The 56,874-nt window shown below is 67.6% G+C and carries 51 protein-coding genes and 1 other RNA gene (2 of these 52 running past the window's edge); 29 read left to right on the top strand and 23 right to left on the bottom strand.

The annotated features are described in order from the left end of the window. Together mpl and AC1DGC_RS04710 are read left to right on the top strand one after the other, a co-directional pair. Window positions 1–894 carry the 3' portion of a UDP-N-acetylmuramate:L-alanyl-gamma-D-glutamyl-meso-diaminopimelate ligase gene (gene mpl, locus AC1DGC_RS04715; protein ID WP_478047311.1) on the top strand. The gene continues 471 nt to the left of window position 1, outside the view, so 894 of the gene's 1,365 nt are visible here — the last part of the coding sequence; its start codon lies beyond the left edge, outside the window; its stop codon occupies window positions 892–894. A gap of 13 nt (window positions 895–907) precedes the next feature. After that, on the top strand, window positions 908–1,486 hold the full coding sequence (locus tag AC1DGC_RS04710; RefSeq protein ID WP_259207516.1) for an LON peptidase substrate-binding domain-containing protein: 579 nt from the start codon (window positions 908–910) through the stop codon (window positions 1,484–1,486). Between the two features lie 102 nt (window positions 1,487–1,588). Here the strand turns inward: AC1DGC_RS04710 and AC1DGC_RS04705 are convergent, their stop codons facing one another. Then, the gene (locus AC1DGC_RS04705) at window positions 1,589–3,589 is read right to left on the bottom strand and encodes a bifunctional DedA family/phosphatase PAP2 family protein (protein WP_259207514.1); all 2,001 of its coding nucleotides are present in this window, start codon (window positions 3,587–3,589) and stop codon (window positions 1,589–1,591) included. Window positions 3,590–3,691: 102 nt separating this feature from the next. Here AC1DGC_RS04705 and AC1DGC_RS04700 point away from each other — a divergent pair, with 102 nt between their 5' ends. Together AC1DGC_RS04700 and AC1DGC_RS04695 are read left to right on the top strand one after the other, a co-directional pair. Beyond that, window positions 3,692–4,354 carry a protein kinase family protein gene (locus AC1DGC_RS04700; RefSeq protein ID WP_478047310.1) on the top strand — a complete coding sequence of 221 codons (663 nt, stop codon included), beginning with the start codon at window positions 3,692–3,694 and terminating at the stop codon, window positions 4,352–4,354. Continuing rightward, window positions 4,351–4,869 (top strand): DUF2867 domain-containing protein, encoded by a 519-nt coding sequence (locus AC1DGC_RS04695; protein ID WP_394164573.1) that lies wholly within the window; start codon window positions 4,351–4,353, stop codon window positions 4,867–4,869. Before AC1DGC_RS04700 ends, AC1DGC_RS04695 begins: the two co-directional genes overlap by 4 nt. Window positions 4,870–4,900: 31 nt before the next feature. Here AC1DGC_RS04695 and AC1DGC_RS04690 read toward each other — a convergent pair whose 3' ends face one another. Further along, window positions 4,901–5,590, bottom strand: a complete 690-nt coding sequence (locus AC1DGC_RS04690; RefSeq protein ID WP_394164572.1) for a hypothetical protein — start codon at window positions 5,588–5,590, stop codon at window positions 4,901–4,903. 109 nt (window positions 5,591–5,699) lie between these two features. Here AC1DGC_RS04690 and AC1DGC_RS04685 point away from each other — a divergent pair, with 109 nt between their 5' ends. The 3 genes from AC1DGC_RS04685 to AC1DGC_RS04675 all read left to right on the top strand — a co-directional run bounded on the left by AC1DGC_RS04685 (window position 5,700) and on the right by AC1DGC_RS04675 (window position 8,896). Then, window positions 5,700–6,518, top strand: coding sequence for an SDR family oxidoreductase (locus tag AC1DGC_RS04685; RefSeq protein ID WP_449335924.1), 819 nt, complete (start codon window positions 5,700–5,702; stop codon window positions 6,516–6,518). Between the two features lie 89 nt (window positions 6,519–6,607). After that, complete coding sequence (locus AC1DGC_RS04680) at window positions 6,608–7,558, top strand: YiiG family protein (protein ID WP_394164570.1); 951 nt, start codon at window positions 6,608–6,610, stop codon at window positions 7,556–7,558. Window positions 7,559–7,903: 345 nt separating this feature from the next. Next, window positions 7,904–8,896: a YiiG family protein gene (locus AC1DGC_RS04675; protein WP_478047309.1), complete on the top strand. Its 993-nt coding sequence runs from the start codon at window positions 7,904–7,906 to the stop codon at window positions 8,894–8,896. 51 nt (window positions 8,897–8,947) lie between these two features. Here AC1DGC_RS04675 and AC1DGC_RS04670 read toward each other — a convergent pair whose 3' ends face one another. Then, window positions 8,948–9,820 (bottom strand): ion transporter, encoded by an 873-nt coding sequence (locus AC1DGC_RS04670; protein ID WP_259207500.1) that lies wholly within the window; start codon window positions 9,818–9,820, stop codon window positions 8,948–8,950. Between the two features lie 65 nt (window positions 9,821–9,885). On the opposite strand from AC1DGC_RS04670, the gene AC1DGC_RS04665 reads away from it, so the two are divergent. Further along, on the top strand, window positions 9,886–11,115 hold the full coding sequence (locus AC1DGC_RS04665; protein ID WP_478047308.1) for an acetylornithine transaminase: 1,230 nt from the start codon (window positions 9,886–9,888) through the stop codon (window positions 11,113–11,115). A 60-nt stretch (window positions 11,116–11,175) separates the two neighbouring features. Here AC1DGC_RS04665 and AC1DGC_RS04660 read toward each other — a convergent pair whose 3' ends face one another. Then, window positions 11,176–11,787, bottom strand: coding sequence for an HAD-IA family hydrolase (locus AC1DGC_RS04660; protein ID WP_478047307.1), 612 nt, complete (start codon window positions 11,785–11,787; stop codon window positions 11,176–11,178). Between the two features lie 160 nt (window positions 11,788–11,947). Between AC1DGC_RS04660 and azu the strand changes: the two genes are divergently transcribed. Next, window positions 11,948–12,358: an azurin gene (gene azu / locus AC1DGC_RS04655; RefSeq protein ID WP_478047477.1), complete on the top strand. Its 411-nt coding sequence runs from the start codon at window positions 11,948–11,950 to the stop codon at window positions 12,356–12,358. A 684-nt stretch (window positions 12,359–13,042) separates the two neighbouring features. Here azu and hemL read toward each other — a convergent pair. Further along, window positions 13,043–14,332 (bottom strand): glutamate-1-semialdehyde 2,1-aminomutase, encoded by a 1,290-nt coding sequence (hemL, locus tag AC1DGC_RS04650; RefSeq protein WP_478047306.1) that lies wholly within the window; start codon window positions 14,330–14,332, stop codon window positions 13,043–13,045. A gap of 15 nt (window positions 14,333–14,347) precedes the next feature. Further along, window positions 14,348–14,983, bottom strand: coding sequence for a thiamine phosphate synthase (thiE, locus tag AC1DGC_RS04645; protein WP_449336481.1), 636 nt, complete (start codon window positions 14,981–14,983; stop codon window positions 14,348–14,350). Between the two features lie 72 nt (window positions 14,984–15,055). Between thiE and AC1DGC_RS04640 the strand changes: the two genes are divergently transcribed. Next, window positions 15,056–15,247 carry a rubredoxin gene (locus tag AC1DGC_RS04640; protein WP_088432661.1) on the top strand — a complete coding sequence of 64 codons (192 nt, stop codon included), beginning with the start codon at window positions 15,056–15,058 and terminating at the stop codon, window positions 15,245–15,247. A 139-nt stretch (window positions 15,248–15,386) separates the two neighbouring features. Here AC1DGC_RS04640 and AC1DGC_RS04635 read toward each other — a convergent pair whose 3' ends face one another. From AC1DGC_RS04635 to AC1DGC_RS04600, 8 genes are all read right to left on the bottom strand, one after another. Beyond that, complete coding sequence (locus tag AC1DGC_RS04635) at window positions 15,387–16,232, bottom strand: SirB1 family protein (protein ID WP_259207482.1); 846 nt, start codon at window positions 16,230–16,232, stop codon at window positions 15,387–15,389. Between the two features lie 88 nt (window positions 16,233–16,320). Beyond that, window positions 16,321–16,770, bottom strand: coding sequence for a DUF192 domain-containing protein (locus tag AC1DGC_RS04630; protein WP_259207800.1), 450 nt, complete (start codon window positions 16,768–16,770; stop codon window positions 16,321–16,323). A gap of 51 nt (window positions 16,771–16,821) precedes the next feature. Continuing rightward, a complete protein-coding gene (rpiA, locus tag AC1DGC_RS04625) occupies window positions 16,822–17,469 on the bottom strand; it encodes a ribose-5-phosphate isomerase RpiA (protein ID WP_259207480.1) in 648 nt (215 codons plus the stop codon). Between the two features lie 28 nt (window positions 17,470–17,497). Then, window positions 17,498–17,974 carry an EVE domain-containing protein gene (locus AC1DGC_RS04620; protein ID WP_259207477.1) on the bottom strand — a complete coding sequence of 159 codons (477 nt, stop codon included), beginning with the start codon at window positions 17,972–17,974 and terminating at the stop codon, window positions 17,498–17,500. An 8-nt stretch (window positions 17,975–17,982) separates the two neighbouring features. Continuing rightward, a complete protein-coding gene (locus AC1DGC_RS04615) occupies window positions 17,983–18,585 on the bottom strand; it encodes a 5-formyltetrahydrofolate cyclo-ligase (RefSeq protein WP_478047305.1) in 603 nt (200 codons plus the stop codon). A 79-nt stretch (window positions 18,586–18,664) separates the two neighbouring features. Continuing rightward, window positions 18,665–18,849: non-coding RNA, 6S RNA (gene ssrS / locus AC1DGC_RS04610), on the bottom strand. A 190-nt stretch (window positions 18,850–19,039) separates the two neighbouring features. Further along, window positions 19,040–19,336 (bottom strand): cell division protein ZapA, encoded by a 297-nt coding sequence (locus AC1DGC_RS04605; protein ID WP_259207475.1) that lies wholly within the window; start codon window positions 19,334–19,336, stop codon window positions 19,040–19,042. Then, window positions 19,333–19,554, bottom strand: a complete 222-nt coding sequence (locus AC1DGC_RS04600; RefSeq protein ID WP_038686482.1) for a TIGR02449 family protein — start codon at window positions 19,552–19,554, stop codon at window positions 19,333–19,335. Before AC1DGC_RS04600 ends, AC1DGC_RS04605 begins: the two co-directional genes overlap by 4 nt. 187 nt (window positions 19,555–19,741) lie before the next feature. Between AC1DGC_RS04600 and AC1DGC_RS04595 the strand changes: the two genes are divergently transcribed. Together AC1DGC_RS04595 and AC1DGC_RS04590 are read left to right on the top strand one after the other, a co-directional pair. Then, a complete protein-coding gene (locus AC1DGC_RS04595) occupies window positions 19,742–20,290 on the top strand; it encodes a UPF0149 family protein (protein ID WP_259207474.1) in 549 nt (182 codons plus the stop codon). Between the two features lie 7 nt (window positions 20,291–20,297). Continuing rightward, the gene (locus AC1DGC_RS04590; RefSeq protein WP_259207799.1) at window positions 20,298–21,623 is read left to right on the top strand and encodes an aminopeptidase P N-terminal domain-containing protein; all 1,326 of its coding nucleotides are present in this window, start codon (window positions 20,298–20,300) and stop codon (window positions 21,621–21,623) included. A 222-nt stretch (window positions 21,624–21,845) separates the two neighbouring features. Here the strand turns inward: AC1DGC_RS04590 and pepQ are convergent, their stop codons facing one another. The 7 genes from pepQ to rph form a co-directional block, all read right to left on the bottom strand. Continuing rightward, a complete protein-coding gene (pepQ, locus tag AC1DGC_RS04585) occupies window positions 21,846–23,174 on the bottom strand; it encodes a Xaa-Pro dipeptidase (RefSeq protein ID WP_449336476.1) in 1,329 nt (442 codons plus the stop codon). Between the two features lie 82 nt (window positions 23,175–23,256). Next, entirely contained in the window at window positions 23,257–23,610 is a 354-nt protein-coding gene (locus AC1DGC_RS04580; protein WP_259207472.1) for a PilZ domain-containing protein, read from the bottom strand. Continuing rightward, window positions 23,607–26,075 carry a DUF1631 domain-containing protein gene (locus tag AC1DGC_RS04575; protein ID WP_478047304.1) on the bottom strand — a complete coding sequence of 823 codons (2,469 nt, stop codon included), beginning with the start codon at window positions 26,073–26,075 and terminating at the stop codon, window positions 23,607–23,609. The genes AC1DGC_RS04580 and AC1DGC_RS04575 overlap by 4 nt, the downstream gene beginning before the upstream one ends. A gap of 274 nt (window positions 26,076–26,349) precedes the next feature. Beyond that, window positions 26,350–27,573, bottom strand: a complete 1,224-nt coding sequence (gene hemW, locus AC1DGC_RS04570) for a radical SAM family heme chaperone HemW (RefSeq protein WP_478047303.1) — start codon at window positions 27,571–27,573, stop codon at window positions 26,350–26,352. 58 nt (window positions 27,574–27,631) lie between these two features. Next, window positions 27,632–28,228 (bottom strand): RdgB/HAM1 family non-canonical purine NTP pyrophosphatase, encoded by a 597-nt coding sequence (gene rdgB, locus AC1DGC_RS04565; RefSeq protein WP_478047302.1) that lies wholly within the window; start codon window positions 28,226–28,228, stop codon window positions 27,632–27,634. Further along, window positions 28,225–28,611 carry a VOC family protein gene (locus tag AC1DGC_RS04560; protein ID WP_394164560.1) on the bottom strand — a complete coding sequence of 129 codons (387 nt, stop codon included), beginning with the start codon at window positions 28,609–28,611 and terminating at the stop codon, window positions 28,225–28,227. Before AC1DGC_RS04560 ends, rdgB begins: the two co-directional genes overlap by 4 nt. Next, window positions 28,608–29,336, bottom strand: coding sequence for a ribonuclease PH (rph, locus tag AC1DGC_RS04555; RefSeq protein WP_259207464.1), 729 nt, complete (start codon window positions 29,334–29,336; stop codon window positions 28,608–28,610). The genes AC1DGC_RS04560 and rph overlap by 4 nt, the downstream gene beginning before the upstream one ends. A 119-nt stretch (window positions 29,337–29,455) precedes the next feature. On the opposite strand from rph, the gene AC1DGC_RS04550 reads away from it, so the two are divergent. The 17 genes from AC1DGC_RS04550 to AC1DGC_RS04470 all read left to right on the top strand — a co-directional run bounded on the left by AC1DGC_RS04550 (window position 29,456) and on the right by AC1DGC_RS04470 (window position 54,790). Further along, window positions 29,456–30,316 (top strand): YicC/YloC family endoribonuclease, encoded by an 861-nt coding sequence (locus AC1DGC_RS04550; RefSeq protein ID WP_259207463.1) that lies wholly within the window; start codon window positions 29,456–29,458, stop codon window positions 30,314–30,316. Beyond that, window positions 30,313–30,969 carry a guanylate kinase gene (gene gmk, locus AC1DGC_RS04545; protein WP_259207462.1) on the top strand — a complete coding sequence of 219 codons (657 nt, stop codon included), beginning with the start codon at window positions 30,313–30,315 and terminating at the stop codon, window positions 30,967–30,969. Before AC1DGC_RS04550 ends, gmk begins: the two co-directional genes overlap by 4 nt. A gap of 120 nt (window positions 30,970–31,089) precedes the next feature. Beyond that, entirely contained in the window at window positions 31,090–31,389 is a 300-nt protein-coding gene (gene rpoZ, locus AC1DGC_RS04540) for a DNA-directed RNA polymerase subunit omega (RefSeq protein WP_005410877.1), read from the top strand. A gap of 218 nt (window positions 31,390–31,607) precedes the next feature. Then, window positions 31,608–33,767, top strand: coding sequence for a RelA/SpoT family protein (locus AC1DGC_RS04535; protein WP_259207450.1), 2,160 nt, complete (start codon window positions 31,608–31,610; stop codon window positions 33,765–33,767). A gap of 515 nt (window positions 33,768–34,282) precedes the next feature. Further along, window positions 34,283–34,675 (top strand): RidA family protein, encoded by a 393-nt coding sequence (locus tag AC1DGC_RS04530; RefSeq protein ID WP_259207448.1) that lies wholly within the window; start codon window positions 34,283–34,285, stop codon window positions 34,673–34,675. A 1-nt stretch (window position 34,676) separates the two neighbouring features. Next, the gene (gene recG, locus AC1DGC_RS04525) at window positions 34,677–36,788 is read left to right on the top strand and encodes an ATP-dependent DNA helicase RecG (protein ID WP_478047301.1); all 2,112 of its coding nucleotides are present in this window, start codon (window positions 34,677–34,679) and stop codon (window positions 36,786–36,788) included. 165 nt (window positions 36,789–36,953) lie between these two features. Continuing rightward, window positions 36,954–37,889, top strand: coding sequence for a nucleoside hydrolase (locus AC1DGC_RS04520; protein WP_478047300.1), 936 nt, complete (start codon window positions 36,954–36,956; stop codon window positions 37,887–37,889). 112 nt (window positions 37,890–38,001) lie between these two features. Further along, entirely contained in the window at window positions 38,002–38,262 is a 261-nt protein-coding gene (locus tag AC1DGC_RS04515) for a type B 50S ribosomal protein L31 (protein ID WP_259207440.1), read from the top strand. Between the two features lie 354 nt (window positions 38,263–38,616). Next, window positions 38,617–39,894: a citrate synthase gene (locus AC1DGC_RS04510; protein ID WP_478047299.1), complete on the top strand. Its 1,278-nt coding sequence runs from the start codon at window positions 38,617–38,619 to the stop codon at window positions 39,892–39,894. A 734-nt stretch (window positions 39,895–40,628) separates the two neighbouring features. Next, a complete protein-coding gene (locus AC1DGC_RS04505; protein ID WP_478047298.1) occupies window positions 40,629–41,147 on the top strand; it encodes a CS1 type fimbrial major subunit in 519 nt (172 codons plus the stop codon). A 59-nt stretch (window positions 41,148–41,206) separates the two neighbouring features. Continuing rightward, complete coding sequence (locus AC1DGC_RS04500) at window positions 41,207–43,921, top strand: TcfC E-set like domain-containing protein (RefSeq protein ID WP_478047297.1); 2,715 nt, start codon at window positions 41,207–41,209, stop codon at window positions 43,919–43,921. A gap of 38 nt (window positions 43,922–43,959) precedes the next feature. Next, a complete protein-coding gene (locus tag AC1DGC_RS04495) occupies window positions 43,960–45,045 on the top strand; it encodes a CfaE/CblD family pilus tip adhesin (protein ID WP_394164599.1) in 1,086 nt (361 codons plus the stop codon). A 23-nt stretch (window positions 45,046–45,068) separates the two neighbouring features. Beyond that, a complete protein-coding gene (locus tag AC1DGC_RS04490; RefSeq protein ID WP_478047296.1) occupies window positions 45,069–45,785 on the top strand; it encodes a pilus assembly protein in 717 nt (238 codons plus the stop codon). Between the two features lie 99 nt (window positions 45,786–45,884). After that, window positions 45,885–52,511 (top strand): ESPR-type extended signal peptide-containing protein, encoded by a 6,627-nt coding sequence (locus AC1DGC_RS04485; RefSeq protein WP_478047295.1) that lies wholly within the window; start codon window positions 45,885–45,887, stop codon window positions 52,509–52,511. Between the two features lie 85 nt (window positions 52,512–52,596). Continuing rightward, complete coding sequence (locus AC1DGC_RS04480; protein ID WP_394164553.1) at window positions 52,597–53,028, top strand: hypothetical protein; 432 nt, start codon at window positions 52,597–52,599, stop codon at window positions 53,026–53,028. After that, window positions 53,022–53,849: a hypothetical protein gene (locus AC1DGC_RS04475; RefSeq protein WP_478047294.1), complete on the top strand. Its 828-nt coding sequence runs from the start codon at window positions 53,022–53,024 to the stop codon at window positions 53,847–53,849. The genes AC1DGC_RS04480 and AC1DGC_RS04475 overlap by 7 nt, the downstream gene beginning before the upstream one ends. Window positions 53,850–53,923: 74 nt before the next feature. Next, window positions 53,924–54,790 carry a hypothetical protein gene (locus AC1DGC_RS04470; RefSeq protein WP_478047293.1) on the top strand — a complete coding sequence of 289 codons (867 nt, stop codon included), beginning with the start codon at window positions 53,924–53,926 and terminating at the stop codon, window positions 54,788–54,790. Here the strand turns inward: AC1DGC_RS04470 and AC1DGC_RS04465 are convergent. Both AC1DGC_RS04465 and AC1DGC_RS04460 read right to left on the bottom strand, forming a co-directional pair. After that, window positions 54,775–55,419 carry a hypothetical protein gene (locus AC1DGC_RS04465; protein ID WP_394164550.1) on the bottom strand — a complete coding sequence of 215 codons (645 nt, stop codon included), beginning with the start codon at window positions 55,417–55,419 and terminating at the stop codon, window positions 54,775–54,777. The two genes, AC1DGC_RS04470 and AC1DGC_RS04465, sit on opposite strands and share 16 nt — an antisense overlap. A 326-nt stretch (window positions 55,420–55,745) precedes the next feature. Continuing rightward, window positions 55,746–56,874 carry the 3' end of a penicillin-binding protein 1A gene (locus AC1DGC_RS04460; protein ID WP_394161287.1) on the bottom strand. The gene runs 1,298 nt beyond the window's last position, so the window shows 1,129 of its 2,427 coding nt (coding positions 1,299–2,427); its start codon lies off the right edge, out of view — the gene reads right to left on this strand; it ends in the stop codon at window positions 55,746–55,748.

The raw sequence follows: 56,874 nt of genomic DNA, 5'->3' as shown, positions 1-56,874 counted from the left end.
GTCGAGGCCGACGAGTACGACACCGCCTTCTTCGACAAGCGCAGCAAGTTCGTGCACTACCGCCCGCTGGTGGCGATCCTCAACAACCTCGAATACGACCACGCCGACATCTTCCCGGACGTGGCGGCGATCCAGCGCCAGTTCCATCATCTGATCCGCACCGTGCCGGCGCGCGGGCGGTTGATCGTCAACGGCGAGGATGCCTACCTGGCCGAGGTGCTGGCGATGGGCTGCTGGACGCCGGTGGAACGGTTCGGCTTCGATCCGGGTCTGGAATGGCATGCCGAACTGGTGAGCGCCGACGGCAGTGCTTTCGTGGTGCATCATCGTGGCACGCGCGTGGGTGAAGTGCGCTGGTCGCTGCTGGGCCGCCACAACGTGCTCAACGGCCTGGCCGCGCTGGCCGCGGCACATGCGGTGGGCGTGGACCTGGCGACGGTGATCCCGGCGCTGGCCGGCTTCCGCAGCGTCAAGCGCCGCATGGAAGTGATCGGCCAGGCGCACGACATCACCATCTACGACGATTTCGCCCACCATCCCACCGCCATCCACACCACCCTGCAAGGCCTGCGCGCCAAGGTCGGCGATGCGCGGATCGTGGTGGCCATGGAGCCGCGCAGCAACTCGATGCGGCTTGGCGCGCATGCGCAGGCGCTGGCGCCGTCGCTGGCGCTCGCCGATGCGGTGGTGTTCCTGCACCGGCCGGAGCTGGCCTGGGACGCGGCCGGGGTGATCGCCGCTGTGCGCGGAGACGCCCACGCGGTGCCCGACACCGACGCACTGCTCGCCCGCCTCGGCGGGATCGCGCAGCCGGGCGACCACGTGGTGTTCATGTCCAACGGCGGCTTCGACGGCGCGCCGCGCCGTTTCCTGGCGCAGTTGCAGGCGTCCTGAGCCGGCGCATGGCATGACCGAGACCGTCTCCCTGCCGTTGTTCCCGCTGCATGCGGTGCTGCTGCCCGGCGCTGCGTTGGGCCTGCGCGTGTTCGAGCGTCGTTACCTGGACATGCTGCGCGAGTGCAGCCGCCAGGAAAGCAACTTCGGCATCTGCCTGATCCTGGAGGGCGAGGAAGTGGGGGCACCGGCATCGCCGGCCGCCTACGGGGTGGAGGCGCGGATCGAGGATTTCGACGTCGGCGCCGACGGCGTGCTGATGCTGCGCCTGCGCGGCCAGCGCCGCTTCCACGTGCTGCGCACGCGGGTGCGCGACAACGGGCTGATCCTGGCCGACGTGCAGTGGAGCACGCCCGACCACGACGACGAACTGCGGCCCGAGCATGCGCTGCTGGCGACCGTGCTCGAGCACATCATCGAGCAGGCCGGCAGCGCGTTCGCACCCAGCCATCCGGCCCAGCTTGAGCAGGCGGCCTGGGTCGGCTGGCGGCTGGCCGAGCTGCTGCCGCTGGACGAGCCACAGCGCCTGCAACTGCTGCAGCACGACGACCCGCACCAGCGCCTGGAAGACCTGCTGGGCTGGATGCCGTAAGGCCCGACCGGCGCACACCGGGCGATCCCCCCGGTACGGGCGCGTCCCGATCGCCCGCTGTTACCTGCGCGCCGTCCATGCATGGCATGAACGGCGCGAGGATCACTCCGCTGCCGGCGTCCGCACCCGCAGCACCGGCATCTGCGTGTCCGGATGCGTATCGACCTGCTGCGGCAGGCCATCCAGTGCCTCGCGCACCGCCGACAGCGACGGGTCGATGCCGCGCATCGGCCGCCACATCCCGATCAGGTGGACATGCTGCTGGTAGTGCAGCGTCTGCGCGCTGCCCAGCCACAGCGGCTGGTTGCCCGGTTGCAGGCGCGTCGGCGCCGGCCACAGGCGCAGCGCGAAGATCTCGTTGGGCGCATTGCCCGGGCGCAGCATCAGCAGCGATTCCACCTGCGTATCCAGCGTGGCCGGCAGCACCGGCACGTCCTCCGGCGTGGCCGACTTGTCCAGCATCAGCAGCGCCTGCTCCCAGCCGGCCTGCGGCTGCACGCGCCAGCCCTGGCTCTCCAGGCGGCGCTGCAGCGGCGCCAGCGGCCCGGCCACCTGCACGTCCAGCGGCCAGCGCTGGTCGTCATCGAACTCATTGCGGCGCGAGGGAAGCTGTTTCCATTCCGCCTGCCACCAGGCAGCGGCGGCCACGTCCACCGGTGCCGGCTGGGCCGGTTCGAAGCGGGCGAGCTTGAGCGGGATGTTGCGCGGCGCGTACCACAGCGCGGCCACCGCGAAGGTGCCGTAGAACAACCACGCCACCGGCTTGACCCAGAACGAGCGGTTGAAGCGGCGGCGATAGGCGATGCCCAGCACCAGCAGCCAGAAGATGCCGAACAGCATCCCGCCGATCACATCGCTCAGCCAGTGAGCGCCCAGGTACAGGCGCGCGAAGCCGATCAGGCTGACCACGATGCCCGACAGCAGGTACGGCCATACGCGGGTGCGGCCGGGCAGCTCGCGTGCGATCAGCACGGCGAAGAAGCCGAAGATGATGGTGGCCATGGTCACCGACACCGACGGGAAGCCGAAGCCGCTGCTGGCATCCGGTGGGCGCACCACGTGGACGGTGGCACCCAGCAGCTTGCACAGGGCCAGGCCGAAGGCCAGCGCCGCCAGCCAATGCGCCGCCGCCATCCAGCGCCGGCGCCAGACCAGGTAGCCCATGCCCACCGCGGTCGCCGGCAGCAGTACCTGCCAGGCACCCAGCGAGGCCAGGGCGGCCATCGGGTAGTCGGCCAGCGGGTTGCGCAGCGCCAGCATCGCGTCGTGCACGGCCAGGTCCAGGCGCAACGGCTCGCCGTGTGCGACCACGGCCATGAGCAGTGCGAACCAGCACCAGCCCAGCAACAACAGCATCAAGGCCAGCATCGCCAGTGGCACCGACTCGCGCCGCTGCGGATCGAACACCGAGACCGAGTAACGGCCCAGCGTGGGGTGGCGCTGCGACCAGCGCAGCAGCGCGGCCAGCCAGCTGTCCATGCGCGAGGCCGACCAGCGGTAGCTGTACAGCACGATCGCCCAGACCGCGCCCATCACCACCGCGACCAGGCCCAGCACCATCACCAGCCGCCCGGCCACCGCCGCGACGGCGTCGTAGGCCTCGCCCAGCACCCAGCCCGGGGCAAGGAACAACACCGCCCAGGACAGGGCGGCAACGCCACTGGCCTGCACATAGCGCGACAGCGGCATCTTCATCATGCCGGCGATGGCGGGCACGAACGGCCGGATCGCGCCGACGTAGCGCGCCACCAGGATGCTCTTGAAGGCATTGCGGCGGAACATCGTCTCGCCGCGGTCCAGCAGTTGCGGGTACTTGCTGAAGGGCCAGAAGCCACGCAGCCGATCGCCCCAGCGCCGGCCGATCCAATAGCTGATGCCGTCGCCGGCAAACGCGCCCAGCGCCGCGCAGGCCACCGCATAGGGGCCGGAGATCTGGCCCAGGCCGATGAACACGCCGACCGCGAACAACAGCGGCAACGCAGGCACGATCGCGCCCAGCACGATGACCGCATCGCAGAAGGCAATGAGGAAAATGACCGCGCCGGCAAGCACGGGGTGAGCTGAGATCCACGCAAGCGTGGCATCGATCCATGACGAGTCCATCACGCGATTATAGGGGGCGGAAGGTGACTGACTGCCGGCCAGCAGGGGCCAACGCGCGACATCTACAGTGAATGAACGCGATCGCCCGCCTAGAATGAGCCGATGAAGCCCGCCCCCGATCCCGCTCCCCATGCCCTCAAGGCCGACAGCTTCGGCCGCATCCTGCTGGTCGAGCAGGACGGCCAGCGCTTCGTGCGCCGCGACCTGGAGGCGACCCCGTGGTGGCTGCGACTGCCGGCCTGGTGGCTGGCCCGGCGTGAAGCGCGCGCGCTGGCGCACCTGGACGGCATGGCCGACACCCCGGCATTGCTGGCCTGGAACGGGCGCTGGCTGGACCGCAGCTTCATGCCCGGCGATGCGATGTACCAGCGCCCGCCACGCGGCGACCTGGCCTACTTCCGCGCCGCGCGCCGGCTGCTGCAGCGCGTGCACCGGCACGGCATCGCGCACAACGACCTGGCCAAGGAAGCCAACTGGCTGGTGCGCGAGGACGGCTCGCCGGCGCTGATCGATTTCCAGCTGGCGGTGATCGGCAACCCGCGGTCGCGCTGGATGCGCCTGCTGGCGCGCGAAGACCTGCGCCACCTGCTCAAGCACAAGCGCATGTATTGCCGCGAGTCGCTCACCCCGGTGGAGAAGCGCTTGCTCAAGCGCACCTCGTGGGTGCGTGATCTGTGGTTCCGCACCGGCAAGCCGGTGTACCGGTTCGTCACCCGGAAAATCCTGCACTGGGAAGACAACGAAGGGCAGGGACCGAAGCCGTGAGCGCGCAGCGCGTTGCGGTGGTGCCGCTTGGCGCCGGCAGCGTATTGCATGCGCAGTTGCCCGGCGCCGACTTCGCGCACGCCTGCCAGGCGACCGTGGCGCGCAAGGGGCGCTCGGCGTTGCAGGCCTACACGGACATGGCGGCCACGGTGCCGGGCTGGTTCGATGGCTTGATGGCGCTGCGCAATCGCGGCATGCGCCTGCTCGGCATGAAGGACCTGGGCTCGCTGCGCGCGGTGCAGGAGAGCGTCGATCCACGGCCGGGCGACCGGCTCGGCATCTTCACCCTGCAGCAGTGCACGTCCGATGCGATCGTGCTGGAAGATGACGACCGCCACCTGCGCGTGCAGCTGGCGCTGCAATGGCGCGGCGATCTGCTGGAGATCGCCACGGTGGTCCACACCCATAACGCGTTTGGGCGGCTGTACATGCTGCCGGTGGCGCCGGTGCATCGCTGGATCGTGCCGCGTCTGTTGCGGCGGCAGGTGCTGCGATACGCGTCAAGCGCGCCATGATGGACGGCTGCGGGTGGCCGGCCCGGCCGGATCACGGTGCGGGTGTCGGCACCACATGCTGCCCGACGAAGTGCCGCGTGGCGTCGAAGTCGTAACCGATCTGTAGTTGGCCCACGTCCGCGCACGCGTGGCACTCGCGCAGCGGGGTGCGGTACACCAGGCGCACTCCGCCGCCTTCCAGCGGCGTGCCGCCCGCCGCCCGTGCCGGCGCAAACGGCGTTGCCTGGGGATGGGCGTTGAGCAGCGCCTGCACGCCGGGATCGGCGCGCAGCGTGTCGTCCAGCTGTACGGTGTCCACGTCGATGCGCTTGCCGCCGGCGTCGATCAGCCGCGTGCCTTCGTTGGTATTGGCGCGGAACGGGTAGGCCACCGTGGCCACGCCGATGCCGTCCTGTTCATGCCACGCGGTCACATACGCCAGTTCGCCGGCGCTGGACAACTGCCCGGCGGCGGTAACCGCATCGGCGCTGGCGCCGCCGGCCTGCATTGCCTTGGTCAGGCAATCGCGGGTGGCCGCAGCCTCGCCCTGGCGACAACTGTTCAGGTCGCCGCTCCACACGACTGCGGGACTCCAGCGCAGCGCACTGTCGGCGGCCATGCGCGCCGTGCCGGTGGCTGGCCCGGGCGTCGTGGCGCGGGGCGGCTCGGACGACCCGCCCTGGCAGGCGGTGGTGATCAGCAGCAGGCCAACGGCGGGCAGCAGGCAACGGGAACGGCGCATGGCAGGAACCTCGCAGCGGTAACCGGAGCGTCACTATCGTCAAGGGGCGGTTAATTACGCGTGGTCGCGGCATACTGGGCCGATCACCGATTTCGCCGGAGCACGCGACATGGCCAGTCTGCAAGGCAAGACCCTCTTCATCACCGGCGCCTCGCGCGGCATCGGCCTGGCCATCGCCCTGCGCGCGGCGCAGGATGGCGCGAACGTCGCCATCGCGGCCAAGTCGGCCGTGCCCAATCCGAAGTTGCCCGGGACCATCCACAGTGCCGTCGAGGCGGTCACCGCTGCCGGTGGTCAGGGCCTGGCGCTCAAGTGCGACATCCGCGAGGAAGACCAGGTACGCGCGGCGGTGGCCGCGACGGTGGACACCTTCGGCGGCATCGACATCCTGGTCAACAACGCCAGCGCGATCTGGCTGCGTGGCACGCTGGACACCCCGATGAAGCGCTTCGACCTGATGCAGCAGGTCAATTCGCGCGGCAGCTTCCTGTGCGCGCAGGCCTGTTTACCGTATCTGCTGCAGGCGCCCAACCCGCATATCCTCACCCTGGCGCCGCCGCCGAGCCTGGACCCCAAATGGTGGGGGCCGCATACCGGCTACACGCTGGCCAAGATGGGCATGAGCTTTGTCACCCTGGGCCTGGCCGCCGAGTTCGGGCCGCAGGGCGTGGCGGTCAACGCCTTGTGGCCGCGCACGATCATCGCCACCGACGCGGTCAACATGATTCCCGGCGTGGACATCAACGGCTGCCGCACGCCGCAGATCCTGGCCGATGCCGCGCATGCGGTGTTGACCCGCGATGCGGCCGGTTTCAGCGGGCAGTTCCTGCTTGACGACGAGGTGCTGGCGCAGGCCGGCATCACCGACCTGAGCGGCTATGCGGTGGACCCGTCGCAGCCGTTGCTGCCGGATCTGTTCCTGGATTGAGCCCCCGATCGCGTCGCCCGCTGACGGTGTCGACACAGGCTGCACGCCCGGCTGCTACTGTGCGTGCCCGCTTTTGTCTGGTCCATTGAATGTCCCATCGCAAGCCAAGTGCATCGCTCGCCGCCGCCATCGCCGTCATCGGCCTGCTCGGTGCCTGCAGCAAAGGCCCCTCGCATGCCGTCGATACGGAAGGCGTTGAGAAGGTGAATGCCTACATCGCGTGTTTCAACGCGGTGGAGCAGCCCATCCATGAAGGCTTCCAGCAGTACACCGGCTGGATGCAGGATCCGAAGGCAGGCCCGACCGGCAAGGAGGCGCACGTGCGCGGACCGGGCATGGTGCTGTCGCACCGCGTCGCGCTGTGCAATGAACCGATGGTGGCGGCATTGGCGATGACCCCGGCCGATGCGGCGCTGGATCCGCCTGCGCGCACCTACCAGCAACGCTTCGTTGACCTGTACGCGCTGATCGAACAGACCGACCGCTACTACACCCGCGAGGACTACCTGCGCGACGACCACGCGGGCATGCGCACCCAGCACGGCCCGCTGATGCAGGCCTACATGGCGTTCTTCGAGGCCAGCGATGCGCTGGATGCGGCGCTGGAGACGCGCGAGGACGAGCGTCGTCGCGCCCAGTTGAAGGAGATCGAAGCGGCCGAAGGGCGCTCTGCGTCGTACTACCAGCTCCGGATCGTGGGCGACGCCAAGCAGCTGGTGGCGCTGTTGACGGCCGAGACGCCGGACCTGGCCGTGGCCCGCACCCAGCTGGCCGCCTTCCAGGCCCTGCTGAAGCAGGCCCAGGACGACAAGATCGGCAAGGGTGATGCCATGTGGGGCCACCTCGAGCGCGCTGCCGACGGGCTGGCCCGGGATGCGGGTCGTCGCGTGGACCGCCTGCAGGAAAACAAGCCGCTGACCCGCAGCGAGCAGATCCTGATGCAGGGCGGCGGCCGCATCGGCAACCCGCAGGGCTCGGCCGAAGCGGTGACCGACAGCTACAACGATCTGGTCGACGCCAGCAACCAGTTGTCGCGCTGAGGCGCAGCGCCACGTCGCTGTCGGCGACGACAGCGTCAACGCGGCGGGGCGGCGCACGCCCTGCCGCGTGCCCGCCTTCAGGGCTCCGGCGTTGGACACCGGCGGCCGTTTCTCGCCGCAGTGGCGGCAACGCAGCGCATCGGGCGCGCGCCCGTGCAGCCCACTGTGCGGACCGCCGCGGGCATCGCGCGTGCTTGGCGTCGCGCACGGTGATGGCCAACTACAACGACCTGGTGGAGATGCGCAACCGCATGGCGCGGTTGAGTGGCGCGCGCTGCGGTCGGCAGCGCCGGTGGGCTTGGGTACAATGCGCGGCTGAAATCGTTTCCAACAAGGATGTCACGCATGATCCGTACGCTTCCCGTCGCCCCGCTGGCTGTAGCGCTGTCGCTGCTGCTCACCGCCTGTGGCGGCAAGAGCCCGGGCGCCGCCCCCGATGCGGTGACCCAGGCCGGCAAGGCGGCCGATACCGCTGCGCAGGATGCCGAGCAGGCACTGACCGCCAAGCTCAACAGCTACATCGACTGCTACAACGATGTCGATTCGGGCATCCATCGCGGCATCGGCTATTACACGGGCTGGATGAAGGATCCCAAGGTCGGTCCGAGCGGTCGCGAACAACGTCCGATCGGACCGCCGGACCTGGACGCCGACGACCTCAAGACCTGCGATGCCGCCATTCCCACCGCGATCGCTGCCGCGCCGGCGCTGCCGGAGCTGGACAAGGCGGCCAAGGTTTACCTGGACAGCCTGCACGCCCTGCAGCCGCTCACCCACGCGGCCTACGACTACTACAAGCGCGAAGACTTCGAAGACGACGGCTACGCGCGCGGCAAGGCGATGCATGCCCCGCTGATGGACGCGCTGGCCGCCTTCGTGCAGGCCAGCGAAGTGTTCAGCACCGCGCTGGAGGCCGAGAACGACCGCGCCCAGCAGGCCCAGCTGCAGGCGTTGGAAAAGCAGGAAGGCCGCACCCGCACGTACTACCGCCTGGCCATCATGCTGGAGGCCAAGTCGCTGATGGACCTGATGGCCGAAGATGACTTCGACCTGGTGCAGGGGCGCGCCCGACTGGACGCGTTCAACACCATCGCCGACGAAGCGCACGCCAAGGTGGCCGACCAGGAACCGGGCAAGATGGACTGGAACAGCTTCGAGACCGCCGCGGAGAATTTCCGTCGCGAGGGCAAGGAGCGGATCAAGCGCGTGGCCGACAAGACCCCGTACAGCGACTTCGAGCAGCGCATGCTGGATTCGCCGTCGCATGCGCCGCAAGGCTCGGCCGGGCGCCTGTTGAACGAATACAACAGCCTGGTGTTCCAGAGCAACCGCCAGTAAGTGGCAGTGCGATCCCCCCCGGTGCGTGCAGCGCGCCGGGGTGGATCGAAGTTATGTATTGAAGGTATCGGGCAATGCGTCGCCGCACCGGCGGCAATGCCGGGCATCCGGTTCGTGGCCTTCCAGCCCGCAGTGCGCGCAGCCACGGGCATCGCGGCGCGCGGCGAGGTCGGCGTCGCGCATGGTGCTGGCCAGCTCGGCGGTGTAGATGCCGGTGGGGACGGCGATGATGCTGTAGCCGATCAGGATCAGCACCGAGGTGACGAAGCGGCCGAGCACGGTCTGCGGCACGATGTCGCCGAAGCCGACCGTGGCCATGGTCACCACCGCCCAGTACATGCTGCTGGGGATGCTGGTGAAGCCGTGGTTGGGGCCTTCGATCACGTACATGAGGGTGCCGGCGATGATCGTGATGGTCACCACCGTGAACAGGAACAGCAGGATCTTGCGCCGGCTGCGCCACAGCGATTCCATCAGCACGCCGCTTTCTTCGATGTAGCGGGTCAGCTTGAGAATGCGGAACACGCGCAGGATGCGCAGCGCGCGGACCACCAGCAGGCTCTGTGCGCCGGGAATGAACAGGGACAGGTAGGTCGGCAGGATCGAGGCCAGGTCGATGATGCCCCAGATGCTGAATGCGTACCGCAGCGGGCGCCGGACCACCACCAGCCGCAGCAGGTACTCGGCGGTGAACAGCACCGTGAAGCCCCATTCCAGCACGTACAGCCAGCTGGCGTGGGCGATGTGGAAGCGCTGCACGCTGTCGAACATGACCACCAGCACGCTGGCGATGATGGCGTAGACCAGCAGCAGGTCGAAATTGCGCGATGGCCGGGTGTCGTGCCGGTAGATGATGTCGAACCAGGTCCGGCGCCAGCCGGTCTCGGTGGCGGGGTTGAGCTGGGGGGCGGTGAACGGTCGCATGGGCTGCATTGTGCCCCACCGGCCCAAAGCGCGAGAATGGGACTTTCCCGCACCCCCTGACCGCCATGACCGCCGCTGCCACCGATCCGCTGTTGTCCCTGTCGCATTACTACCTGCCGGTCTATAAACCGCGCCAGGTGGTGCTCGAACGCGGCCAGGGCTCGCGCGTCTGGGACACCCGGGGCCGCGAGTTCATCGACCTGGCCGCCGGCATCGCCGTGTGCGGGCTGGGCCATAACGACCCGGACCTGACCGCCGCGCTGGTCGAGCAGGCCGGCAAGCTCTGGCACACCAGCAACGTGTTCTACAGCGAGCCGCCGCTGCGCCTGGCCGAAGAACTGGTCACCTCCTCGCGTTTCGCCGAGCGGGTGTTCCTGTGCAACTCCGGCGCCGAAGCCAATGAAGTGGCGATCAAGCTGGTGCGCAAGTGGGCCTCCTCGCTGGGCCGCCCCGCCCATCAGCGGGTGATCGTGACCTTCCGTGGCAGCTTCCATGGCCGCACCCTGGCCGCGGTGACCGCCACCGCCCAGCCGAAGTACCAGGAAGGCTACGAGCCGTTGCCCGGTGGCTTCCGCTACGTCGATTTCAACGATGAGACGCAGCTGGAAACCGCGATGGCGGCCGGGGACGTGGCCGCGGTGATGCTGGAGCCGATCCAGGGCGAGGGCGGGGTGATGCCGGCCAAGCCGGGCTTCATGCAGCGCATCCGCGAACTGTGCGACCAGCACAACGCGCTGATGGTGCTCGATGAGATCCAGGCTGGCATGGGCCGCACCGGCACGCTGTTCGCGCACTGGCAGGACGGCATCAAGCCGGACATCGTCACCCTGGCCAAGGCCCTGGGCGGCGGTTTCCCGATCGGCGCGATGCTGGCCGGGCCGAAGGTGGCCGAGGTGATGCAGTTCGGTGCGCACGGCACCACCTTCGGCGGCAACCCCCTCGCGGCGGCCGTGGCGCGCGTGGCGCTGCGCAAGCTGTCTTCGCCGGAGATCGCGCACAACGTGAGCCGCCAGTCGCAGGCGCTGCGCGATGGCCTGGGCAGGATCAACGACGAGTTCAAGGTGTTCAGCCAGGTGCGCGGCCGCGGCCTGATGCTGGGTGCGGTGCTGGACCGGGATTTCGCCGGCCAGGCCGGTGCCATCCTCGACCATGCCGCCGAGCACGGTCTGTTGACCTTGCAGGCGGGTCCGGACGTACTGCGCTTCGTGCCCTCGTTGAACATCAGCGATGAAGAAATCGCCGAAGGCCTGAAGCGGCTGCACGCCGCGATTGCCGGGTTCATCGCGTCGCGGTAGCGCCGACCGAGGGTCGGCTGCTGTTGTCTTGGGGCGAACACAGCCGACCCACGGTCGGCTCTACGCCACGCCGTAGCGCTTGAACACCTTGCCGATACTGCGGCTGTCGCTCGCCGTCTCCGCCTGCAGTCCCGCCTGGCGCGCGCCGCGCACGTTGACGAACAGGTCATCGATGAACAGCGTGCGCTCGGCGCGCGTGCCAAGCAGCGTCACGGCCTGCACGAACACGGCCGGGTCCGGTTTGCGTCCACCGAGTGCACCGCTGCACAGGATGCGCCCGCTCAGGGCCTCGGCCAGGGTAGGGAGGATGCGCGGGATGGTCTGGGCCATGAGCGCGCCGTTGTTGGTCAGGATGGCGATCGGCAGATCACGCGCGATGCGTTCGACACGTTCGATCACCCCGTCCTGCGGCGATGACGCGGCAATGCGCGCGTCCTGCCATTGCGCGATGCTCACCGGGGTGCCCAATGCAGCGCCCAACTGCTGCAGGTACAGCGCGCTGTCCAGCCCGGCGTCATGCCGTTGCTCCAGGCCGCTGTCGAACAGCGCGGCCTGCACCTGTGCGGCGCTGCGGCGGGTGCTGGCGGCGAGGTGACGCACGCGCACGTGGCGCGCATGGCGCACCAGCACGCCATCAAAATCCAGCAGCAGGCAGTCCACGGCAACCGGCATCGGCAACGTTCGTCCAGGTCCAGTGCCGACCGTACCTTACTCCGGGTGCGCGCTGCGACATCGCGTCGCAGGTGGGCGGGCAAGCGGCTGTCTAGAATCTCCGGACTGAGTGTTGGAGATCGCCGTGAACCTGCTTGCCCCCGTACTGCTCGCCGGCCTGATGCTGGCCCCGGCTGCCCATGCCCGCGTGTGCGCGGTCACCATCGACAGCACCGACCAGATGAGCTTCAGCCAGAAGGAGATCAAGGTCGGCGCGGACTGCACGCAGGTGAAGCTGACCCTGCGCCACACCGGCAAACTGGCCGCCACCGCGATGGGCCACAACTGGGTGCTCGCCCGCAGCGCCGATTACCAGCCGGTGGCGATGGCGGGCATGCGCATGACCCTGGCCGACAGCTACCTGCCCAAGGCCGATGCACGGGTGCTGGCCCATACGGCGGTGATCGGCGGCGGCCAGAGCACCAGCGTCACCTTCGCCACGGCCAAGCTGGCCAAGGGCGGCGACTACACGTTCTTCTGCTCGTTCCCGGGCCACTTCGCGATGATGAAGGGCCGATTCGTTTTCGGCTGACGCGCAGCTGCCGTCGTGTGAATGCACGCAATGCCTGACCGAACGGCAGCCACGCATGGCGTGGCTCTACGATGGTCGGATTGCACGCGTAGAGCCACCCCATGGGTGGCTGAGGCAACCCGTCCGCGTAGAGCCACCCCATGGGTGGCTGCACGCAATGCCTGATCGAACGGCAGCTACGCGTGGCGTGGCTCTACGATGGTTGGATTGCACGTGTAGAGCCACCCCATGGGTGGCTGCACGCAATGCCTGATCGAACGGCAGCCACGCATGGCGTGGCTCTACGATGGCCGGATTGCACATGTAGAGCCACCCCATGGGTGGCTGCACGCAATGCCTGATCGAACAGCAGCCACGCATGGCGTGGCTCTACGATGGTCGGATTGCACATGTAGAGCCACCCCATGGGTGGCTGCACGTAATGCCTGATCGAACGGCAGCCACGCATGGCGTGGCTCTACGATGGTTGGATTGCACGCGTAGAGCCACCCCATGGGTGGCTGCACGCAATGCCTGATCGAACGGCAGCCACGCATGGCGTGGCTCTACGATGGTCGGATTGCACGTGTAGAGCCACCCCATGGGTGGCTGCGGCGAGCCATCCGCGTAGAGCCACCCCATGGGTGGCTGCACGCAGCGCCTGATCGCAGGGCCGCCACGCAGGGCGTGGCGCCACGCGCCCGCTCAGCCCTTGACGACCTTGAACGCCTCGCGCGCCGCAGCGATCGTCGCATCGATCACGCCGTCATCGTGCGCGCTGGACATGAAGCCGGCTTCGTACGCCGACGGTGCCAGGAACACCCCGCGCTCGAGCATCGCGTGGAAGAAGGTGTTGAATGCGCTGATGTCGCAGGAGGTGGCCTGGGCGTAGGTCTCCACCTTCTGGTCGGTGAAGAACAGGCCGAACATCGCGCCCACCTGGTTGGTGGTCACGGCCACGCCCGCCTCGGCGGCGGCTGCCTCCAGCCCCGCGCACAGGCGCGCGCTGGCCGCGCCCAAGCGGTCGTGGAAACCCGGTGCCTGCACCAGGTCCAGCATCGCCAGGCCGGCGGCCATCGCCACCGGATTGCCGCTGAGCGTGCCGGCCTGGTAGATCGGGCCGGACGGGGCGATCTGCTCCATCAGGTCCGCACGGCCACCGTAGGCGCCCACCGGCATGCCGCCGCCGATGATCTTGCCGAAGGTGGTCAGGTCCGGGGTAATGCCGTAGTGCGCCTGCGCACCGCCGAGGGCGACGCGGAACCCGGTCATCACCTCGTCGAAGATCAGCAGCGCACCGTACTGGGTGCAGAGTGCGCGCAGGTGCTGCAGGTAACCCTCGCGCGGCGGAATGCAGTTGGCGTTGCCGACCACCGGTTCGATGATCAGCCCGGCGATGTGCTCGCCCTGCTCGGCAAACAGCGCGGTGGCCGCGTCGACATCGTTGTAGGGCAGGGTGAGGGTGAGTTCGCTCAGGCCGGCCGGCACGCCCGGCGAGGTCGGCACGCCCAGGGTCAGCATGCCGCTGCCGGCCTTGACCAGGAACGAGTCGCCGTGGCCGTGATAGCAGCCTTCGAACTTCACGATGCGGCTGCGCCCGGTGGCCCCGCGCGCCAGACGGATCGCCGACAGCGTGGCCTCGGTACCGGAGTTGACCATGCGCACCATCTCGCACGACGGCACCAGGCGGGTGAGCGTTTCGGCCATGGTCACTTCGGCTTCGCAGGGGGCGCCGAAGGACAGGCCGTTGTTGATCGCGTGCTTCACCGCCTGGCGTACGGCCGGGTGGTTGTGGCCGACGATCATCGGGCCCCACGAACCGACATAGTCGATGTAGCGGTTGCCATCGACGTCGTACAGGTACGCGCCGTCGGCACGCTCGACGAAGAACGGCTCACCGCCGACCGACTTGAACGCGCGCACCGGCGAATTGACGCCGCCCGGCAGCAGCGTCCGGGCGCGGGTGAACAGGGCGTGGGACTGGTCGTGGTTCATGGGGTGTCCTGGGTATTACGGGAACTGGGCGAGGAAGGCGCGCTGGGTGGCGACCGGATCGGCGGCGGCGAACACGCTGCTGACCACGGCCACCAGATCGGCGCCGGCATCGATGATGGGACCGACATTGTCCGGGCTCAGCCCGCCGATCGCCACCCGCGGTACGCCGAGTGCGGCGCTTTGCCGCAGCAGGTCCGGCGTGGCGCGGCTGGTGGTGACCTTGGTGGTGGTGGGAAAGAACGCGCCGAAGGCCACGTAGCTGGCACCGGCGGCGACGGCACGCTCGGCGTTGGCCAACTGGTCGTAGCAGGACGCGCCGATGATGGCATCCGGCCCGAGCAGCGCCCGTGCGGCGCCGATGTCGCCATCGGTGCCGCCCAGGTGCACGCCGGCAGCGCCCACGGCCTGGGCCAGCAGGGGATCGTCGTTGATGATCAGCGGCACGCCGTGTTCGGCGCACAGCGCCTGCAGGGCGGTGGCCTGCGCCCGCTTCAGTGCGGCGTCGGCGCTCTTGTTGCGGTACTGCAGCCAGGTGGCGCCAGCGGCCAGCAGCGGCGCGGTGCGCGCCAGCAGGCGCGCGGTGTCGGCATCGTCCGGGGTGATCAGGTAAACGCCGCGTGCGCGGGGCGTGGAGGCTGAAGCTGGAGTCATCGGTGGCTACCGGTAGTACGACGGGAGTGGGACAATGGCCTTCGCCAGTTCTTGCCCAGCCGTGATTATCCAATGACCGATGCCACCGCCACCACCTTCCGCACCTGGATGTGCGTTGTCTGCGGGTTCCTGTACAGGGAAGAGGACGGCCTGCCCGAAGAAGGCATCGCGCCGGGCACGCGCTGGGAAGACATTCCCGAGACCTGGACCTGCCCGGACTGCGGCGTGACCAAGGACGATTTCGAGATGGTCGAGGTCGATTGAGGGCAGCGGCCTGGTTCCTTGGCCTGCGGGGGAAAGCAGCCGAGCATGGCTCGGCTCTACCCGGTCGCAGCCAATGTTGCCTTCCCCAGGTAGTGCCGAGCCATGCTCGGCAACCCGGCAACCCGGCAACCGACGTCCCTCAATGCAGGCGCGGTGCCCGCCCGCCGATCTCCACCAGCTTCTCGCGCACCCACTGGGCATCGCTGGCCTGGCCGTTGCGCTGCAGGTACAGGCCCAGATCGCGGTGGGCGCCGGCCTGGTAGTCCAGGTGCAGGTAGGCCAGGCCACGATCGCGCAGGGCGTCGTCCTGTTCCGGGGCCAGCTTGAGCAGGCGGTCGGCGCTGCGCGCGGCGCGGTCCCATTCACCGCGTTCGACGTAGACGCCATGCAGGTTGCGCAGCATCCGCATCAGGATCGCGCGCGCGGGCGCGGCGTCCAGGATCTGGGCCAGCACGTGGTCGTCCGGGGTTTCCCCGCCCAGGTGCGAGCGGGCGCGTTCGCGCAGTTCCTCCACGTCCAGCGGGCGCCCGCCATTGAAGGGGTCCATCACCAGCATGCCGTCATCCACCGGCAGCCGCACCAGGAAATGCCCGGGGAAGGACACCCCGTCCAGCGGGATGCCCAGTCGGCGCGCGACTTCCATCTGCACCAGCGCCAGTGAGATCGGGTTGCCGAGGCGGCGCTCGAACACCTGGTTGAGGTAACTGTTGCGCGGGTCGTAGTACTCGCCGTGGTCGCCGCCGTAGCCCAGTTCGTCGAACAGGTGGCGGTTGACCGCGGCGATCTTCAGCGGCCAGTGCTCGATGGTGTCCACTTCGGTGCGCAGGTGGTCGGCATGGCTCTGCAGCACCGCGTCGTAGACTTTCGGGTCCAGGTCCGGGTACTCGTCACGCGCGATCAGCAGCGCGGTGGGCAACAGCGGCAGCGCCTCGTCGTCCAGCTCGGCCAGCGAATCCCACGTCGGCAATGTGATCTGCCCCTGCATGGCGACAGACTGGCGTCAAACGCGGCCGGATTCAAGCGTCCCGGCGTGAAAGCGCCGGGCGCGCCTGTCGTCCACGCAGCGCGTGGATCTAGCGGTCGGAGATGCCCGGGCCGAAGGTGATCTGGGTCCCATCCTGCAGTCCCAGCTTTTCCGCCTGGCCGGCGTTGAGTTCGAGCACGTAACGTGCCGGGCCGCTGCTCGGGTAGGGCGGGCAACGATCGCCCGCCGAGCACGGCGGCACGTCGCGCTGCTGGCTGACCAGGCGGCGCTGGTCGTCGAAGTACAGGATGTCCAGCGCGATCTTGGTGTTCTTCATCCAGTACGCCTGCAGTTCTTCGCGCTCGTGCAGGAACAGCATGCCGTGGTCGGCCGGCATCTGGTCGCGGAACATCAGCCCGCGTGCGCGGCTGGCGTCATCCACGGCCAGCTCCACCTGGTAGCGGGCACCGCCCAGTTCCACCCAGTGGCGGGCGCCGCTGCTGGCGCAGCCGGTCAAGGTCATCAGGAGCAGCAGCGACAGCAGGCGGGTCAGCGACATCGGGTCTACCTCGAAGTTGGGGAAGCCGGCCATCGCGGGCCGGCCGCCGGATCAGAACACCTTGGGCGGCTGCCCACCGACGATCACCACGTCGGCCGGGCGCCGCGCGAACAGCCCCACGCAGACCACGCCGGGCAGCTGGTTGAGCTCGCGCTCGAGCTTGACCGGGTCGGTGATCTGCAGGTGGTGGATGTCCAGGATCGCGTTGCCGTTGTCGGTGACCACGCCTTCGCGCCACGCCGGCTGGCCGCCGGTCATGTCCATGATGCGGCGGGCGACCAGGCTGCGAGCCATCGGGATCACTTCCACCGGCAGCGGGAAACGCCCCAGCACCGGCACCTGCTTGCTCGGGTCGACGATGCAGACGAAGCGCTCGCTGGCTTCGGCGATGATCTTCTCGCGGGTCAGCGCGGCGCCACCGCCCTTGATCAGGCACTTGTTGCCGTCGCATTCGTCGGCCCCGTCCACGTACAGCGACAGGTTGCCGGTGTGGTTGAGCTCCATCACCTCGATGCCGTGCTCGCGCAGGCGCGCGGTGCTCTGCTCCGAGCTGGACACGGTGCCCTTGATACGGTGCTGGATGCGGGCCAGGCCATCGATGAAATAGGCAACGGTGGAGCCGGTGCCGACCCCGACGATCATGCCGTCTTCGACGTATTCCAGGGCTTTTTCGGCAGCCAGGCGCTTGGCTTCGGACATGGCGGGCAACTCTTGAGGGAAAGGGGGATCAGTGCTTTTCCAGCGACAGCAGCAGCTTCCACTGCGCTGCGGTCACCGGCAGGATCGAGAGGCGGTTGCCGCGCGCGGTCAGCGGGAAACCGTCACCCAGCGCATCGGCATGCAGCTTGATCTCGTCCAGCGAAATGGTGTCGCGCAGTTTGCGCTCGAAGGCCACGTCCACCAGCATCCAGCGCGGTTCTTCGCGGGTGGCCTTGGGGTCGTAGTAATCGGATTTCGGGTTGAACTGGGTGTCGTCCGGGTAGGCTTCGCTGGCAACCGTGGCCAGGCCCACGATGCCCGGCACCTTGGTGTTGGAGTGGTAGAACAGGACCCCATCGCCGACCTTCATGCCATCGCGCATGAAATTGCGCGCCTGGTAGTTGCGCACGCCGTTCCAGGGCTCGCGGCCCACGCGTTGCAGATCATCGATGGAAAAGGCGTCCGGTTCGGACTTCATCAGCCAGTAGCGCTTGCGTGCGGTCATCCGTCTTTCTATCGCGAAGGGTAGCGGCCAGCGGCCGATACGGGAACAAGGGTGGACGCGTCGGTGCAGATCGCATCCACCGCGACATCCCAGGGCTGTACCGGCAGGTCATCGACCTGCTGCACCGAGAAGCCGACCCCGACCAGCCACGGCGGGGCCGGGCGCTGGTGGCGGAATGCGAAGCTGCGATCATACCAGCCGCCCCCCATGCCCAGGCGTCGGCCCAGCGCATCGAACCCCACCAGCGGTGCGACCACCAACGCCATCTGTTCCGGGGCGAGGGTAGCCTCGGCGGCGACGTCGGGCTCGGGAATGCCATAGCGGTTGGCGCCCAGCGGCTGGCCAGGGCGCCACGGTGCAAAGCGCAGGGTGTCGCCGGCGAGGATCGGCAGGCAGTAGGTCAGCGACGGCGGCAGTTGCATCTGCCAGCGGTGCAGGGCGATCTCGCCATCCATCGCCCAGTACCCCGCAACGAAGCCTTCGGCCGGGGCGAACGGTAGCTGCAACAGGGCATCGGCCAGGTGCTCGGCCGCGGCCAGGCGCTGGGCGGCGGGGATGTCGCGGCGGCGTTGACGCAGATGCTGGCGCAGTGCGGAGCGCGGGTCGGTCATGCCTGGGTCCGGGGCGTGGTGCGGGCGCGGATAAAACAAGAGCGACGCCCCGGTGGGACGTCGCTCTTGCAGGAATACTGCATTCTCCGCGGTGACGATGCGTGCGAAACGACCTTGAACCCGGGGTTCAAGTGGGTACGCTGGGACTCCTTCGGGCTTCCCGCTACAAGGCGGACTTGCACTCCCGGCGCCGTCGCGCACCCGTGGTCGTAATTAAGGGACAAGGCGAATGTTTGCACACGCCGTCGTTCACAGCAGAGAACGCGTCGCCATTATAGCCAAGCACGCGCCGAGGGGGAGGCCGTTCGTCGGTCGAATTACACCTGAATTCAGATCGATGATGGCCATGCGATGGTCTTGTGCAATGGAACATCGCGTGGAACACCGCAGCGCCGCCGGTGGGTCGGCTTGCCCCTGCCAATGATCCCGGTAGAGCCGACCGTCGGGCGGCTGCTTACGCCCCGTCGATCGCCCGATCCAGCCGCCGGTTCAGATCGGCCAGGGTCTGCTGCAGGGCCACGGCCTGGCGGGCGTGTTCATCGCGCAGCTGCTGCAGTTCATGCGCCAGGTTGAGCGCGGCCAGCACGGCGACGCGGTCCACGGCGGCCATGCGGTTGCTGCCGCGAATCTCGCGCATCTTGGCGTCCAGCAGGCGCGCGGCAGCCGTGAGGATCTCGCGCTCTTCGGCGCCCACGCCCACGGTGTACTCGCGGTCGAGGATGCGGACACTGACCGGCTCGGTCTGGCTCATGTGTGCTGCTCCAGGGACTTGAGGCGGGTGATCATCGCTTCGACCCGGGAGCGGGCCTGCTCGTTCTTGGCCAACAGCTGCGAGCGCTCGGCCACCAGCTGTTCCTGCTGGTGGCGCAGGCTGCGGTTTTCCTCGGCCAGGCGCTGGTTGCGCTCCAGCAACGCCTCCACCCGGGCGGCGAAGGCCTGCAATTGGGTGATGGCGTCGGAAGGTTCCATGTTCGGCACGATAGGCAAGGGCGGTGGAGCCGGTCAAGCGAATAATGACGGGGCAGGCGGGCACCGCCGCCCGGGCGCCCGGCAGCGGCGACCGCGCCCCGGAGCGTACGGTCGGATTGCTACACTGTGAAGCTGCCAGAGCCCCGCCCGCGGTGGCCTTGGCGCCTTTTTCCGATCGAGCCCCAAGATGACCGAACTACCGAGTGTCAATGACGTGAACCTGGCCAGCCAGGCATTGGGCCTGGGCGCCAATGCCGCTGAACTGCACGGCGGCCTGTGCGGCTGGCTGTCCGCCGGCGGCGCGCCGGTGCGCGAATGGCCGGCCCGGGTGCTGGCCGATGACAACCTGCCGCTGCCGGCCGAGGGCGATGCGCTCTCGCAGCTGCTGCAGGCCAGCGTGGCCCAGCTGGAAGACCGCGATTTCGCCTTCGAACTGCTGCTGAGCGATGCCAATGACACCGCCGCGCAGGCCGATGCCCTGTTCACCTGGGCGCGTGCCTTCCTGGGCGGCTTCGGGCTGGGCTCGGGCGGGCGCCGACCGGCGCTGTCGGAGGAGGGCGAGGAAGCCCTGAACGACCTGGCCAAGCTGGCCCAGGCCTCCAGCGAGGATTTCGAGAGCGGCAACGACGATGATGAAGACGCGTTGGCCGAGATCGAGGAGTTCATCCGCGTGGCGGTGCTGTTGCTGCACGGCGACTGCGTGATGGCGGCGCGCCATCGGCAGCGCCTGAACTGAGATGGATATCCGGCAGCTGACCGGCATCTCCGCCGCCGAATACCGTCGTCGTCGCCAGCAGTTGATGGAGATGGCCGGCGACGATGCCATCCTGGTCCTGCCCGCCGCGTCCGAGCGGGTGCGCAGCCTGGATACGCATTACCCGTTCCGCCAGGATTCGGACTTCTGGTACCTGAGCGGCTTCCCGGAACCGGAGGCCGTGCTGGTGCTGATTCCGGGCCGACGCCACGGTGAGGTGATCCTGTTCTGCCGCGAGCGCGACCCCGACCGCGAAGCCTGGGATGGCGCGCGCGCCGGCCAGGAAGGGGCGGTGTCGCAGTACGGGATGGACGATGCGTATCCGATCGACGACCTGGACGACATCCTGCCCGGCCTGCTGGAAGGGCGCTCGCGGGTGTACTACCACTTCGGTCGCGATGCCGAGTTCGATCTCAAGCTGATCGGCTGGGTCAACCGGGTGCGCTCGCAGGTGCGCCACGGTGCGCAGCCACCGCACGAATTCCTCGAGCTGGGCCACCTGCTGCATGAGCAGCGGCTGTTCAAGTCCAGCGCGGAGATCGCGCTGATGCAGCGCGCCGCCGACATCAGCGTACAGGCGCATCGGGTGGCGATGCGGGTGGCCCGGCCCGGCATCCACGAGTACGAACTGCAGGCCGACCTGGAGCGCGAGTTCCGCGCCCACGATGCGTGCGCGGCCTATTCGAGCATCGTCGGTGCCGGTGCCAACGGCTGCATCCTGCACTACCGCGACAACGCGGCGCGCTCACGCGATGGCGACCTGGTGCTGATCGATGCCGGTGCCGAGTATCGCGGCTACGCCAGCGACATCACCCGGACCTTCCCGGTCAACGGCCGTTTCAGTGCCGAGCAGCGCGCGCTGCACGATCTGGTCGGCGCGGCGCAGGCGGCCGCACTGGCCGAAGCCAGGCCGGGCAATGCCTATGAGGCCGGGCATCTGGCTGCGGTGCAGACCCTGACCGAGGGCCTGCTGCGGTTGGGGCTGCTCAAGGGAACCCTGGAAGAGAACATTGCCGAGGGCCATTACCAGCGTTTCTACCGGCACAAGACCGGGCATTGGCTGGGCCTGGACGTGCATGACGTGGGCGATTACCGCCTGGCCGGCGACTCGCGCATGCTCGAGCCGGGCATGGTGTTCACCATCGAACCGGGCCTGTACGTTTCTGCGGACGATCGCAGCGTGGAGGCGCGCTGGCGCGGCATCGGCATCCGTACCGAAGACGACGTGCTGATCACCGACGACGGCCACCAGGTGCTGACCGCGGCATTGGCGCGCAGCGCCGATGAGATCGAAGCGGTGATGGCGGATCGCTGACGAGGGGCGCGGGTGTTGCGCGTAGCCACCCATGGGGTGGCTCTACGGGTTGGGTGTTGCGTGCAGCCACCCATGGGGTGGCTCTACGGGTTGGGTGTTGCGTGCAGCCACCCATGGGGTGGCTCTACGGGTTGGGTGTTGCGTGCAGCCACCCATGGGGTGGCTCTACGGGTTGGGTGTGCGTGCAGCCACCCATGGGGTGGCTCTAGGCGCCGCCCCGCTTCAATCGGCGGCTGCGAAAGCCGGGCGGGTCAGGTTGTCCGCGTCGGCCTCGGTGCACAGCACTTCGTCCTCGATGCGGATGCCCCCATACGGGCGGAAGAAATCGACCCGTGCCCAGTCGATGCTGTCGCCATGGCCGGCCTGCTTCACTTCGTCCAGCAGCATGTCGATGAAGTACACGCCCGGCTCGATGGTGACCACCATGCCCGGCTCCAGCACGCGGGTCAGGCGCAGGTAGGGGTGGCCCTGCGGGCGCTCGATGCGACCGCCGCGGTCGCTGGCGGCGAAGCCGGCCACGTCGTGTACCTGCAGGCCGATCAGGTGGCCCAGGCCATGCGGGAAGAAGGCCGCGCTGACGCCGGTGGCCAGGGCCGCTTCCGGCGACACTTTGAGCACGCCGAAGTCCTTCAGGATGCCCATCAGCGACAGGTGCGCGTCCACGTGCAGCTGCTTGTAATCGACGCCGGCGCGCACACCGGCGGCCATCTGCTGCTGGGCCGCGTCGACCGCGTCGATCATCGCCTGGAATTCGTCGTGGCCACTGGCCGCGTAGGTGCGGGTGATGTCGCTGGCGTAGCCGTGCGCGCTGGCGCCGGCATCGATCAGGAAGCTGCGCAGCGGGGACGGCGCGCTGCGGCCCAGGTCGGTGTAATGCAGGACCGCGGCATGTTCATTGAGGCCGATGATGTTGCCGTACGGCAGTTCATTGGCGTCCTGGCCGACGGCACTGCAGTAGGCCATGTGGATGTCGAACTCGCTGGCGCCGGCGCGGAAGGCGGTCTCGGCGGCACGGTGGCCACGCACGCCCAGGCGCTGGGCCTGGCGCATCAGCGCGATCTCGTAAGGCGTCTTGTAGCCGCGCTGCCAGTCCAGGTAGTGCAGCACCGGCTCGGGATTGTTCGGCGCGAAAGCGCCCAGCGTGCTCTGCGGTTCGCCCAGGATCGCGCAGCGCGCCGGGTCCTTGGGAAGCAGTGCCAGCGCCTGCTCGGCGCTGCGGATGATGTGGATGTCGACGTGCTCCACCCACCAGCCGTTGGGCGCATCCGGCACCACGTGCCAGTAGTCGAACGGTTGGAAGAAGATCAGCGCCGGGCGCTGGCCGGGGGTGTAGACCAGCCAGCTGTTGGGCAGCTTGGTCAGCGGCAGCCAGGCCTTGAAGTTCGGGTTGACCGCATACGGGTAATCGCGGTCATCGAACACCTGGTAATGCTGGGTGCCGCTGGGAATCACCAGATGGTCGAAACCGCCGCGCGCCAGCGCTTCGTCGGCGCGCTGGCGAAGCACGCTGACGTGATGGGAATACAGGGCGCCGAGGTCTGGCTGGTTCATCGCGGGGGCTCGTTCGACAGTGCGGAGTGCAGCCCCTGATTCTGCCGCAATCGCGGGCGTCGCGCTGTGCCGGAACCGGCACTCAGACCGCCGAAGTTTCCTGTGCGATCCAGTCCCGCAGGCGTTCGCGATGGTCGCGGCTGAGGGTGAGGAAACGGAAGCCCACCCAGGCCTGGCCGGGGGCGTGGGTCTGTTCGCTCCACAGCAGGTGCGCGCCCACGTCCAGCGCCAGCGGTTGGCCCTGCGGACCGGGGATGGCGAACTGCAACTGGTACAGCGCGTCCTCGTGCATCGGGACCGAGGCCAGCATCAGCATGCCGGTCTCGGACACATTGCCCAGGCGCCCGATTACGGCCTCGGCCAGCATGTCGGTGACGGGGACCAGTTCGGCGACCTGGCGGCGCGGCGCCCGGCGGGTATCGGTATCGGTGCTCACTGCGCGCTCTCCACGGTGGGGGCGTTGCCGGCCAGCGAACGCAGCGTGCGCAGCGTGGCCTGCCAGGCCCGGTCGATCAGGCGGCTCTTGTCTTCGCTGACGAGCCGGACCTGGCCATGCGCCATCAGCCTGGCCAGCGCGTCCAGCGAATGTTCGCCGACCTTCTGCCCGCGCGGATTGACGAACAACGCGTTGTCGGTGACCAGGCTGTACCAGGACAGGCGCTGGCGGCGCAGGTCGCCCTGCTGGTTGGTGGTGAACTCGAACCAGGTGCCGAACGGCAGCGTACGCAGCTGCCGGTAGCAGTCTTCTTCGGCCATGTTGCGCGCCAGCGGCGCGACCTTCCGCGCTTCGTTGCCTTCGGCCTGCTCACCCAGCCGGGTGCGCGCGCGGATCCGTGCCGTCAATTCGGTGCGCGAACTGCTGTCGTCCTCGCCGCCGGGGGTGGACAGCCGGCGAGCGATCGCCGCCGCCTCGTCCTGGTGGTAGCCGACCTGGGTCAGCGCGGTTTCCACCTGGCTGCCCAGTTCGGCGTCGCTGGGCGCGCTGCCCGGCGCCTGGCAGGTGACGTCGGCGATGCGTGCGGTTTCCTGCTCGCGCTGCTGCCATTGCTCGGAATCGTCGCCGTGGCGCAGCAGGGTCAGGGTCAACACGTCCGACCAGGCCTGCTTGAGCAGCGACTGCACGAAGCGCGGCGGCTCGGCGCGGGCGCACAGGTGCTCGATGCTGGCCCCGGCCTGTTGCTTGGCGGCCTCCAGGCGTTCCTTGCCGCGCGCGGCCTCCACGTGGCGCCGCTCGGCCAGCTCGGCCTTGTGCGCCAAGGCGCGGAAATGCTGCTGGACATCCTCGTTGGCGGTTTCAAACACCGCTGCGTCGCCCTGGTAGTCGCTGACCACCTGGTCGACCGCGCGGCCCAGCTTCTGCACCAGTTGCGGGTCGACGTCTTCCTCGCCCAGCCAGTTGGCGCCCGCCTCGGCCACGGCATTGAGCAGCTCGCGTGCCGGGTGCTGGTCGCGCACGAAGAAGGCCGGGTCGGACAGGGCCGCGCGGGCCACCGGCACCTGCAGCCGTGCCAGCAGGTCGGCGGCCACGGCGTCCGGGCGGACCTCGCGCTGGATCTGCCCGTACAGCATGTCCAGCAGGTCGAAGGTGTCGTTGTCCTTGACCGTCAGCGCGGCCTGCGGGCCATGGTCGGCGCGCATCTGGGCCAGCAGCGCGTTGTGCAGGTCAGCCATGCTGCGCCGCGCGCCGCCGCTGCCCACGCTCTGCGCCTGCAGCTTGGCCAGGGTGGCATGCACTGCCTCGCTGGCCACGGCGACCGGCGGCGGGCCCGGGGCGGGCGCGGGGGCGCTGGATGGGCCGGGGGCAGGCGCGGTCGCGCCGATCTCGGCCGGACCGCCGGCCGCCGTCTGGCCAGCGACGCCGGGCGTGCCGCCGGCACTGGCGTGACGGGCGGCATCCAGCAACTGGTGGAGTGCGGACATGGCCGGCGCGGACAGGTCCTGGGCAGCGGCGCCCACGGCGTCCGCGCCGGACGAAGGGGATGCGGTCGCCGCTGCGGCCACCGGCTCGGCGGCGGCCGGCCGCAGTGACGCAGGCAGGTCGCCCATCGCTTCACTGGTCATGGCCGCCCAACTGCCGCTTTGGGCCGAGCCGCTCCAGCCGGTCAGCGGGCGGGTCACCTTGCCGCCTTCACGCGGGGTGGCCGTGCGCTCGGGGCCGGTGACGATCCGGCGGGTGGTGGCCGAGCGCGCCAGGTACGGGGTGTAGACCAGCCCGGGCAGGATGCCTTCGTGGCCGAGCAGGATGTTGGCGCGCTCCAGCAGCTCGCCCAGGCGCTCGATCAACTGGCGGTCGAACACGCGGTAAAGCGCGAGTTGGGTTTCCAGCCCTAGCTCGAACTGCTCGCCGAGGCCGCGCACGATCCGGCACAGCACCTGCGGACCGAACGGCATGTCCTCGACGTCGAATTCGGGCCCGGCGGCGAGCACGCCGAAGCGCTGCCCCAGCAGCTGCAGCGCGCTGGCAGAGCGCTGCGATTCGCGGCGGATGATGTCCACCAGCACGATGTCGCGATCGATGTCGGTGTCTGCCACCAGGGTGAGGGTGGTCGCCGACATCGCGGCAGGGGAGACGGCCGGCACGTGGCGCACGCGTGGCTGGCGCAGGTTGGCCAGGGTCTCGGCAAGTTCCTCCAGGAAGCGCGGCGCGAACTGGGCGTTGATCTCGTGCAGGCGCCGGCTCTGGGCGTAGATGTCGGCCTGGATCTGGCTGTTGCGCGCCCGTTCGGCGTCGCGGAACAGCTCGCGTTCCAGTTCCACGATGGTCAGCTTGAGCGGGTTGGCCAGGGTCTGCGCCGCCAGCGCATGCAGGGCTGCCAGCAGCCGGCGCACGCGCGGCGGTGCGGCCACGTGGGCGAAACGGGCCGGATCGGCGTGGGACGATGAAGGTGCGGACGCAGACATCCGTTGTAGTTCCAGCTCCCCTGAGAGCACAGAATCTAACGTTTTCGCCCGGTCACCGCCAGAAGGGATACCCCGACCGTTGGTCGGCTGCGTTGCGTGGTCTTGCCGGGCCGGATCACGTCGGCGGATCCGGGGCCGCCGACGGGAGTCGAGGGGCGGAGACGATCAACTCAGGGGATCGGGCGCAGGGATCTGGAGCAGGGGATCTGGAGCAGGGGATCAGGGGCAGACGATCAAGAGCAGACGATCAGGAGCAGCCGACCAACGGTCGGCTCTACGGGAGGAAGAGTTCGACGACGTCGTTGGTGAAGCGTCGGCCCAGCTCGGTGGGTCGGGCGTGGTCGCCGTCCAGGGTCATCCAGCCGCGCGCGATGGCCGCCTGCAGCGGCGTGGCGATGGCCGCCCGTTCCAGGCCGGTGCGCGATTCGAAATCCTTCAGGGTGAAGCCTTCATGCAGCCGCAGCAGGTTGAGCATGTACTCGAACGGAAGGCGCGGCGCATCGATCACGTCGTCGCCGCCGATCGAGGCTGCGCTGCCGGCAGTGTCCATGAAGGTCTGGGGATGCTTGTGTTTCCAGCGGCGCAGCACGTGTTCTTCGGCACCGCTGCTGATCTTGCCGTGAGCACCCGCGCCGATCCCCAGGTAATCGCCGAAGCGCCAGTAATTGAGGTTGTGCTGGCTCTGCCGGCCGGGTTTTGCGTACGCGCTGACCTCGTACTGCGCATAGCCGGCCTCGGCCAGCATCCGCTGGCAGTGTTCCTGGATGTCCCACGCCGAATCCTCGTCGGGGATGCCCTGCGGCGGCTTTGCGAAGAACACCGTGTTCGGCTCCAGGGTGAGCTGGTAGTGCGACAGGTGCGTGGGCTGCAGCGCGAAGGCGCGCTCCAGGTCATGCGCGGCCTGCGCAAGCGTCTGCTGCGGCAGCGCGTACATCAGGTCGATGTTGAAGTTGTCGTAGCCGGCGTCCTGCGCCAGCTTCACCGCGCGCTCGGCCTCGCCACTGTCGTGGATGCGGCCCAGGCGCTTGAGCGCTTCGTCGTTGAAGGTCTGGATGCCGAAGCTGATCCGGTTCACCCCGGCGGCGCGGTAGCGGTCGAAGCGGCCGTGCTCGGCGGTGCCCGGGTTGGTCTCCAGGGTCACCTCCAGGTTGGGCGCGAAACGCAGCCGGGCCGAGGCGGCCTGCAGGAAGCGGTCGATCGCCTCGGGCGGGAACAGGCTGGGGGTGCCGCCCCCAAAGAACACGCTGCTGACCACCCGGCCCCAGACCAGCGGCAGGTCCTGGTCCAGGTCGCGGATCAGCGCGTCGATGTACGCCTCGAACGGCAGCTCGCCCTTGGCCGCGTGCGAGTTGAAGTCGCAGTAAGGGCACTTGCGCACGCACCACGGCAGGTGCACGTACAGCGACAGCGGCGGCGGGACCAGCCGCGGCGCGTGATCGTGGTCGCCCGGGCAGTGTTCGCCGGGCAGGTGGTCGCAGTGGTCGTGTGGCTGTGGCATGGAATTCAACGGTCGTGCCGGCCGCGGGCCGGCTCTCCAGGCATCATCAGGGAGGGCATTACAGCAAGGCGGGCAATGCCTGCTTGAGCAGCTGCAGGGCGATGGCGCGGTGGCTGATGGTGTTCTTCTGCGCCGGCTCCATCTCCGCCGCGGTCAGGCCATGCGCCGGGTCCAGGAACACCGGGTTGTAGCCGAAGCCGTGGCTGCCGCGCAGCTCGTCCAGGATCACCCCTTCCCAGCTGCCTTCGCAGATCAGCGGCTGCGGGTCGTCGGCGTGGCGCAGCAGCACGATCACCGCGTAGAAGCGCGCGGTGCGGCGTTCGGCCGGGACCCCGCGCAGCGCCTCCAGCAGCTTGGCGTTGTTGGCGGCATCGTTGGTGGGGCTACCGGCATAGCGCGCGCTGTACAGGCCGGGCGCGCCATCGAGCGCATCCACGATCAGGCCCGAGTCGTCGGCCAGCGCCGGCAGCCCGGTGCTCTGGCAGGCATGGCGCGCCTTGATCAGCGCATTCTCGACGAAGGTCAGGCCGGTTTCGGGCACGTCGCTGACGCCCAGCTCGCCCTGCGCGACGATCTGCAGTGGCAGGTCGCCGAGCATGGCCTGCAGTTCCTTCAGCTTGCCGGCGTTGCCGCTGGCCAATACCAGTTTCATCATTTCGGCTCCAGCAGATCCCAGGTGTTGCCGTAGAGGTCGCGGAACACCGCCACGGTGGCGTACACCTCTTCGCGCGGGGTTTCCAGGAATTCCACGCCCTGGGCGGTCATGGCCGCATGGTCGCGCTGGAAATCATCGGTGTTCAGGAAGAAGCCGACCCGGCCGCCGGTCTGGTTGCCGATCCGCGCACGCTGTTCGTCGGTGCTGGCGCGCGCCAGCAGCAGTGCCGCGGCGCTGCCGTCGGTCGGTCCGACCACCACCCAGCGCTTGTCGCCCTGGTCGATGTCCTCGATCAGGGCGAAACCGAGCTTGCCGGTATACCAGGCGATTGCCTCGTCATAGTCGGCCACCACCAGGGTGGTCAGGGCGATGCGACGGTTCATGCAGACGCCAGGGCGGCCTGCTGCGCCGCGAACAGGTCCTTGATTCCCTTCTCGGCCAGCAGCAGCAGCGCGTCCAGTTCATCGCGACGGAAGGCATGGCCTTCGGCGGTGCCCTGCAGTTCGATGAAGCCGCCGCCATCGTTCATGACCACGTTCATGTCGGTATCGCAGTCGCTGTCCTCGGCGTAGTCCAGGTCCAGCACCGGGGTGCCGCGGTACACGCCCACCGACACGGCCGCGACTGCGCCGAAGATCGGGTTGCGCTTGATGTCGCCGCGCTTGAGCAGGAAGTTGACCGCGTCGACCAGGGCCACGTAGGCGCCGGTGATGGCGGCGGTGCGGGTGCCGCCGTCGGCCTGCAGCACGTCGCAGTCCAGGGTGATGGTGCGCTCGCCGAGCGCGCCGCGGTCGATGCAGGCGCGCAGCGTGCGTCCGATCAGGCGCTGGATCTCCAGGGTGCGGCCGCCCTGCTTGCCACGGGCCGCCTCGCGGTCGTTGCGGGTGTGGGTGGAGCGCGGCAGCATGCCGTACTCGGCGGTGACCCAGCCTTCGCCCTTGCCGCGCAGGAAGCCCGGCACGCGGTTTTCCACGCTGGCGGTGCACAGCACGCGGGTTTCACCGAAGCTGACCAGCACCGAGCCCTCGGCGTGACGGGTGAAGGCGCGCTCGATGCGCACTTCGCGCAGCTGGTCGGCCTGGCGGCCGCTGGGACGGGGATCGGACATGCTTGGCTTCCGTAAGTCAGGGGATGCAGGGCCGCGCCCGGACCGGGGACCGGCAGGCGAGGAGGCTCTGAGAAGACCGCTAGGGTACCATTTGCACTTTGAGAGCACCGGAAACCCGCATGATTCGAAGCATGACCGCCTATGCCGGCGGCGAGCGCGCCACGCGCTGGGGCACGCTGGCCTGTGAGCTGCGCTCGGTCAACCACCGGTTCCTGGAGGTGGGCGTGCGCCTGCCCGAGGAACTGCGTGCGCTGGAGCCGCAGCTGCGCGAGCGGGTCGCCGCGCGCTGCAGCCGCGGCAAGATCGACCTGGTCATGCGCCTGCGGGCGCCGGAGGTCACCGGCGCGCTGGTGGTCAACGATGCGCTGCTGGGCCAGCTCGGGGAGCTGGCCACGCGGCTGGCGGCCGGGTTCCCCAGCCTGCAGGTGAGCTTCACCGAACTGCTGCAGGTGCCGGGCGTGATGCAGGGCGAGGCGGTGGACGCCGCCGCACTGCAGGCCGAGGCACTGGCCCTGCTCGAGAGCACCCTGGATGGCTTCGTGGCCGCGCGCGAGCGTGAAGGCGACAAGCTGGCCGCGGCCATCCAGGAGCGCGTGGACGGGGTGGAGCGCATCGCTGCCGAGGTCACCACGCTGATTCCGCTGATCCGCGAAGGCCAGCGCACCAAGCTGGCCGCGCGCCTGGCCGACCTGCCGCACCCGGTCGACCCCGGCCGCGCCGAGCAGGAGCTGGTGATGTGGCTGCAGAAGCTGGACGTGGATGAGGAGCTGGACCGGCTCGGCAGCCATATCGTCGAAATCCGCCGGGTGTTCACCCAGCGCGAGCCGGTCGGGCGCCGCCTGGACTTCCTGCTCCAGGAATTCAACCGCGAGGCCAACACGCTCGGGTCCAAGTCGGTGGACAGCCGCACGTCCAACGCCGCGGTCGAACTGAAGGTGCTGATCGACCAGATCCGCGAACAGGTGCAGAACATCGAATGAGCAGCCAGCCCACGCCCGTCGGTGCGCCCGCGCGCGGCACCCTGTACATCGTGGCCGCGCCCTCCGGGGCCGGCAAGAGCAGCATCGTCAATGCCACCCTGGCGCGCGATCCGCAGATCGCGCTGTCGATCTCGTTCACCTCGCGCGCCACGCGCCCGGGTGAGGTCAACGGCGAGCATTACCACTTCGTCAGCGCCGAGGAGTTCGAGCAGATGATCGCCGCCGGCGACTTCTTCGAGCATGCCTGGGTGCACGGCGACTGGAAGGGCACCGCGCGGCAGTCGGTCGAGCCGCAACTGGCCGCCGGCCAGGACGTCCTGCTGGAGATCGACTGGCAGGGCGCCCAGCAGGTCCGTCAGCTGGTGCCGGGCACGGTCACCGTGTTCATCCTGCCGCCGTCGAAGCAGGCGCTGCAGGACCGCATGCGCAAGCGCGGGCAGGACAGCGAGACGGTGATCGCCCAGCGCCTGGCCGCCGCGCGTGAAGAGATGCTGCACTTCAACGACTTCGACTACGTGATCGTCAACGAGGTCTTCGAGACGGCGGTGGACGAACTGTGCGCCATCTTCACCGCCAGCCGCCTGCGCCGGGAGGCCCAGAAGGTCCGCCACGCGGGCCTGATCCAGGCCCTGTTGACCCAGGATCAGCCCTAACTGACTGATTCCCAAGAGGGTGCTAGCGGGTTGGCTTGATTTTGTCCAGCCCCCGCGAGTACAATCCGTCCCCTTTCCCTCATTCGATTGAGCAACCGTCACTGGTTGCCGGGAGCCCGCATGGCCCGCATCACCGTAGAAGATTGTCTGGAAGTCGTGAACAACCGTTTCGAACTGGTCATGATGGCGTCCAAGCGCGCCCGTCAGCTGGCCAATGGCGTCCAGGCCACCCTGGACAACAGCGAAACCGAAGACAAGCCGACCGTGCTGGCGCTGCGCGAAATTGCCGCCCGCAAGATCGACAACGCCCTGATCGACGAAGTCGAGAAGGCCGAGCGCGAGCGTGCCGAGCGTGAAGCACTGGAATGGGCCGCTGCCGAAGTCGTCGCCGACGAAGACATGTCCAAGAACGACGACTGATCGCCCCGATCGTGCGTTGTTGCCAGAACAGCCCGCCTTGGCGGGCTGTTCTGCGTTTGGGCGCGGCACATCAGGGTGACGCTGCGTCGCGATCACGGTCGCTCGCCGCAGCGCGCCCCGCGATCACCGGCGGGCGATGACCACGGGGCGACGCATCGGGGGCGATTCCCCTGTTCAGATGTTTGCCGTTATCCCGCCGCTGGCATAGTCTTCCAGCCATGAACCCAGGCCCCACTGCCAAGGTCGCCACGCCCCCCGGCGCGGCCGTACCCGACTATGTCCTCCAGCTCGAACGCGCAGCGCATTACCTGCCGCCCGAGCAGCTGCCGTTGCTGCGCCGTGCCTGGGAAGTGGGTGCCTCCGCGCATGCCGGGCAGACCCGCAAGTCCGGCGAGCCCTACATCACCCATCCGGTCGCCGTGGCGCAGGTGCTGGCCGAGCTCGGCCTGGACGTGGAGGCGCTGATCGCCGCGATCCTGCACGACACCATCGAAGACACGCCGCTGACCCGCGAAGAACTGGCCGCCGAGTTCGGCGAAGCCGTGGCCGAGCTGGTCGACGGGGTCACCAAGCTGGACAAGCTGAAGTTCCGCGACCGCCAGGAAGCGGCCGCCGAGAGCTTCCGCAAGATGCTGCTGGCGATGTCGCGCGACCTGCGCGTGATCATGATCAAGCTGGCCGACCGCCTGCACAACATGCGCACCCTCGGCGCGCAGAGCCGCGAAGCGCGCGGCCGCATCGCCCGCGAAACCCTGGAAATCTACGCCCCGATCGCGCAGCGGCTGGGCATGAGCCTGGTCAAGAGCGAACTGCAGAACCTGGGCTTCAAGGCGCTGTACCCCTGGCGCCACGCGATCCTGGAAAAACACATCCGCAGCCAGCCGGTGGTCCGCCGCGAGGCGATGGCGCAGGTGGAAGTGCAGCTGAGCCAGCGCCTGGCCAAGGAAGGGCTGGAACACCGCCTGGTCAGCCGCATCAAGACCCCGTGGAGCATCTACAACAAGATGCACGACGAGAACAAATCCTTCGACCAGGTCATGGATGTGTTCGGTTTCCGCCTGGTCGTCCGCAACGTGCCCAGCGCCTACCACGCGCTCGGCGCGGTGCACGCCACCTTCAAGCCGCTGGACGGGCGCTTCCGCGACTTCATCGCGATCCCCAAGGCCAACGGCTACCAGTCGCTGCACACGGTGCTGTTCGGGCCGTATGGGTCGCCGATCGAGGTGCAGATCCGCACCGAGGAGATGGACCTGATCGCCGAGCGCGGCGTGGCCGCGCACTGGACCTACAAATTCGGCGGCGACTCGCCCAACAGCGCGCAGAGCCGCGCGCATGCGTGGATCGTGGAACTGATCGACTCGCAGCGCGCCGCCGGCTCGTCGCTGGAGTTCCTGGACAACGTCAAGGTCGACCTGTTCCCGGACGAGGTCTACCTGTTCACCCCGAAGGGCAAGATCCTGGCCCTGCCGCGCAATTCCACCGCGCTGGACTTCGCCTACGCGGTGCACACCGACGTGGGCAACATGGCCGTGGCCTCGCGCGTGGACAAGAAGCTGGTGCCGCTGCGTACCAAGCTGGTCAGTGGACAGACGGTGGAGGTGATCACCGCGCGTTCGGCCACGCCCAAGCCGCAGTGGCTGGAGTTCGTGGTCAGCTCCAAGGCACGCACCGCGATCCGCCACCAGCTCAAACAGCTGGAACACGAAGACGCGGTGCAGCTGGGCCACCGCATGCTCGACCGCGCGCTGGAGGCGATGGACAGCTCGCTGGAGCGCCTGCCGAAGGGGCGCCTGGATGCGTTCCTGGCCGAACACCGGTATCCCCGCCTGGAGGCCCTGCTGGCCGAGGTGGCACTGGGCAACTGGATGCCCAACCAGGCCGCGCAGGCACTCATGGCCTATGCCGAATTGCGTGGCGGGGCGCATTCGCGCCATTCGCAGGAAAAGATCCTGATCAACGGCAGCGAGCGTGGCGTGGTCAGTTTCGCCAACTGCTGCCAGCCGATCCCCGGCGACGACATCATGGGCTACCACACCGCCGGCAAGGGCATCGTGGTGCACCGCATGGATTGCCCCAACCTGGCCGAGTTGCGCAAGTCGCCCGAGCGTTGGGTGCCGATCGGCTGGGACACCACCGTGTCCGGCGATTACGACACCGCGTTGGTGGTGGAAGTGGAGAACGGCACCGGCGTGCTGGCCCAGCTGGCGGCGGCGATCGCGCAGAGCCACTCCAACATCGAGCGGGTGGACTACCTGGATCGCGATTTCAACGCGGCGGTGCTGGCGTTCAACATCCAGGTCCGCGACCGCAACCATCTGGCCGAGGTCATGCGCAGGCTACGGCGGTTGTCGGTCGTGCAATCGGTCCGCAGGCAATAAGCCGCGTCCCGTGAGACGACGGTCGGTAGAGCCGACCGCCGGTCGGCTGCCCGCACGCCCTGCGGCGATGATCGCCCCACGGTAGAGCCGACCGTTGGTCGGCTGCCCGCACACCCCGCGGCGATGATCGCCCCACGGTAGAGCCGACCGTTGGTCGGCTACCCGCACACCCCGCGGCGATGATCGCCCCACGGTAGAGCCGACCGTTGGTCGGCTACCCGCGCACCCTGCGGCAACGAGCCCCACGGTAGAGCCGACCGTTGGTCGGCTACCCGCGCACCCCGCGGCGATGATCGACAGGGTCGGCCTGCCGGCCAACCGTCTTCGTCATTCTCCAGTCAGCCGACCAACGGTCGGCTCTACCGTGGATCGCGGCGTCGATCGCGGGTCGATCGTGGCATTGATCGCGGGTCGATCGTGGCGTTGATCTCGGCTCTGATCACGGCTCTGATCTCGGCCCCGATCGCGGCTTCGGCGCTACAATTGCGCTCCCCCTTTTGAACCGTGGAGCGTCCATGTCCCGCCAGATCATCACCAGCGCCAAGGCCCCGGCCGCGATCGGCCCGTATTCGCAGGCCGTGCGTGCCGGCAATACCGTGTATTTCTCCGGCCAGATCCCGCTGGACCCGGCCACCGGTGAGATCGTCGGTGCCGGCGACGTTGAAGCCCAGGCGCGGCGCGCCTTCGACAACCTCAAGGCCGTGGCCGAAGAAGCAGGCGGCTCGCTGGACAAGATCGTGCGCCTCGGCCTGTACCTGACCGACCTGGCCGAGTTCGCCAAGGTCAATGCGGTCATGCAGGACTACTTCCAGGCCCCGTTCCCGGCCCGTTCCACCATCGAAGTGTCCGGCCTGCCGAAGGCCGCCAACTTCGAGGTCGATGCGGTGATGGTGCTCGACCAGGCCTGACGTGGCGCGGTCACGGGCTCCTGCACCGGCACTGGCCGCGGCCGGGGAAGCGTCGTTGTCGATGCTTTCCGGGATCGGCCCGGCGGTGGCCACCAAGCTGGAGGCCCGTGGCCTGTCCTCGTTGCAGGACCTGTGGCTGCATCTGCCGCTGCGCTATGAAGACCGCACCCGGCTGACCACCATTGCCCGGTTGCAGCCGGGCGTGGCGGCGCAGGTGGAAGGGCGGGTGAGCGCGGTCGAGCGCGGTTTCCGCGGTCGGCCGGTGCTCAAGGTCGCCCTCGAAGACGAATCCTACGGCACCCTGGTGCTGCGCTTCTTCCACTTCCGCGCCCAGCAGGTATCGCAATTCGCCGTCGGCACGCGCATCCGCTGCTACGGCACCGCCAAGCCCGGGCATCTCGGGCTGGAAATCGTCCACCCCAGCTACCGGGTGATGGGCAGCAACGACGACGACGAACTCGGCGACAGCCTCGATCCGGTTTACCCGGCCATCGAAGGGGTCGGCCCGGCCACGCTGCGCCGGTTCATCGGGCTCGCACTGGACCGGCTGCCGGAGGAGTCCACGCTGGAGCTGCTGCCACCCGACTGGCTGTCCGGGCTGGGCCTGCCCTCGCTGCGCAGCGCGTTGCTGACCGTGCACCGCCCGCCGCCGGACGCCGACCTGGGCGCGCTGGCCGCGGGCCGGCACCCCGCGCAACGTCGCCTGGCGATCGAAGAACTGCTGGCCCACCACCTCAGCCTGCGCCGCCAGCGCATGGCGTTGCAGGCGCACCACGCACCGTCGTTGCGCGGGCAGGGCGCGCTGGTCCGGCAACTGCGCGACAGCCTGCCGTTCCAGCTCACCGGCGCGCAGCAGCGCGTGTTCGAGCAGATCCGCAAGGACCTGGGCAAGGCGCATCCGATGCTGCGCCTGGTGCAGGGCGACGTCGGCTCGGGCAAGACCGTGGTCGCCGCGTTGGCCGCGATGCTGGCGGTGGAGCGCGGCAAGCAGGTCGCCTTGGCGGCGCCGACCGAACTGCTTGCCGAGCAGCATCTGAACAACCTGCGCGCCTGGCTTGAGCCGCTGGGCGTGCGCACCGCGTGGCTGGCCGGCAAGGTCACCGGCAAGGCGCGCAGCAAAGTGCTGGCCGAGGTCGCCTCGGGCGAGGCGCAGGTGGTGGTCGGTACGCACGCATTGATGCAGGACAGCGTGGTATTCAAGGACCTGGCCCTGGCCATCGTCGACGAGCAGCACCGCTTCGGCGTGCATCAGCGTCTTGCGCTGCGCGACAAGGGTGCCGACGGGCGCAGCGTGCCGCACCAGCTGGTGATGACGGCGACGCCCATTCCGCGCACGCTGGCGATGTCCGAGTACGCCGACCTGGATGTCTCGGCCATCGATGAACTGCCGCCGGGCCGCACCCCGGTGCAGACGGTCGCGCTCAACAACGACCGCCGCCCGGAACTGATCCAGCGCATCGCCCTGGCCTGCCGCGAAGGGCAGCAGGTGTACTGGGTATGCACGCTGATCGAGGAGAGCGAGGAACTGGACGCCACGCCCGCCCAGGCCACCTTCGAATCGCTGCAGGCGTTGCTGCCGGGCGTGCGCGTGGGGCTGGTGCACGGGCGGCTGAAGGCCAGCGAGAAACTGGCCACGATGGTGGCGTTCAAGGCCGGCCAGATCGACCTGCTGGTGGCCACCACCGTCATCGAAGTGGGCGTGGACGTGCCCAATGCCTCGTTGATGATCATCGAAAACGCCGAGCGGCTCGGCCTGGCCCAGTTGCACCAGTTGCGCGGGCGGGTAGGGCGGGGCTCGGCGGTATCGCGCTGCGTGCTGCTGTACCAGGCGCCGCTGTCGGCGATGGCGCGCGAGCGCCTGGAAACCATGCGCCAGACCAACGACGGGTTCCTGATCGCCGAAAAGGACCTGGAACTGCGCGGCCCCGGCGAGCTGCTGGGCACCCGCCAGACCGGCCTGGCCGGCTTCCGCATGGCCGACCTGGCCCGCGACGCGGACCTGCTGCCGGGCGTGCATGACCTGGCCGAGCGATTGCTGGCCGAAGCCCCGGACGTGGCCGACAAAATCGTGCGCCGCTGGATCGGCACGGCGGTGCGCTACGCCTCGGCATAGCGCCCGCCGCCTGGCTCCCTGCCGGCCGCGAAGCGGGCCCGCCGGTCGCGGCCATGGCAAACCAAGCAGCCGCCCTGGACAGCGCCACCGGCACCCGGTCACCCCCGCCTTGTATTTGTCATGACAGGGTGCGAAAGTCCCTTGCCGATTATCAAGACGGCAACGATGAGCAAGAAGATTCCGCTGTTGATCGACACCGACCCGGGTGTCGATGATGCCCTGGCCCTGTTGATGGCCTTCGCCGATGAGCGCCACGACATCGTCGGCCTGACCATCGCCGCCGGCAACGTTGGCCTGGACCACACGGTCCGCAACGCCCTGAAACTGTGCGAAGTGGCTGGCCGCGAAGACGTGCCGGTCTATGCCGGCACCCCCGATCCGCTCCTGCACCCGTCGGTCGATGCCGCCCACGTGCACGGCGCCGACGGCTTCGGCGATGTGAACCTGCCGGCCGCCAAGCGCCAGGCCGAGGCCGAACACGCCGCCCTGGCGATCCTGCGCCTGTCGCACCAGTACGCCGGCGAGCTGTTCCTGGTCGCGCTCGGTCCGCTGACCAACCTGGCCCTGGCGCTCAAGATGGACCCGACCCTGCCGCAGCGCGTGAAGCGCTTCCTGGTCATGGGCGGTGCGGTCACCTGCCACGGCAACATCACCCCGGCGGCCGAGTTCAACATCGCCTTCGATCCGGAAGCCGCGCACGTGGTGTTCACCGGCTTCCCGCACATCGAAGTGGCCGACTGGGAAGCCACCGTCGCCCACGGCCTGCTGCATGCCGACGTGGAGAAGTGGCTGGCCGCCGATACCGACAAGGCCCGCTTCTACGAGCTGATCTCGCGCCAGACCCGGTTGTGGTCCGAAGACAGCCGCGGCGAGCGCTGGTTTGCCGCCGATGCCCTGGCCATGGCCTGGGCGCTGCAGCCGGAAGGCGCGCTGCGGGTCGAATCGCGCCCGCTGAACGTGGAACTGGCCGGCGTGCACAGCCGAGGTGCTACCATTGTCGACTGGAACCGCCAGACCGGGCAGCCGGACAACACCCAGCTGCTGATGGCCTACGACCAAGGGCGTTTTGAAGCCCAGGTCCGGGCGGCACTCGGCGCCTGACGGCGCCGCTGCGGCGGACCTTTCGCACGGCTGATGGTCCCGGCTTGCCCTTGGTGGCATCCGGGGCTATAATGCCGCTCTTGACCACCAGCCCTTATTACGGTGCGCGCCCATGAAGGCCGATATTCATCCGAACTACCGCGACGTGGTTTTCCACGACGTTACCTCTGATTTCAAGATTCTGACCCGTTCCACCATGGCCACCAAGGAAACGGTGAAGTGGGAAGACGGCAACGAGTACCCGCTCGTCAAGGTTGAAATTTCCTCGGCTTCGCACCCGTTCTACACGGGCAAGCACAAGGTCATCGACACCAGCGGCCGTATCGACAAGTTCCAGAAGCGTTTCGGCAAGCCGGCGCCGACCGCAGCCTGAGTTGTCGCTGCAGTTGCATGAAAACAACGGTCGCCTTGGCGGCCGTTGTTTTTTGCTGTCTGGCGTATGGAGCGGCTGCGTCGCTGCGCCTCTGTATCTGAACGCCAGCTGGCGACGTCGCCAGGCCGGTGCAACGGTGTGTCCGGACAAAAACGTCCTGATCCGCCGCAGCCCTTGCGCTGCCTGGCGGCAAGCACCCGACGCAGGTCCGTATCCGCGTCTACGACTTCCGTCCTAGGGCGGCAGAAATGTTGCTGTGCGATAATGGCGGGATCCACGATAACGATCGTGGACTTCCTTCACGTGCCTGCCCCATGCGCTTGGGCGGGCGCCTTCCCTCGAGGAGCGCACACAGTGTCCGATCTTGATCAGGTCACGCTCAACGCCGGCGACAAGTCGGTTGTTCTGCCAGTCATCAAACCCACGCTCGGCAACGATTGCGTCGATATCTCGAAGCTGACCAAGGAAACCGGTCTCTTCACGTACGACTCCGGCTTCACCGCCACCGCCAGCTGCAAGTCCGCCATCACCTATATCGACGGTGACAAGGGCGTGCTGCTGTATCGCGGCTATCCCATCGAGCAGCTGTCTGAAAAGTCGAGCTACGTCGAAGTGGCCTACCTGCTGATCAATGGCGAGCGTCCGAGCGCCGAGCAGCTGAAGGCCTTCACCGACGAGCTGGCCGCCGAAGCCGATGTGGATCCGTCGATCAACACGCTGATCGGCAGCTTCGCCAAGGATGCCCATCCGATGGCCATCCTGACCGCCGCCATCGCGCAGCTGTCGGGCATTTACCACGCCTCGCTGGACCTGTCCGACGCCGAACAGCGTCGCCACGCCGCGGTGCGCCTGATCGCCAAGGTGCCGACCCTGTCGGCCCTGATCTACCGCCACGGCAAGGGCCTGCCGGCCAACAAGCCGGACACCTCGCTGGATTACGTCAGCCGCTTCCTGAAGCAGACCTTCGAGTCCGCCGATGGCCAGTACGCGCTGAACCAGGACGTGGTCAAGGCGCTGGACCTGCTGTTCATCCTGCACGCCGACCACGAGCAGAACGCCTCGACCTCGACCGTGCGCCTGGTCGGTTCGACCGGTGCCAACCCGTATGCGTCGGTTGCCGCGGGCGTCACCGCGCTGTGGGGGCCGGCCCACGGCGGTGCCAACGAAGCCGTGCTGAAGATGCTGGAAGAAATCGGCTCGGCCGACAACGTCGAGTCCGCGGTGCTCAAGGCCAAGGACAAGACCTCCGGCTTCCGCCTGATGGGCTTCGGCCACCGCGTGTACAAGAACTTCGACCCGCGCGCCAAGGTCATCGGTGAGATGACCGGCAAGGTGCTCAAGCAGCTGGGCGTGCAGGATCCGCTGCTGGACGTGGCCGTCAAGCTGGAACAGGCCGCGCTGCAGGACGACTACTTCGTCGCCCGCAAGCTGTACCCGAACGTCGATTTCTACAGCGGCATCATCTACAAGGCGCTGCAGATCCCGACCGAAATGTTCACCGTCATGTTCGCCCTGGGCCGTACCTCCGGCTGGGTCGCGCATTGGCTGGAACAGCAGGTCGATCCGGAAATGAAGATCGGCCGTCCGCGCCAGGTCTACACCGGCAGCGACGTGCGTGACTACCAGGGCTGATCGCCCCGGTTGATCCGCCGATGAAAAAACGCCTCCGCAAGGGGGCGTTTTTTTTGGATGACGCGGACTCACCGTCGTCCGCGTCGGGGGCGGGAGCGGCATTGGGATGGGATGCAGATCGACACGGACGATCTACCCAGGCGCTCCATGGCGGCATACACGCCGGTTGAACGGCATGGCACGGTCGATACCCATCGGATAGCGCCGCGATAGCGATCTGCAGCACGTCCGCGGCCTCGCGCTGCGCTGAGAGTGGCATGTGCACTGGCACGCCGTCGGCAGGAAACCTGATACCCGACGCACCCCGTGTCGGGCGAGGCTATGCGTTGCCGTCCCCGCGGCCTGCATGGCACGGGCGCGCTAGCGCAGATCCGGTGCTGCTGCACTGATTCTGCGCACTTTGCCGGAATGCACTTCAATAGCCTTCGCATACTGAAATGGAGATCGGCTGAAAGACGTCATCCCGCGACGGAATCAGCGGTCATGCCTGCGCTGCAAAACACCGCCATTCTACGAGCGCCCCCGCAACGCCGTCCCAAAAATGCCGCATCGGATTCATTGCAGTGGCGCTGAACCCCAAAGTCGGTTCCAGAACGACATATCCCATTGATTTTTAAGAATGGTTGAATAGGGCCTGCACGAACTGATTACTAACATGAATGCGCTCTCATCGTCGGCCGCCGGCGGCGAAAGCGCCTCCTGAGTGGAGGCTCCCCAATCCCCAAGGAGCGATCATGTTCAATCATTTCAAGAAGGCCGCCTTGGCTCTGGCGTTGGCCAGTGCCTCGATGTCCGCCCATGCCGTGCAGGCCGATATCACCGTGTGGGCCGACGTCGACCCGACGCTGGCGCTGCTCAAGGCTGACGGCACCCCGCTGACCGACGTGGTCGAGATGTCCTACCGCCCGGGCACCGCCGCTACGGCTGGCCTGACCCCGTGGAGCGAGCGCGTGCGCGTGTTCTCCAACGACATCGCCAAGGACATCACCGTCAGCCTGGGCAGCGACGCCGCCCTGCTGCCGGAATCCACCGGTGGCGCCGCGGCCAAGGTGGACCTGACGGTGAGCCTCAACGGTATCGAACTGGGCACCGCCGGCAAGGATTTCACCGCAGCCACGCTGTACCCGGGTTCGGACATGCCGGGCGCCTCCAAGGCGATGGATCTGCGCATCGAGCAGAAGACCCCGGGCATCATCGCCACCGGCGGCAAGTACAAGGGCATCGTCAGCGTCATCATGGTGCTGAAGTCGTAATCCAGGCTTGAGCGGTGCAGTCGCCGCCCTGGGCGGCGGCTGCGCTGCGGGCAACTGCCATGCACACACACCCACTCTCCCACTCACGCCTTGCGATCGCGCTGTCGCTGGCGCTGGTCTGTGCACCTGTGTGCGCACGGCCGGTGCCGGCCGGCTTCGAAGAGCTTGCAGCCGGACAGATCGAACGCCTGGATGTGCGCTTGATGGGGCGCTCGGCAGGGGTGTGGCCGGTGTTCGTGACGCCGGAAGGCGTGCGTCTGATGGACCCTGAGCCGGTACTTGCCGCGCTGGAGCTCAGCGAGGATGCCAAGGCCGTTCTTGCGCCTGCGTTGAGTCACACGCTGCCGCGCAATGGCCACCTGGCCTGCCAGAACACGGCGCCGGAAGCGGGCTGTGGCTATCTCGCACCGCCGGAAGATCCGGCCACCGTGGGCGTGATCCACGACGAAAGCGAAGGCGTGCTCAATCTCTTCCCGGCGCGGCAGTGGCTGCCGGCGGCAGGACCGGAGCGCGAGCGCTACCACCGCCCCAACGAGCGCGCGCAGAACGCTTTCATCCACCAGCAGATGCTCAACGTCAGCGGTGGCAGCGGCCACATGAGCCTCTCGGCGCTGGGCAACGGCACGGTCGGCGTGCTGCGTAGCGCGTACGTCGGCGTGGACTGGAACTACAACCGCCAGCAGAACCGTGGCTATGGCAGCCGCGATGATTTTTCGTTCAACGATTTCTATCTGCGCCATGACGTCGCGCGTACCCATTACGTGCAGGTCGGCCGCATGGATCGACGCAACCTGTCCAGCTCGCAGGGCGGCAACTTCGCCTTCGGCATGCTCCCGCTCGACCGCTTCGAAGGCGCGCGCTTCGGAACGACACAGGCGTATCTCGACCAGGCCGTGGTCGGGCAGGGCAGCCCGCTGACCGTGCTGCTCAGCCGCAACGCCCGGGTGGATGCCTATGACGGCGAGCGCCTGCTGCAGACGTTCTACCTGGAAAGTGGCATCAACGATCTCGATACCACGCGGTTCCCGGCGGGCAGCTACATCGTCAGCCTGCGCATCTTCGAAGATGGCACCCTGGTGCGTACCGAAGATGCGCCCTTCAACAAATCCGGCGTTACCTGGGATGACACCAGCGTGCAGTGGTTCGTGCAGGGCGGCCGCCTGATCACGCGCGATGCGCGCCACCACGAGGGTGCCGTCCAGGCCGGCCTGCGCATGCCGCTGCGGCCCAACCTGGCCATGACGGTCGGCTCCGCCATCGTCGACAAGGTCGCCTATGGCGAGCTGCGCCTGGAGGGCCGCAAGGCCTTCGGCACCCATGAATTCATCGGCAGCAGCGCCATGCTGCGCGGCGATGACGGCAGCCGCGGTCTGCAGCAGCAGGCGAGCTACCGCCACCGCATGTCCGGCACGGTCTACCACCAGCGCATGCGCGGTGGCGCCTGCACCGGCAACTACCTCAACCCCGAATCGCTGGGCTGCAGCGATGCGTTGAGCGCCTCGCTGTCCGTACCGCTGGCCGGCGGCAACCTCTATTTCGGCTTCACCCGGCGTACCACCTATACCTTGGGCCGCGAGCGCAATGACGTGCCGTGGTTCGACGGCGGTCTGCCGCCCATCGCGCCCTGGCAACCCGGCGATCGCCAGGGCCAGCTCAGCCGCACCCTGCAGGCCAGCTACAGCCGCACCTTCCAATGGCGCGGCATGAGCATCGCCACGCGCACCGGTGCATTCACCCAGCACACCGGCGCCACCGAGGGGCCCCGCCGTGATACCGGCGTGTACCTGAATCTGGCGGTGTCGCGCGTGGTGCGTACGCCCATGACCACCCGCCAGGACCGTATCGGCGTGGACCTGCAGCATGGCCGCGACGAGCAGCCGGACATCGGCTACCGCATCGGCCGCACCCGCCGCTGGGAGTGGGGCACCGGCTACCGGGAGCTGGGCGGCGAGGTCAGCGGTTACAGCAATGATCAGAAGAGCGCCAGCGGCAGCCTGCGCCAGCAGGACGACTACGGCGCTACCGCTGCGGCGGTGTCGCATTACCGCAGCCGCCAGCATTCGGATACGGCCTACACCGCCACCCACACCTCCTCGTTTGCGTGGGGGCGTTCGGGCCTGTTCTGGGGCAGCGAATACGGCAGCGGTGCCGGAGTCGCGGTGCAGGTGCAGAGCCCGGAAGACCTGGAACTGCACGGCCAGGCGGCCGAAGTGCGCGTGGCCGGCGCCCGCCGCCAGCTGCTGCGCTTCGGCCAGCGCCGCCTGCTGCCGCTGAGCACCTACACCCTTACCCGTGCAGAAGTACAGGACGTCAGCTCGCACGATGTCGCCGCCGCCGTCCGCGTGGACGGCCAGGGTAGCGGCCAGAACCTGTTCCTGCCCCCTGGAAAGATCTGGATGATGCCGATCGAACTTGACCTCACCTACACCTTCATCGGCAGCGCCCACGACGACGAGGGCATCGCCCTGCAGGGTGCCCGGATTCTCAACGCGCCGCTGCCCACGCTTGGCAACGATGGCGGCTTCATCGCCGATTTCCCGCAGCGCGAACGAACGCTGTATCTGTTGAAGGAAAGCCGCCTGATGGAATGCCCGCTGCAGGTGCGCGAGCAACGCAGCGTGGTGTTCCTGGTGGGCGCGGTGCGCTGCCAGCCCCTGGCGGTGGATCGCCTGCCGGCGAAGATCCAGCAGCAGGCACGCGTGCAGCGGTTGTTGCGCGAGCAGAAGCTGGGCGAGCAGATGCCGTCGGTGGCTGGGCGGAGGGCGCAGCTGTGAGAGGCACGTTGCTTGTTCTCTTCCTAGCCGTTCTAGGGATGCCCCTTGAGGCAGCCGCACAACGTCCGCCGGAGGTCTTACCCAGTGATCGACATGAAAGGATTGCACTGAGCTTCGACCGCTCGGCAGTTCCAGGTGACCAAGTTCTCCTGCCTCGTCGAACTATCCTCGGCCACAGCTATGCGGCGAGCGAAGGTCTCGGTGCTATCTACCTAGTTTGCAAATCGCAATCAGATTCGGAAAGAGGTAAGTGCCCCACGGCAGACACTTCAGAAGCAAATGCCTACGTTAGCTCGGTGCCTCTGCGCTTCACAGAGCGCAGAAGCGGACTAACTACCGATCTGAATGTCCGCGGATTCCTGACCCGGATCGATGGCGTTAGAAGCTGCTACTTCGAATACTGGGCAGATGATCAATTCCCTTTGTGGACGTCAGTTGGGCCTGACTGTTTGGGCAGCCCGCCAGTTGGGACAGGTGCGGAACTGACCTTGGAATCCGCGGAGCTATTGAAGCTGGTCGCTGGTAAATGGGATGCCAAGCTGGAGTTGCAGATGCAAAAGGAAGGGATGGCATTGGCGTCACAGACATTCACCTTCGAACTCGTTATTACCGACCACGATCGCGTCAGCATCTACTTCCCCGAGTACGACCAGGCTACGCCGCACGTCGGTTTGAACGTGAAGTACAACCCGTTCCCGACGCCCACCATCGCGGGCAAGCGCGAGCTGGAGATGTGCCTCTATGACGGTCTGGGCTCGCAGAGCAACTATCTGGAAGTAACGATCAGCGATTCTGGCCGGGCAGCACCTGGACGACCGCTTGACCGGTTCTCCGTCTGGCATGAGGGCGGCGGCGGTGAAGAGCGGGACCGCTTGGACTACAAGATCCAACTGCAGCACGCCGGCGTACCGATTTCGATGGAAAACGGCCGCCTGCAGCCGTTGAGCGGCATCGATACCGCTGACCTGCGCCTGGTGGTGCTGCCCGGCATGTCCCAGCCCGTGTACTGCGTGCCCACGCCCTTGACGCTGGAGATGCCGCGTGTGGATGCCTCCACCAAGGCCAACGGCTACTACTCGGGCAACCTGAGAATCCTGATGAACGTTCCCACCACCACGCCGTGATGGCTTCCAACCGAGACACCGCAATGAACAGCGCCACCGCCCGGCTGAGGGCGCTTCTTCTCCTGCTGGCCGCCGCCGTCGCCGCGCCCGCGCAGGCCAATCTCACCGTGCACCCGATGCGGCTGCCGGTGCACGACGGCCGCGCGGGCCAGATCCGGGTGTACTCGCAGACCAGCAAAGTGCAGTACGTGCAGACCCGGGTGCTGCGTCTGGACCAGCCCGGCACGCCGGAGGAAAAAGAGGTTGAAGTGAGTCCTGGCAACCAGGACGGCGTGGTGGTCACCCCCGGCAAGTTCGTGCTGGCCAGCGGCGGCAACCGCCTGGTGCGGGTGATCTCGCTGGAATCGGTCCGCCAGGAGACGCCCTACCGCGTCTACTTTGAGGGCGTCCCGCCGCCGCAGGAGGAAACCACCGACGAGGCGACTGAAACGCCGACGGCCAATGTGGGCGTGAGCCTGATCTGGGGCGCCCTGGTCCATGTCATTCCTGCCCAGCCAGTGCCGGATATGCGCATCGACGGTAACGAGCTGCACAACATCGGCAACGTTCGTCTGGGCGTCACCCACATCCAGGCCTGCACGGCCCCGAGACACTGCACCGAGCACACCCTGGAGCGCAGCTTGTATCCGGGCGCGCGAATGGCGCTGCCGTTCGATCCCGGGCAGCAGGTCCAGCTCATTGTTTCCTACCGTCTGAGCTATCAGGGCTACAAGAACTACACCCGCACGCTGACGCCGTAGCCGCAGGCGTCACCCCGAATCTCCACCTGCAGCCACGGCATCGGCCGTGGGCGGCAGCGCTTTGCCTGACATTCCCTTCCACTCCATGGAGCTTCTGCCGTGAATCGAATCTACCGCCTTATCTGGAACACTGCCCTAGGCTGCTGGACCGTCGCCAGCGAGAACACCAAGGGCCGCGGCAAGCGCGCCAGTGGCGCACGCGCCGTTGCAACCGCCGCTGTTGCGCTGGTGCTTTCGCTGCCGGTCATGGCTGCGGACGATCCCGCTGTGGACGATGCCGAAGGGCAGTCGCGGTTCACCGTGGTGCCGGAAGCCGTCATGTCGCCGTTCGCAGCGCAGGGCATCGCACCGCGAGCCGTCGCGGGCATCCTCAGTACGCACTATCAGAATGCCATCACCTCCGATACGTCATATAAAAACGCGACGCTGAGCGGCGATCATTCCATCGTGCTCGGCTCGCGGGCCACGGTAGGTGGCGGGTATGCCACCGGTTACGGGAACCAGGTCTATGTCAGCGGCAGCGAGGCCAGTGGCTTTGGTTTCCTGGCCGTCGCCCAGGGCCGCGGCGCTACCGCCCTTGGTTCGTATGCAAATGCACTGAAACCCGATGGTACGGCCATCGGCTACAGAAGCCGTTCTGGTGGCTCGTCGTCCACCGCGATCGGCAGCCATGTTATGGCGAACGGCAATCATTCGCTGGCCGCCGGCACCTCCTCTGTCGCTTCGGGCGCGCAATCCATTGCGATGGGCGTCTCGGCAGTTGCTTCCGAGAACTACACCACCGCAATCGGTAATGAAGCCAAGGCCGCGGGGTACAGCTCCATTGCGATGGGACCCTATGCCGTTTCGTCTGGCAGCCATTCCATCGCCGTGGGTGACCGCGCGTCCGTCACGGCCGGCGGCATCGACGGCGTTGCGTTGGGCAGGAATGCCGGTGTGACCGCAAGCGGGGGCGTTGCGCTGGGATACGGCTCTTTGGCGACGGTAGCCAACACCGTCTCGGTGGGTAACGCAACCTCACAACGCAAGATCGTCAATGTTGCTGACGGAGCGCTGACCGCAAGCAGCACCGATGCGGTTACCGGCAAGCAGCTCTACGCCACCTCGTCCAAGCTGACCAGTCAGCGCACAGCGATCGGCCAGGGCGCCGTGGCCTCTGGCACCTCCGACACCGCCATCGGCTATGCGGCCTCGGCCACGGGCACATACGGCAATGCGATGGGCTACAACGCCACTACCGCCGGCGCCAATGCCGTGGCGATCGGCACGTTGGCCAAGGGCGCCGCCAACGGTGCCGTGAGTCTTGGCAATCGCGCCGAGGTGGATGCCACCTCGACCAACAGCATTGCCATGGGGAGCGGTGCCAAGGTCAACGCCAATGCAGCGGGTTCGGTGGCGCTGGGCAATGGCTCAGTCGCTGCGGTGGGAAACTCAGTGTCGGTCGGTAATGCGACGGTGAAGCGCAGTATCGTCAATGTGGCTGATGGTCTGGTTGCAGCCGGTAGCTCGGAGGCGGTGACCGGCAATCAACTGTTTGCGACCCATCAAAGGCTGGCCGGTGCCCAGGTGCAGCTCGGCAAGGATGCAAGCGCCACCGGAGGCAACGCCGTTGCACTGGGCAATGCTGCCAAAGCAGAAAGCTGGTCGGCGGTCGCCATCGGCCTGGAGTCGCAGGCCTCAAAGGAGTACTCGGCAGCGCTGGGCCACAAAGCCAAGGCAACGGGCAGCACGTCCACTGCCATTGGCTACGAAGCGGCAGCGACAGGCGGCGGCACCATCGCCATGGGCAAACTGGCCAAGGCCAGCGGCGACGCCGCTACGGCGCTTGGCTACGAGACTGCCGCCGCCGGCAAGATGTCTGTCGCGCTCGGCGCGCAGGCCACGTCAACGGCCGATACCTCCATTGCCATAGGCTACAAAGCCACCGTCAACGCCACAGCAACCGGCGCCATTGCCCTTGGCAACGGGTCGGTGGCATCGGTCAGCAACACCGTGTCTGTGGGCAGCAGCACGCTGCAGCGCAAGATCGTCAACGTCGCTGACGGCACGCTGGCGGCAGGCAGCAAGGAAGCAGTCACCGGCGGGCAGCTGCACAGCACCGACCAGAAGGCGGTTACCGCAGGAAACACCGCGACCACGGCGAACACCACCGCCAATGCCGCCAAGACGGCCGCCGCTACCGCCACCACGACGGCCAACACGGCCAACACCACCGCCAACACCACGGCCGCCAAGCTGACCAGCGCGCAGACAGCGCTGGGCAAGGGCGCCGTTGCCACGGGCACCGATGCCACGGGCGTGGGCATCAACGCAAAGGCGACCGGGGCCAACGCCACGGCAATGGGCACTGGCGCGGAAAGCGTGGGCTCCTCTGCCGTGGCGGTTGGCGCAGGCGCCAAGGCGATGACCAGCGGCGCGGTTGCCTTGGGTCAATCTGCCAGCGCTTCGCAGGCCAATGCCCTGGCGGGGGGTGTCTCCGCGGTCGCCAATGGTACCGGGGCCATCGCGCTGGGCAACAAGGCCAATGCCTCCAATGCCCAGGCAACGGCGATGGGTACGCAGGCCTCCGCAAGCAACTCCTACGCCAGCGCGGTGGGCTATCAGGCCACCGCCAGCGGCTCCAGCTCGGTAGCCATCGGCTCTGTTTCCAATGCCGCAGCCCAACACTCGCTGGCCTTCGGCGACCGTGCATCCGTTGCGGCGACCTCCGCAGCGGGCATGGCGCTCGGCCGCAATGCCAAAGTGGATGAAAACGCCAGCGGAGCCGTAGCACTGGGCACCGGATCGGTCGCGACGGTGAGCAACACGGTGTCGGTGGGTAGTGCCACGATGAAGCGCAGGATCGTGAACGTGGACGATGGCCTGGTCGCCTCCGGCAGTTCGGAGACGGTGACCGGCAATCAGCTGTTTGCCACCAACCAGGCCGTCACCAAGGTGCAGGGGCTGGTCTCGGAAGCCGCCGTCAATGGCACGGTGCGGCTGGGCATTACCAACACCGGCAACCGTCTGGACGTGCGCAACCAGGCCAATGCCAACCGCGTTCTGACGGGCTTGAGCAACGGCGCAGTGACCAGCTCCAGCACGGAGGCGGTGACCGGCAGCCAGCTGCACGCCACCGAAGGCAAGGTGACCACTGCCGACACCAAGGCCGTGGCAGCACAGACCTCGGCCACGGCGGCCGCAACCGCAGCGGCCAAAGCCCAGACCGGTGCCGATCTGGCCAACAGCCTGGTGAAGCAGACCGCGGCAAACGGCAGCGTGCGTCTGGGTGCTGAGAACACCGGCCGTGGGCTGGATGTGCGCAATAAGAGCGACCAGACCCGGACGATCTCGGGCCTGACCGACGGCGCAGTGACGGCGACCAGTACGGACGCGGTGACGGGCAAGCAACTCCACACCACGGATGGCAAGGTGACTGCAGCCGACACAAAGGCCGTAGCAGCACAGAGCACCGCTGATGGCGCCAAGGGCGATGCCGCGGCGGCCCTTCAGCGGATCGCCAGCGCCAAGGCCATCATTGGCGCCAGTGCGACCGCAGCGGGCAGCAATGCCAACGCGATGGGTTACGAAGCACAGGCGGGCGGCTCGCACAGCAATGCCGTTGGCTTCCGGGCCAAGGCGGCCGGTACCAATGCCGTCGGCCTCGGCACCATGGCCGATGCCGCAGCAGACGACGCCATCGCCATGGGTAACCGCACCGTCGTGGATGCCGGTTCGAAGGGTGGCGTCGCGCTGGGTGCCGGGGCCAAGGTGGAGGCGGGTGCCAGCAATGGCGTCGCCCTGGGCCAGGGTTCGGTCGCCGCGTCGGGCAATGCGGTATCGGTGGGCAACGCTACCACCAAGCGCAAGATCGTCAATGTGGCCGACGGTCTCGTGGCGAACAACAGCAATGAAGCCATCACCGGCAGCCAGCTGAAGACCACCAACGATCTGGTTGCCGCCCAGGCGGCCGCCGTGTCGGCCAATGCCGAGAAGATCGATGGCAACCGCAGCAGCATCGAAGGCAACCTCGCCGGGATCGGAACCAATCGCACGGGGATCGAAACCAATCGCACCGGCATTGATACCAACCGGACCGGCATCGCGACCAATCGCACCAGCATCGATTCCAACCGCGCCAACATTGGCGTGAACCGCGACGACATTGCGGCACTGCGCAGTGACTTTGAGGGCTTTGTGCCGGACCTGGAAGGCGCGGTGACGTTCAATGAAAATCGCACGATCGTGGATCTGGACAACGCGCGGATCAGCGGGCTGTCGGCTGGGGATATCAGCCATGCTGGAAGCAAGGATGCGGTGAATGGGGGGCAGTTGTTTGCAACGAACACTCGCGTTAACAGTCTCGAGGAACAGCATCGGTTCCTTTTTGTATCCTCTGACGCGTTCAGCGAAGCGGCAAGCGCCGGTAGGGGCGGGGTAGCGATCGGTGATTCCGCGGAGGCATCGATTGAAGGAGAAGGTGGGACAGCAGTGGGCAGCTTCTCGAAAGCGCAGGCCAGCAACTCGGTTGCATTGGGGCGAGCCGCCCATGTTCAGCGGGGGGCAGATGGTGGATTTGCACTCGGCACGAGGTCGCTGGTTGAGGTGACGCACGGCGTCGCCCTGGGCACAAGCAGTGAAGTCAAGGCTGAGGCTACTAATAGTATTGCTCTTGGATATCGCTCAATTGCCACTGAAGCCGACAGCCTATCCATCGGTAATGACGGAGCTACCGGTCTGAAGCGGCGTATCGTCAACGTGGGCCGCGGCACGCGGGACGACAGCGCTACTACAGTCGCACAGCTTCGGGAGGCAGTTGATGGGCTGGGCGGTGGCGCGACGGTAGACGCGTCCGGCACGGTGACGCGCCCTGGGTACGTATTGAGCCTAGGCACGCATGCCAATGTCGGCTCCGCGCTTCTGGCGCTTGATTCCGCCATCACCACAACCACCTCCGACATCGACGCGCTGGGCAACCATGTCAACCGGCTGTTCCAGGAAGAAGCCAGCACGCGCGCAGACGGCGCAGGCCGTCTGGCGCTGGGCGGTGCACAGGGCATGGTGCTGGGCAATGTGGCCGCCGGCCGGATTGATGCAGGCAGCCGTGACGCCGTGAACGGTGGGCAGCTGCATGCCACGAACCAGAAGGTGGGCGAGAACCGCAGTGAGATTTCCGATCTGCGCGCAGCACTGGATGGGATGCAGCCGCGCACCGCACGTAGCTTGATGACGGAGGGCGGACCGGTGTTCGACTTCGGTGGCACGCGCCTTGCCGGTGTGGGGGCGGGCGATATCTCGTCGGCGGAGAGCAAGGATGCTGTGAACGGTGGGCAGTTGTTTGCAACAAACTCACGGATAGCCGGAATTGAAAAGCGGAACGAGTTCTTCACTCTAGGCGACAACGCTGAGGGAAGTGCTGCTTTCGCAACTGAATACGGTATAGCTGTTGGGGGGAGCGCCGAGGCTTCCGCGAATGGCGCTCTCGCGATCGGCAGCTTCGCAATCGCGGCAGCGACCAGTTCAGTGGCGCTTGGCCGGGGCTCATATGTCTCTGAGGACGGTGTAGAAGGATTTGCCCTCGGTACGGGTACTCGCGTATCCGCAGACTCAGGTCTCGCAATTGGTGCGAAAAGCGTTGTCGATCATAATGCGGTGGGAGGTGTAGCACTTGGCAACAGGTCAGTCACAACCGAGCGAGACACCGTGTCTGTCGGTAACGACACTCTCAAACGCCGCATCGTCAACGTAGCCAACGGCACCGCAAACCACGACGCCGCCACCGTCGGCCAGCTCAAGCGCATCGCGTCGGTCTTCGGTGGCAGCGTGGATGCCAACGGCAACCCGGTCACGCCGTCGTTCAACGTGCAGGGTGGCGAGTACCGCACCGTCGGCGATGCGCTCACCGCGCTGGATACCTCGGTGGCGGACAACGAGAAGTCGCTGGCCTCGCTGGATCGCAACTTCAACCGCCTGTTCCAGGAAGACCCCACCGCCCGTACCGACGGCCCCGGTCGCCTGAACCTGGGCGGCGCCCACGGCATGGTCCTGGGCAACGTGGCCAACGGCCTGATCGCCTCCGGCAGCCGCGATGCGGTCAACGGCGGGCAGCTGTACGAGGTGCAGAAGAACCTGCAGGGGCAGATCGACACCCTGGAAGGGCGCGGCGCCGAGCCGGTCGCGATGATGAGCCGGATGGGCGCACCGGTGGCGATGTCCGCCGATGCACCGGTGACCACCAGCGAGACTGCGCCGGCGCCGTCCCCGGCCCCGGTGGAAACCCCGGTGGCCAAGGTCGACACGCCCGAGCCGGTGGTCAAGACCGAGGGTGACAATGCCGTGGCCGTGGGCAGCGAGGGCAAGGAGCGCAGCATCCGCCACGTGGCCAAGGGCACCGCCGATACCGATGCGGTCAATGTGCGCCAGCTCAATGATGTGCTCACCCAGTCCAACGAGTACACCGATCTGGCGGTGGAAGGCTTGAACAAGCGCCTGGATGGCATGGACAAGCGCTTCAATCGGATGGCGGCGATGAGCAGCGCGCAGAGTGCGATGGCGATGAACACCGCCGGCCTGAATACCTACAACCGCCTCGGCGCGGGTGTGGGCCATTCCGATGGCGAATCGGCCCTGGCGGTGGGCTACCAGCGGGTGATGAACGAGCGTGGCTCGGCCACCTTCAGCCTCAATGGGGCGTTCACCAACAGCGGCGAGAAGACCGTGGGCGTGGGCGTGGGCATCGGCTGGTAAACACGAGGGGCAGGGCTCCCCGCTGGAGCCCTGCCTCCCCATTGCATCGCGTGGCGGTTCGCGCCGCCCCGCCGGAGACGCTTCCATGCACCACATTCCCGACCAGATCGCGCTGCGGCTGGGGTATCTCAACATCCTCCAGGGCATCATCAACCGCCTCGCGGGCAGTGCCTCGACCATGAAGGCCGGCAACGTAGCCGTCATGACCGCCTTGCTGGCCTGTTCGCTCGGCGAGCGGGTGCAGTTCCACTGGGCACTCTTCATCGTGCCCGGCGCGCTGTTCATGGTGTTTCATGCGTATTTCCTACAGCAGGAACGCGCGTTCATCGCCCTGTACAACCATGCCGCCGACCAGCCCCTGGCGGAGACGCTTGGCCTGCGCATCGACGTGGCCCGGTTGAGCCGCATGCGCGAACCCCTGTGGACGGTACTGTGCCGTCCTGCGGTGCTGGCCTTCCATAGCGCGCTGGTCGCCGCATGCATCGTGATTGTCCTGGCGGCGCGAGGGCAATGCTGATGCTGCTGGACCTGACCATCCGCAACTTCGCAGTGCCGCCGATGGACGTGGACGCGGCGGCGGTAGCCGCCTTCGAGCGGCGCGGCAAGCAGCCGCTGGTGGATCTGGGCGCCTATCTGCAGGGTGAAGACAACCTGCTCGACGCCGACACCGTGCAGCAGCAGTTGTTTCCCACCGTGCATGCCGATGTTTTCCTCTCCCATGCCTCGGGCGACCGCCAGCAGGTCATGCAGTTGGCGGTAGCGCTGGAGCGCCTGGGGCTGACGGTGTTCGTGGATTCGTGCGTGTGGGGCAATGTCTATGCCCTGCTGCAGGAAGTCGATGACCGCTTCTCCGCGCGGGGGAGTGCGCCCGGCACCTACCACTATCACTACCACCGGGTAACGCGGACCACCGCCAGCGTCTACATGATCCTCAATGCGGCCCTGCAACGCATGATCGATGGCTGCGAGTTGTTTCTGTACCTGGAGACCGACGCGGTGCGGGTTGCGGACTACGTGGGCGACACCCGCTACATCGGCTCGCCCTGGGTGTTCGCCGAGTTGATGTTCGCCCGGCATGTGGCGCGTCGCGGCCGGGTCCGTCCGTCGCTGGAGGCATTCAAGGGCCATGCCCCTGTCCAGACGTTCGACGGCGTGGCGCGCTTCCGCACGCCGGCCTCCTCGCATGCGCTGGAGTGGGATGTGCTGCTGCGTGCGATGGCCGATATGTCCAATTTTCCGCCGTCGGCGTACTGGCAGGATGCCCCGGTGTTCCTTGACCACCTGTACCGGAAACTGCCGCTGAGCGACGCGGAGAAAGCGTTGTTGGGGTGGAGGTAGGCAATCCTTGTTGTCGCTGCGACGGGGATGAACGCATGCCCTGTATCTGGATTTTTTGGCCTGGAGAGCTTTGAATGTTGCTCGACGTAAAGATTACCGGCTTCGATGCACTGTCGTTTGACGTCGATGACAGCGCCATTGATGCCTTCAAGGCACGTAACAAGGGCCTCACCACCGACATCACTGATTACCTGGCCGGCGCGGACAACATGCTTGACGCCGAGAGCATCGCCGGTCACCTGTTTCCTGTGCAACATGCCGATGTCTTTCTGTCGCATACGCATCAGGACCACGATGCGGTGGTGAAGCTGGCGGTGACGCTGGAGCGCCTGGGAATGAAGGTTTTCGTCGATTCCTGCATCTGGGGCGACGTGTATGACCTGCTGTTGAAAGTAGACAAGGCGCGCTCTCCGATCCCGGGCAAGCCCAATACGTACTACTACGAGCGGACGGTCCGCACCGCAGCCAACATCTACATGATCCTCAACGTCGCCCTGCAGCGGATGATCCACAACACCGAGCTGCTGATGTTCCTGGAAAGCAAGGCGGTGCGGGTTGAGGACTATGTGGAGGGCAAGGCGTACATCGGTTCGCCGTGGATATTCTCGGAGCTGATGTTCGCCCGGATGGTGAAGCGGCGCGCACGGCCGGCGCCAGCAAAGGGTCTGGAGAACTTCAAGGAAGCGGTGGCCAGGACCGCGGATGCCGCGCCCGCGCCGTTGGTCCGCTACCGGTTGCCGGAAAGCGCGCATACGATGGCGGCGAGCGACCTGCGCACGCTGATGGCCAACGCCAGCCCGCAGGCCACCTTGGCGAGGATGATGGGTACGACGCCCGACAAGAATGTATTCCTGGATGCGTTCTACACAGGGCTGCCGGTCACCGCAGCCGAGCGCCGCCTGTTGCGCTGGCCACCGCTTCCCGCTCAACCGGCGAGATAGCCCTCGATTTCAGCTTCGGCCAGCAGCTCGCGCAGCTGCACGGCCGATGCCCGCCGCATCGGCTTCTCATCGATCGCCGACAGCGGTGGTTGGCGCAACGCGTCGTAGGGCAGTACGGCGATATCGAAGGTCAGCTCTTCGGCGCTGAACACCCATACCGGCACATCCAGTACGCGCTCGCGGTCCAGCCGCAGGCGGCGCGTACGCGATTCGGCCGGGACGCCGTGTTCGTCGAAATAACGCTGCACCGCATCGGCGTCGTCGCTGTGCACCTGCAGTTGCACGGGGCTGTTGGCGTCGGCGGTGCCGTCCAGCACCGGGCCGCACAGCCGCGGCGCGAACCCGCGCAGGAACTCCATCGCGCGCAGGGCGGCTTCGCGGCGCTGGCGCAGTTGGCTGCCATGGTCGGCACCGGCGAACAGACGCTGGTACTCGCGCAGCGCATCTTCGATCTCCGCGTTGCGCGGCAGCGAGGCGTCGTCGTGGATGTCCAGCCGGGCCGCGGCCTTGAGCTTGGCCTGGTGGTAGTCGCGGATGCCGCCTTCGGCCATCAGCCGGGCCGCTTCGTGGGCGAGCCGGTGGCGACGCTCGCGGGTCTGGGTGGCTGCATGCTGACGGGCTCGATGCATGACCGGAACTCCTGGGCGACCTGCACGGCAATGTACACCGGCGATGTGACAACGGGGTAGAGCCACCCCATGGCTGCGCCTGCGATAAGGATCACGTGCAGCCACCCATGGAGTGGATCTACGGTGCGGTCGGGGATTGCGTGCAGCCACCCATGGGGTGGCTCTACGCTGCGATCGGGGATTGCGTGCAGCCACCCGTGGGGTGGCTCTACGGTGCGGTCGGGGATTGCGTGCAGTGGCGATGGCGCGGCCGGCGAAGCAAAAAGGCCGGGCATTGCCCGGCCTGTGCTCGTTCCGGGTGCCGGGGCGTACCCGGCACGGGGGAATCAGAAGATGTCGAAGGCGGCGTCGTCGGCCTGCTGCACATGGGTGTCGAAGCTGAAGTCCTCGATCTTGTCCATGTCTTCCACCTTGACCCATTCGGTGGCGCCGTTGAGGGTGGCCTGGACCATGCCCGACGGCGGGTCGTTCTTGGCGACCGGGGTGTCCTTCAACGCCACGCGCATGTAGTCGATCCAGATCGGCAGCGCTGCCTTGCCGCCGTATTCGCGGTAGCCCAGCGAGCGGAAGTCGTCGCGGCCCACCCAGACGGTGGTGGCGTAGGGCCCACCGAAGCCGGAGAACCAGGCATCGCGGTGGTCGTTGGTGGAGCCGGTCTTGCCGCCCACGTCCTCGCGGCCAAGCACCTTGGCGGCCGTACCGGTGCCGCGCTGGACCACGTCGCGCATCATCGACACCAGCTGGTAGGCGGTGCGGGCATCGATCGCGCGCGGGGCCACCTTGGCATCCGGGTTGACCGGCTTGGGCGCCTCGACCGGCTGCTGCGGCTTGGCCGCCGCGGTCGCCGCCGGCGCCGGCGCCGCAGCCGCACCGAAGTTGAAGCCGTCCACGACCTGGCTGACCGGGGCGCCGCCGCTGGAACCGGCGCACTCGCGGCAGGCCATGGCCGGGTTTTCCTTGAACACCAGGTTGCCGTCACGGTCGGTGACCTGGTCGATCACCCAGGTGTCCACGCGCGAGCCGCCGTTGGCGAACACCGCATAGCCGCGGGCCACCGACAGCGGCGTCAGCGAGGCGGTGCCGAGGGACATCGACAGGTTGGGCGGCAGCTCGGCCTCGGCGAAGCCGAACTCGCTGATGTACTTGCGCGCGTAGTCCACGCCCATGCCATCGAGCAGGCGCACCGAGACCAGGTTGCGCGACTGCACCAGCGCTTCACGCAGGCGCATCGGGCCACGGAAGCCGCCGCCATCGTTCTGCGGCGACCAGGTCTTGCCGCGACGGTCGCGGAACACCACCGGCGCGTCGAGCACGATCGAGGCCGGGTTGAAGCCCTTGTCGAACGCGGCCGCGTAGATGAAGGGCTTGAAGCTGGAGCCCGGCTGGCGGCGCGCCTGGGTGGCGCGGTTGAACTTGTTGCCGGAGAAGCTGAAGCCGCCGACCAGCGCCTTCAAC

The sequence above is a fragment of the Stenotrophomonas sp. 05N37 genome (assembly GCF_056397365.1).
This window is presented reverse-complemented; position numbering and strand designations above follow the sequence as displayed.

Coding starts and splice junctions, on each gene's coding strand:
- AC1DGC_RS04600 (WP_038686482.1), bottom strand. CDS start 19,554: ATGGAACCTTCCGACGCCATCACCCAATTGCAGGCCTTCGCCGCCCGG.
- thiE (WP_449336481.1), bottom strand. CDS start 14,983: ATGACTCCAGCTTCAGCCTCCACGCCCCGCGCACGCGGCGTTTACCTG.
- AC1DGC_RS04620 (WP_259207477.1), bottom strand. CDS start 17,974: ATGACCGCACGCAAGCGCTACTGGCTGATGAAGTCCGAACCGGACGCC.
- AC1DGC_RS04690 (WP_394164572.1), bottom strand. CDS start 5,590: ATGCGCCGTTCCCGTTGCCTGCTGCCCGCCGTTGGCCTGCTGCTGATC.
- AC1DGC_RS04560 (WP_394164560.1), bottom strand. CDS start 28,611: ATGAACCGTCGCATCGCCCTGACCACCCTGGTGGTGGCCGACTATGAC.
- AC1DGC_RS04630 (WP_259207800.1), bottom strand. CDS start 16,770: ATGTCGCTGACCCGCCTGCTGTCGCTGCTGCTCCTGATGACCTTGACC.
- AC1DGC_RS04505 (WP_478047298.1), top strand. CDS start 40,629: ATGTTCAATCATTTCAAGAAGGCCGCCTTGGCTCTGGCGTTGGCCAGT.
- AC1DGC_RS04640 (WP_088432661.1), top strand. CDS start 15,056: ATGACCGATGCCACCGCCACCACCTTCCGCACCTGGATGTGCGTTGTC.
- AC1DGC_RS04665 (WP_478047308.1), top strand. CDS start 9,886: ATGACCGCCGCTGCCACCGATCCGCTGTTGTCCCTGTCGCATTACTAC.
- AC1DGC_RS04575 (WP_478047304.1), bottom strand. CDS start 26,075: ATGTCTGCGTCCGCACCTTCATCGTCCCACGCCGATCCGGCCCGTTTC.
- AC1DGC_RS04480 (WP_394164553.1), top strand. CDS start 52,597: ATGCACCACATTCCCGACCAGATCGCGCTGCGGCTGGGGTATCTCAAC.
- AC1DGC_RS04685 (WP_449335924.1), top strand. CDS start 5,700: ATGGCCAGTCTGCAAGGCAAGACCCTCTTCATCACCGGCGCCTCGCGC.
- gmk (WP_259207462.1), top strand. CDS start 30,313: ATGAGCAGCCAGCCCACGCCCGTCGGTGCGCCCGCGCGCGGCACCCTG.
- AC1DGC_RS04670 (WP_259207500.1), bottom strand. CDS start 9,820: ATGCGACCGTTCACCGCCCCCCAGCTCAACCCCGCCACCGAGACCGGC.
- rph (WP_259207464.1), bottom strand. CDS start 29,336: ATGTCCGATCCCCGTCCCAGCGGCCGCCAGGCCGACCAGCTGCGCGAA.
- azu (WP_478047477.1), top strand. CDS start 11,948: ATGCTGGCCCCGGCTGCCCATGCCCGCGTGTGCGCGGTCACCATCGAC.
- hemW (WP_478047303.1), bottom strand. CDS start 27,573: ATGCCACAGCCACACGACCACTGCGACCACCTGCCCGGCGAACACTGC.
- AC1DGC_RS04500 (WP_478047297.1), top strand. CDS start 41,207: ATGCACACACACCCACTCTCCCACTCACGCCTTGCGATCGCGCTGTCG.
- AC1DGC_RS04675 (WP_478047309.1), top strand. CDS start 7,904: ATGATCCGTACGCTTCCCGTCGCCCCGCTGGCTGTAGCGCTGTCGCTG.
- AC1DGC_RS04490 (WP_478047296.1), top strand. CDS start 45,069: ATGAACAGCGCCACCGCCCGGCTGAGGGCGCTTCTTCTCCTGCTGGCC.
- AC1DGC_RS04520 (WP_478047300.1), top strand. CDS start 36,954: ATGAGCAAGAAGATTCCGCTGTTGATCGACACCGACCCGGGTGTCGAT.
- AC1DGC_RS04495 (WP_394164599.1), top strand. CDS start 43,960: ATGCCCCTTGAGGCAGCCGCACAACGTCCGCCGGAGGTCTTACCCAGT.
- AC1DGC_RS04475 (WP_478047294.1), top strand. CDS start 53,022: ATGCTGATGCTGCTGGACCTGACCATCCGCAACTTCGCAGTGCCGCCG.
- AC1DGC_RS04550 (WP_259207463.1), top strand. CDS start 29,456: ATGATTCGAAGCATGACCGCCTATGCCGGCGGCGAGCGCGCCACGCGC.
- AC1DGC_RS04530 (WP_259207448.1), top strand. CDS start 34,283: ATGTCCCGCCAGATCATCACCAGCGCCAAGGCCCCGGCCGCGATCGGC.
- AC1DGC_RS04595 (WP_259207474.1), top strand. CDS start 19,742: ATGACCGAACTACCGAGTGTCAATGACGTGAACCTGGCCAGCCAGGCA.
- AC1DGC_RS04465 (WP_394164550.1), bottom strand. CDS start 55,419: ATGCATCGAGCCCGTCAGCATGCAGCCACCCAGACCCGCGAGCGTCGC.
- AC1DGC_RS04470 (WP_478047293.1), top strand. CDS start 53,924: ATGTTGCTCGACGTAAAGATTACCGGCTTCGATGCACTGTCGTTTGAC.
- AC1DGC_RS04660 (WP_478047307.1), bottom strand. CDS start 11,787: ATGCCGGTTGCCGTGGACTGCCTGCTGCTGGATTTTGATGGCGTGCTG.
- AC1DGC_RS04635 (WP_259207482.1), bottom strand. CDS start 16,232: ATGCAGGGGCAGATCACATTGCCGACGTGGGATTCGCTGGCCGAGCTG.
- hemL (WP_478047306.1), bottom strand. CDS start 14,332: ATGAACCACGACCAGTCCCACGCCCTGTTCACCCGCGCCCGGACGCTG.
- rpoZ (WP_005410877.1), top strand. CDS start 31,090: ATGGCCCGCATCACCGTAGAAGATTGTCTGGAAGTCGTGAACAACCGT.
- AC1DGC_RS04680 (WP_394164570.1), top strand. CDS start 6,608: ATGTCCCATCGCAAGCCAAGTGCATCGCTCGCCGCCGCCATCGCCGTC.
- rpiA (WP_259207480.1), bottom strand. CDS start 17,469: ATGTCCGAAGCCAAGCGCCTGGCTGCCGAAAAAGCCCTGGAATACGTC.
- AC1DGC_RS04615 (WP_478047305.1), bottom strand. CDS start 18,585: ATGACCGACCCGCGCTCCGCACTGCGCCAGCATCTGCGTCAACGCCGC.
- AC1DGC_RS04700 (WP_478047310.1), top strand. CDS start 3,692: ATGAAGCCCGCCCCCGATCCCGCTCCCCATGCCCTCAAGGCCGACAGC.
- pepQ (WP_449336476.1), bottom strand. CDS start 23,174: ATGAACCAGCCAGACCTCGGCGCCCTGTATTCCCATCACGTCAGCGTG.
- AC1DGC_RS04705 (WP_259207514.1), bottom strand. CDS start 3,589: ATGGACTCGTCATGGATCGATGCCACGCTTGCGTGGATCTCAGCTCAC.
- rdgB (WP_478047302.1), bottom strand. CDS start 28,228: ATGATGAAACTGGTATTGGCCAGCGGCAACGCCGGCAAGCTGAAGGAA.
- AC1DGC_RS04535 (WP_259207450.1), top strand. CDS start 31,608: ATGAACCCAGGCCCCACTGCCAAGGTCGCCACGCCCCCCGGCGCGGCC.
- AC1DGC_RS04710 (WP_259207516.1), top strand. CDS start 908: ATGACCGAGACCGTCTCCCTGCCGTTGTTCCCGCTGCATGCGGTGCTG.
- AC1DGC_RS04605 (WP_259207475.1), bottom strand. CDS start 19,336: ATGAGCCAGACCGAGCCGGTCAGTGTCCGCATCCTCGACCGCGAGTAC.
- AC1DGC_RS04515 (WP_259207440.1), top strand. CDS start 38,002: ATGAAGGCCGATATTCATCCGAACTACCGCGACGTGGTTTTCCACGAC.